Here is a 53,716-nt window from a genome sequence, read left to right on the forward strand (position 1 = left end):
TAGAGCATTGGAACCACCTGATCCCATCCCGAACTCAGTAGTGAAACGATGCATCGCCGATGGTAGTGTGGGGTTTCCCCATGTGAGAGTAGGTCATCGTCAAGCACCTATACCAAAACCCCCGATCAGGAAACTGGTCGGGGGTTTTACTTTATGCCGCGAAAACAAACCATGCCCAGCTCAGCCTTTGATAGGCAACTAAACAGGGCATCGTTATCATGCGTGCCTTATTGCTTGGCGGGACTCACATGCTTGCATTGTTAAGGCTTCTTCAAGACGGGTGTTTTCACTCCGGTGAGGCGCTTGGCGCGGCTTTGGGCGTGAGCCGCTCCGCTGTGTGGAAGCAGCTGCAGGCTTTGCAGGCTGAGTTGTCGTTACCCTTGCACAAGGTGCGCGGGCGCGGCTATCAGCTAGCTACGCCACTGCAGTTGCTGGATGCTGGCTGGCTGAATGCACAAGTGGATGCGCCGCACTGGCATGCGTGCGTTATGACAAGCGTGGACTCGACCAATGCGGAGGCATTACGGCTGTTACCCGAAGCGCAGACTCTGCCGTTCTATGTGATTGCTGAGCGGCAAACCAGTGGGCGAGGACGGCGGGGGCGTAGTTGGGTAAGTCCCTTCGGCGAGAATCTGTATTACAGCTTGGTTGTTCGTGTTGAAGGTGGCATGCGCCAGCTTGAAGGCATGAGCCTCGCAGTTGGCTTGGCGCTCCTGCAGGTTATTCGCGGATTTGGCGTGGCTGAGGCCGGATTGAAGTGGCCCAACGATGTGTTGGTGGGTGAGCGCAAGTTGGCGGGCATCCTATTAGAGCTGTCTGGCGATCCGGCGGATGTGTGTCATGTGGTCATCGGGATTGGCTTGAATGTAAATATGCTCGCGGCCGATCACGGAGCCATTGGTCAGCCCTGGACCTCGATGCGTGCTGAGTTGGGGCGTCTGTTAAATCGCAATGAGCTAGTCAGTGAGTTGAATCGGCAGCTGTCGCGCTATCTGGATATTCAGTTGCGTGGTGGTTTCGCAGCTTTGCAGGATGAGTGGCAGGCTTGTCACCTTTGGCAGGGGCGGCCGGTTGCGTTAACGGCTGGCGGTGAGCCTATAGAAGGTGAGGTTTTAGGAGTGGATCGTTCTGGGGCCATTCGTCTTCGTGTTGATGGGGCTGAGCGAAGCTTTAGCGGCGGTGAGCTTAGCCTGAGGTTGCGTGATGATTCTTGAGCTCGACTGCGGTAATACCTTTATTAAGTGGCGCTTGCTGGGTGGTGGCAAGGCTACGGCAGACGTAGGTGGTGTCGTTGACTCGGATCAGGCGCTTATAGAGGTTGTCCGCGAGCAAGCTGTGCAGCTACGCGCCTGTCGTCTGGTGAGTGTGCGCAGCGACGAAGAGACTGCGCAGTTGATCTCGCTGCTTGAGCAGGCTTTTGCTGTCGAGTGTCGTGCGGCTCGCTCTGCTGTTTCCTTGTCGGGTGTGCGCAATGGCTATGAGCAGTACGAGCGCCTTGGGCTTGATCGCTGGCTTGCGGTGGTAGGGGCTTATCAGTTATCGGGCAAGGCTACGCTGGTTATTGACCTGGGCACTGCGGTTACTTCGGATTTTGTGGGTGCAGATGGTGGGCATCAGGGCGGCTTTATTTGCCCGGGTGTGCCGCTGATGCGCACGCAGTTGCGAACCCACACCCGCAGAACGCGCTATGACAGCGATGAGGCGGCCAAGGCGCTTGAAAATTTGGCCCCGGGTCGGGCGACTGCTGAAGCTGTTGAGCGTGGATGCTTGTTGATGCTGCGCGGTTTTGTCAGTGGTCAGGTAGCGATGGCGGCAGAGCTGCTGGGTAGTGATTTTGATGTTTTCCTCACTGGTGGGGATGCCCCGTTGGTGATGGATGTTATTCCGGGTGCGCGGGTTGTGCCGGATCTGGTGTTTATCGGCTTGGCGATCGCTTGCCCCATAGACTGAGGTCATGCATGCGCTGGATGTTCTTGTGGTTGGTTGTACTGAATCTGTTCTATTACGTGTGGCATCAGCAGCAGGCCCCTTTGCGGGTTACTGAGATTGCACCGCTGAATATGGCGCAAGACAGTAAGCGCGATATTCGCCTGCTCAGTGAGTCGAGTGCGCCGCCGCGGCGAGATGTGGCTGTGGCGCAGCCTGCTGAGGCGGTGTGCTTGTTTCTCGGTAGTTTTGAGGTGATGGCGGATGCGTCGGCGGTTGAGCAGCGGCTGTTGAGCCTGGATATTCAGTCGCGCGTGCAAAGCATGGATGCAGCGGCGGGCGTCGATTACTGGGTGTATCTACCACCGTTGGCTTCGCGGCAGGCTTCATTGCGCCAATTGCGTGAGCTGCAGGCACGCAAGATCGATAGCTACATCATTACTCAGGGCGACTTGGCCAACGGTATCTCCCTGGGCATCTTTCCGCGTAGCGATTCGGCGCAGAGTGTCATGCAGCGGTTGCGTCATGCCGGGTACGAGCCGTCCCTGCGTGAGCTGACACGTGCGCACCGCAGTTTCTGGGTGCGTATCTCTCCGCAAAGTCGGCGTCTGGCGGATGATGCCTTGCTGCAGCGTTTGGCTTTTGACTTCAAAGGCTTAGAGCAGCAATTAATGCCTTGCGAAGGGGTTGCAAGCCCTCAATAGAATGCATAGAATGGCGCCCGCTTCGCAGGGTGGCGCTAACAAGTGTTCTGCGAAGTTGCTGTCAATGTGGCTAACCTCAGGTTATTTAATGAGAAATTGCTTGACAGTAGGTCGGCATCGAATGAGAATGCCGCCCCGTTTGGAGGGATTCCCGAGTGGCCAAAGGGATCAGACTGTAAATCTGACGTCATCGACTTCGAAGGTTCGAATCCTTCTCCCTCCACCAGATTTAGCGAGAGCTGCAGGCTCCGCGGGTATAGTTCAGTGGTAGAACCTCAGCCTTCCAAGCTGATGATGCGGGTTCGATTCCCGCTACCCGCTCCAGCATTGTTGTTTTCGCAATGTGTTTTGCTCATGTAGCTCAGTTGGTAGAGCACACCCTTGGTAAGGGTGAGGTCAGCGGTTCGAGTCCGCTCATGAGCTCCATCTAATAAAGGCAGATATGCAAGTATCTGCCTTTGTTTTATGGCGGTGATGCTGAGTCAATTCTTCTCTGGGAGGCAGTCAAAATGGCTAAAGAAAAGTTTGAGCGTAACAAGCCGCACGTCAACGTTGGCACTATCGGTCACGTTGACCACGGTAAAACCACTCTGACCGCTGCTCTGACCCGCGTCTGCTCCGAAGTATTCGGTTCGGCCAAGGTTGACTTCGACAAGATCGACAGCGCCCCAGAAGAAAAAGCTCGCGGTATCACCATCAACACCGCTCACGTTGAATACGATTCGTCCGTGCGTCACTACGCACACGTTGACTGCCCAGGTCACGCCGACTACGTAAAAAACATGATCACCGGTGCTGCGCAGATGGATGGCGCTATCCTGGTTTGCTCGGCCGCTGATGGTCCGATGCCGCAAACTCGTGAGCACATCCTGCTGTCGCGTCAGGTAGGCGTTCCGTACATCGTTGTCTTCCTGAACAAGGCTGACATGGTTGATGACGCTGAGCTGCTGGAGCTGGTTGAAATGGAAGTGCGCGACCTGCTCAGCACTTACGATTTCCCAGGCGACGACACTCCGATCATCATCGGTTCTGCTCTAATGGCTCTGAACGGCCAAGACGACAACGAAATGGGCACCAGCGCTGTTAAGAAGCTGGTTGAGACTCTGGACAGCTACATTCCAGAGCCAGTTCGTGCAATCGACAAGCCGTTCCTGATGCCAATCGAAGACGTATTCTCGATCTCCGGTCGTGGCACCGTGGTAACTGGCCGTATCGAGCGCGGTATCGTCAAGATCCAGGAAGAAATCGAGATCGTTGGTCTGCGTGATACCACCAAGACCACCTGTACCGGTGTTGAAATGTTCCGCAAGCTGCTCGACGAAGGTCGTGCTGGCGAGAACTGCGGCGTTCTGCTGCGCGGCACCAAGCGTGACGACGTAGAGCGTGGCCAGGTTCTGGTCAAGCCAGGTTCGGTTAAGCCGCACACCACCTTCACTGCAGAAGTGTATGTGTTGAGCAAAGAAGAAGGCGGTCGTCACACTCCGTTCTTCAAAGGCTACCGTCCTCAGTTCTACTTCCGTACTACTGACGTAACTGGTAACTGCGAGCTGCCGGAAGGCGTTGAGATGGTAATGCCAGGTGACAACATCCAGATGACTGTCACTCTGATCAAGACCATCGCAATGGAAGAAGGTCTACGTTTCGCTATTCGTGAAGGCGGTCGTACCGTCGGCGCTGGCGTCGTAGCCAAGATCATCGCTTAATCGATTGATCTGTTTTGATCGGGCCGGCATAATGGCCGGCCTGATTCAGTTTTTAGGTCAGTAGCTCAATTGGCAGAGCGACGGTCTCCAAAACCGTAGGTTGGGGGTTCGATTCCCTCCTGACCTGCCATTTTCCCTAGAATTTGGCGCGTCTTTTTACAGGATATTAGTAGATGAATGTTAAGGCTGAAGCCAAAGACTCTCGCTTCGATCTGCTTAAGTGGCTCGTAGTTGCTGCTCTGGTAATCGCAGGCGTAGTCGGTAATCAGTATTTCTCTGCTGAGCCTATTCTGTATCGCGTTCTGGCCTTGCTTGTTGTTGCCGCATTGGCCGGCGTGATTGCCCTGCAAACATCAAAAGGTCAGGCCTTTTGGGTGTTGGCAAAAGAAGCTCGCGTTGAAATTCGCAAGGTCGTTTGGCCAACTCGCCAGGAAACCACGCAGACAACTTTGATCGTTGTGGCTGTTGTTTTGGTTATGGCGCTGTTGTTGTGGGGTTTAGATTCCCTGCTTGGTTGGCTTGTTTCGTTGATTGTCGGCTAAGGGTGTCCCGTGGCTAAGCGTTGGTACGTTGTGCATGCTTACTCGGGTTACGAGAAGCATGTTATGCGCTCGTTAGTCGAGCGTGTGAAGCTCGCTGGTATGGAAGACGTTTTTGGCGAGATTCTGGTCCCCACTGAAGAAGTAGTGGAGATGCGGAACGGTCAGAAGCGCAAGAGTGAGCGTAAGTTCTTCCCAGGTTATGTCCTGGTGCAGATGGAGATGAGCGAGGCTACTTGGCATTTGATCAAGAATACCCCGCGCGTCATGGGCTTCATCGGTGGTACTGCAGATAAGCCTGCACCGATCACTGAAAAAGAAGCTGATGCCATTCTGCGTCGTGTTGCCGACAGTGGTGACAAGCCGAAGCCGAAAACATTGTTCGAGCCGGGTGAAATGGTGCGCGTGACTGATGGTCCGTTTGCTGATTTCAGCGGTGTTGTTGAAGAAGTTAATTACGAGAAGAGCCGCATCCAGGTGGCGGTGACTATTTTTGGTCGCTCTACACCGGTCGAGCTGGAGTTCAGTCAGGTCGAAAAGGCATAACTGACATAAGCATCCCTTACCCCGCAGCCATAGGCTGCGGGGTTTTGTCGTCACTGGGATAAATAGGCAATAACTGGGGAGCCGAAAGGCGCTAGAACCCAAAACTGGAGTAGCTCATGGCTAAGAAAATTACGGCTTATATCAAGCTGCAAGTAAAGGCTGCACAAGCCAACCCGTCGCCACCTGTCGGCCCAGCTCTGGGTCAGCACGGCGTGAACATCATGGAATTCTGCAAGGCGTTCAACGCCCGTACCCAGGGCATGGAACCTGGTCTGCCGACTCCAGTGATCATCACTGTTTATAGCGACCGTAGCTTCACCTTTGAAACCAAAAGCACCCCTGCTTCGGTTCTGCTGAAGAAGGCTGCTGGCCTGACCAGCGGCTCGGCTCGTCCGAACACCGTTAAGGTTGGCACCGTTACTCGTGCTCAGCTGGAAGAGATCGCCAAAACCAAACAGGCCGATCTGACTGCAGCTGATATGGATGCAGCTGTGCGTACTATCGCCGGCTCCGCTCGTAGCATGGGCCTCAACGTGGAGGGTGTGTAATGGCTAAGTTGACCAAGCGTCAAAAGGCAATCGCTGAGAAAGTTGAAGCTGGTAAGGCTTACAACTTTGTTGAAGCCGCCGCTCTGCTGGCTGAGCTGTCTGCAGTTAAGTTCTCTGAGTCGGTAGATATAGCCGTCAACCTCGGTGTTGACCCGCGTAAATCCGACCAGGTTGTACGTGGCGCCACCGTTCTGCCGAACGGCTCGGGCAAAAGCGTTCGCGTTGCCGTGTTCACTCAGGGTCCAGCTGCTGAAGCTGCTCTGGCTGCGGGCGCTGATCGCGTAGGTATGGACGATCTGGCTGCCGAAATGAAAGGCGGCGACCTGAACTATGACGTAGTAATTGCCTCCCCGGATGCAATGCGCGTTGTGGGGCAGCTGGGTCAAGTGCTCGGCCCGCGCGGTCTGATGCCTAACCCGAAAGTCGGCACCGTTACCCCTGACGTGGCTACCGCTGTGAAGAATGCCAAAGCTGGTCAAGTGCGTTTCCGTACTGACAAGAACGGCATCATCCACGGTTCAGTCGGCAAGGTTGGTTTTGACGCCGAGAAGCTGAAACAGAACGTTGAAGCGCTGATTTCCGACCTCAAGCGTCTGAAGCCATCGACTTCGAAAGGTGTTTACGTCAAGCGCGTAACCCTGAGCACTACAATGGGTCCTGGTTTGGTCATCGACCAAGGCTCGCTCGACGCGTAATACATAGAGGCAGTGCGAGTAATTGTGCTGTCTCGAATCTTTGGGGTCCCTGCTTTGCGGGGGCTATCCAAGACCGTAGGTGGCGCAAGTCTTAAATTAACAGCCTACGCAGATGGTGCTCCCGGTTCCTTACCGAATCAGACACCAAAACGACATCTGGCTTCGGCCAGATGAAACGGTAACAAGCAGGAGTTTTACCCGTGGCAATTAAACTCGAAGACAAGAAGGCCATCGTCGCTGAAGTCAACGAGGCTGCCAAAGTAGCCCTGTCCGCTGTCGTGGCTGATGCCCGTGGTGTGACTGTAGGCGCTATGACCGGACTCCGTAAAGAGGCCCGCGAAGCTGGCGTATACGTACGTGTTGTACGTAATACCCTGCTCAAGCGCGCTGTTGAAGGCACCGAGTATTCGGTACTCAACGACGTGTTCAAAGGCCCGACCCTGATTGCATTCTCCAAGGAACATCCGGGCGCTGCTGCTCGTATTTTCAAAGAGTTCGCCAAGGGTCAGGATAAGTTCGAGATCAAGGCAGCTGCGTTCGAGGGCAAGTTCCTCGCAGCAAACGAGATCGACGTGTTGGCTTCGCTGCCAACTCGCGACGAAGCTATTGCGAAGCTGATGAGCGTGATCCAAGGCGCTACCAGCAAGCTGGCTCGTACTCTGGCGGCCATTCGCGACCAGAAAGAAGCTACCGCTGCCTAAGGCATCGCAAGCTCTTTCAAAATCATATGTTTAATTTGATGGCTGCGTAGGCTGTCACCCCAATACAGGATTTAAGTCATGTCTCTGACTAACGAACAAATCATCGAAGCAATTGGCCAGAAAACTGTTCTGGAAGTTGTTGAACTGATCAAAGCAATGGAAGAAACCTTCGGCGTTACCGCTGCTGTTGCTGCTGCTGGTCCAGCTGCTGCTGCCGCTGTTGTTGAAGAGCAAACCGAATTCAACGTGATGTTGGTTGAAGCCGGCGAGAAGAAAGTAAACGTGATCAAGGCAGTTCGTGAACTGACCGGTCTGGGCCTGAAAGAAGCCAAGGCTGTAGTTGACGGCGCTCCTGCCATGGTTCTGGAAGCTGTTGCGAAAGACGCAGCTGACAAAGCCAAAGCTGCTTTGGAAGAAGCTGGCGCCAAAGTCGAGCTCAAGTAAGCGACGACCTTGCGTCTACAGCCCAAGCGTTAAGCGAAAGGCTGATGGCTGGTGGCTTTTGCCACCGGCCTTTTTCCGTTCTAGGTCGGCGAATCGTTCGCTGCTCTAAAGCGTGAAATACCCACCCGATGAGGTGGCGCAAACCTCGGGTTTGCAAGAGTTTCTGGCAACTCCCGTCGGAGGGGCCAAATAAGCAGGTGACCAAGCTGGGGAACGCTGATGGCTTACTCATATACTGAGAAAAAACGTATCCGCAAGGACTTTAGCAAGTTGCCGGATGTCATGGATGTGCCTTATCTCCTGGCCATCCAGCTGGATTCGTATCGCGAATTCCTGCAGGCAGGGGCGACCAAGGACCAGTTCCGCGACATTGGCCTGCATGCGGCCTTCAAGTCTGTTTTCCCGATTATCAGCTACTCCGGCAATGCTGCTCTGGAGTACGTCGGTTATCGCTTGGGCGAGCCGGCTTTTGATGTCAAGGAATGTACGCTGCGCGGCGTAACCTATGCCGTACCGCTGCGGGTAAAAGTCCGTCTGATCATTTTCGACAAAGAATCGTCGAACAAAGCGATCAAGGACATCAAAGAGCAAGAAGTGTACATGGGCGAAATTCCGCTCATGACCGAGAACGGTACCTTCGTTATCAATGGTACCGAGCGTGTTATCGTTTCCCAGCTGCACCGCTCCCCAGGCGTGTTCTTTGACCACGACCGTGGCAAGACGCACAGCTCGGGCAAGCTGCTGTACTCGGCGCGTATCATTCCTTACCGTGGCTCCTGGCTGGACTTCGAGTTCGATCCGAAGGACGCCGTGTTCGTGCGTATCGACCGTCGTCGCAAGTTGCCGGCTTCTGTGCTCCTGCGCGCGCTGGGCTATAGCACTGAAGAAGTGCTGGACGCTTTCTATGCGACCAACGTTTTCCACGTTAAGGGCGAATCCCTCAACCTGGAGCTGGTACCGCAGCGTCTGCGTGGTGAAATTGCCGTCCTCGATATCCTCGATGACAAGGGCAAGGTCATCGTTGAGCAAGGCCGTCGGATTACCGCGCGCCATATCAACCAGCTGGACAAAGCCGGCATCAAAGAGCTGGAAGTGCCGATCGACTACCTGATCGGTCGCACCTCGGCCAAGGCCATCGTGCACCCGGCCACCGGCGAAATCATCGCTGAGTGCAATACCGAGCTGAACGTTGAGATCCTGGCCAAAGTGGTCAAGGCTCAGGTCGTACGCATCGAAACGCTGTACACCAACGACATCGATTGCGGTCCGTTCATCTCCGACACACTGAAAATTGACAGCACCACCAATCAGTTGGAAGCGCTGGTCGAGATCTACCGCATGATGCGTCCTGGCGAGCCACCAACCAAGGATGCTGCCGAGACCCTGTTCAACAACCTGTTCTTCAGCGCCGAGCGTTACGACCTGTCGGCCGTTGGCCGGATGAAGTTCAACCGTCGTATCGGTCGCACCGAAATCGAAGGTTCGGGCGTGCTGAGCAAGGAAGATATCGTTGCGGTCCTCAAGACCCTCGTCGATATCCGTAATGGCAAAGGCATCGTCGACGACATCGACCACCTGGGTAACCGTCGTGTTCGCTGCGTAGGCGAAATGGCCGAGAACCAATTCCGCGTTGGCCTGGTACGTGTTGAGCGTGCGGTCAAAGAGCGTCTGTCGATGGCCGAAAGTGAAGGCCTGATGCCGCAAGACCTGATTAACGCCAAGCCGGTTGCGGCTGCCGTTAAAGAGTTCTTCGGTTCCAGCCAGCTCTCGCAGTTTATGGACCAGAACAACCCGCTCTCCGAGATCACCCACAAGCGCCGTGTTTCGGCTCTTGGCCCGGGCGGTCTGACCCGTGAGCGTGCTGGCTTCGAAGTCCGTGACGTACACCCGACCCACTACGGCCGTGTGTGCCCGATCGAGACCCCTGAAGGTCCGAACATCGGTCTGATCAACTCCCTGGCAGCCTATGCGCGTACCAACCAGTACGGCTTCCTTGAGAGCCCGTACCGTGTGGTGAAAGACACCCTGGTTACCGATGAAATCGTGTTCCTGTCCGCCATCGAAGAGGCCGATCACGTGATCGCCCAGGCTTCGGCGACCATGAACAACAAAGGTCAGCTGGTTGATGAGTTGGTGGCTGTACGTCACCTCAACGAATTCACCGTTAAAGCGCCTGAAGACGTCACATTGATGGACGTATCGCCTAAGCAGGTAGTTTCGGTTGCCGCTTCGTTGATCCCGTTCCTCGAGCACGACGACGCCAACCGTGCGTTGATGGGTTCGAACATGCAACGTCAGGCTGTACCAACCCTGCGCGCTGACAAGCCGCTGGTCGGTACCGGCATGGAGCGCAACGTAGCGCGCGACTCCGGCGTTTGCGTCGTGGCTCGCCGTGGCGGTGTGATCGACTCCGTCGATGCCAGCCGTGTTGTAGTTCGCGTCAATGACGACGAAGTTGAAACTGGCGAAGCCGGTGTCGACATCTACAACCTGACCAAATACACCCGCTCCAACCAGAACACCTGCATCAACCAGCGTCCGCTGGTGAGCAAAGGTGACAAGGTTGAGCGCAGCGACATCCTGGCCGACGGCCCGTCCACCGATATGGGTGAGCTGGCTCTGGGTCAGAACATGCGCGTCGCGTTCATGCCGTGGAACGGCTACAACTTCGAAGACTCCATCTGCCTCTCCGAGCGCGTGGTGCAAGAAGATCGTTTCACCACCATCCACATTCAGGAACTGACCTGTGTGGCGCGTGACACCAAGCTCGGCTCGGAAGAAATCACTTCCGACATCCCGAACGTCGGTGAATCGGCGCTGAACAAGCTGGACGAAGCAGGCATCGTGTATGTCGGCGCTGAAGTGGGTCCAGGTGACATTCTGGTCGGCAAGGTCACGCCAAAAGGCGAAACCCAACTGACTCCGGAAGAGAAGCTGCTGCGTGCAATCTTCGGTGAGAAGGCGTCTGACGTTAAAGACACCTCCCTGCGTGTGCCAACTGGCACCAAAGGTACCGTTATCGACGTGCAGGTCTTCACACGCGACGGCGTTGAGCGTGATGCTCGTGCTCTGTCGATCGAGAAGAGCCAGCTCGACGAGATCCGTAAGGATCTGAACGAAGAGTTCCGCATCGTTGAAGGTGCAACCTTCGAGCGTCTGCGTTCCGCTCTGGTTGGTAAGAAAGTTGAAGGCGGCGCTGGCCTGAAGAAGGGTGCAGAAGTCACCGACGAGTTCCTCGACGGCCTCGAGCGCGGCCAGTGGTTCAAACTGCGCATGGCTGACGATGCCCTGAACGAGCAGTTGGAAAAGGCCCAGGCCTACATCTCCGACCGCCGTCAGCTGCTCGACGACAAGTTCGAAGACAAGAAGCGCAAACTGCAGCAGGGCGATGACCTGGCTCCAGGCGTGCTGAAGATCGTCAAGGTCTACCTGGCAATCCGTCGCCGCATCCAGCCGGGCGACAAGATGGCCGGTCGTCACGGTAACAAGGGTGTGGTCTCTGTGATCATGCCGGTTGAAGACATGCCGCACGACATCCACGGTACGCCGGTGGACATCGTACTGAACCCGCTGGGCGTACCATCGCGTATGAACGTCGGTCAGATCCTTGAAACCCACCTGGGCCTCGCGGCCAAAGGTCTGGGCGAGAAGATCAACCGCATGCTCGAAGAGCAGCGCAAGGTCGCTGAGCTGCGTAAGTTCATGCAGCAGATCTACAACGAGATCGGCGGTCGTCAGGAAAGCCTGGATGAGCTGAGCGATCAGGAAATCCTTCGCTTGGCGCACAACCTCAAAGGTGGTGTGCCAATGGCCACCCCGGTGTTCGACGGTGCCAAGGAAAGCGAAATCAAGGCCATGCTGAAACTGGCAGACCTGCCAGAAAGCGGCCAGATGCGCCTGATCGACGGTCGTACGGGTAACCAGTTCGAGCGTCCGACCACCGTTGGCTACATGTACATGCTGAAACTGAACCACCTGGTGGACGACAAGATGCACGCGCGTTCCACGGGTTCCTACAGCCTGGTTACTCAGCAGCCGCTGGGTGGTAAGGCGCAGTTCGGTGGTCAGCGCTTCGGTGAGATGGAGGTCTGGGCGCTGGAAGCTTACGGCGCCGCCTACACCCTGCAGGAAATGCTGACCGTGAAGTCGGACGACGTGAACGGCCGTACCAAGATGTACAAAAACATCGTGGACGGTGATCACCGTATGGAGCCGGGCATGCCCGAGTCCTTCAACGTACTGATCAAAGAGATCCGTTCGCTGGGTATCGACATCGATCTGGAAACCGAATAACACGTGACGCGAATCGAGAGCGGGGCTGTTTAGCCCGCTCTCTGCTCCGCCAGGAGGAAAGGCCTTGAAAGACCTACTGAATTTGCTGAAAAACCAGGGTCAAGTCGAAGAGTTCGATGCTATTCGCATCGGCCTTGCTTCGCCTGAGATGATCCGTTCGTGGTCGTTCGGTGAAGTTAAAAAACCGGAAACCATCAACTACCGTACGTTCAAGCCTGAGCGTGACGGCCTGTTCTGCGCCAAGATCTTTGGCCCGGTAAAGGATTACGAGTGCCTGTGCGGTAAGTACAAGCGCTTGAAGCATCGCGGCGTGATCTGCGAGAAGTGCGGCGTTGAAGTTGCACTGGCCAAGGTTCGTCGTGAGCGCATGGCGCACATCGAACTGGCTTCGCCGGTTGCCCACATCTGGTTCTTGAAATCGCTGCCAAGCCGTATCGGTTTGCTGATGGATATGACCCTGCGTGATATCGAACGCGTTCTCTACTTCGAGAGCTATGTCGTTATCGACCCAGGCATGACCACACTTGAAAAAGGCCAGCTGCTGAACGACGAGCAGTACTTCGAAGCCCTCGAAGAGTTCGGTGATGACTTCGACGCCCGCATGGGTGCTGAAGCCGTTCGCGAACTGCTGCACGCGATCGACCTGGAGCACGAGATTGGCCGTCTGCGCGAAGAAATTCCGCAAACCAACTCGGAAACCAAGATCAAGAAGCTGTCCAAGCGTCTGAAGCTGATGGAAGCTTTCCTCGGTTCGGGCAACCTGCCTGAGTGGATGGTGTTGACCGTTCTGCCGGTTCTGCCGCCAGATCTGCGTCCGCTGGTTCCGCTCGACGGTGGCCGTTTCGCGACTTCGGATCTCAACGATCTGTATCGCCGCGTAATCAACCGTAACAACCGCCTCAAGCGCCTGCTCGATCTGTCCGCACCGGACATCATCGTGCGCAACGAAAAGCGCATGCTGCAGGAAGCGGTCGACGCCCTGCTCGACAACGGTCGTCGCGGTCGCGCCATCACTGGCTCGAACAAGCGTCCGCTGAAATCCTTGGCTGACATGATCAAGGGTAAGCAAGGTCGTTTCCGTCAGAACTTGCTCGGTAAGCGTGTGGACTACTCCGGTCGTTCCGTTATTACCGTGGGCCCGACTCTGCGTCTGCATCAGTGCGGTCTGCCGAAGAAGATGGCTCTCGAGCTGTTCAAGCCGTTCATCTTTGGCAAGCTGGAAATGCGTGGTCTCGCGACCACCATCAAGGCTGCCAAGAAGATGGTCGAGCGCGAGCTGCCAGAGGTTTGGGACGTACTCGCCGAAGTGATTCGCGAACACCCCGTGCTGCTCAACCGTGCACCAACCCTTCACCGTCTGGGCATCCAGGCGTTTGAACCGGTTCTGATCGAAGGTAAAGCGATTCAGCTGCACCCGCTGGTCTGCGCCGCGTACAACGCCGACTTCGACGGTGACCAGATGGCCGTGCACGTACCGCTGACGCTGGAAGCCCAGCTGGAAGCGCGCGCACTGATGATGTCGACCAACAACATCCTGTCGCCTGCCAACGGTGAGCCAATCATCGTTCCTTCGCAGGACGTGGTACTGGGTCTGTATTACATGACCCGCGAAGCGATCAACGCCAAGGGCGAAGGCCGCGTATTCGCTGACCTGCAGGAAGTTGACCGGGTTTTCCGTGGTGGCGAAGCCTCGTTGCATGCTCGCGTAAAAGTGCGCATCAACGAAGTGATCAAAGACCGCGACGGTACTATCACCAAGAACACCCGTATCGTCGACACCACTGTCGGTCGTGCGTTGCTGTTCCAGATCGTGCCGGATGGCCTGTCGTATGACGTGGTCAACCAGTCGATGAAGAAGAAGGCGATCTCCAAGCTGATCAACCAGTGCTACCGCACCGTTGGCTTGAAAGATACCGTTATCTTCGCTGACCAGCTGATGTACACCGGTTTCGCTTACTCGACCATCTCTGGTGTGTCGATCGGCGTGAACGACTTCGTTATCCCGGATGAGAAGGCGCGCATCATTGACGCCGCCACCGAAGAAGTTAAAGAGATCGAATCGCAGTACGCCTCCGGCCTGGTAACCCAGGGCGAGAAGTACAACAAGGTGATCGACCTCTGGTCCAAGGCCAACGACGAAGTGTCCAAAGCGATGATGGCCAACCTCTCGAAAGAGAAAGTGGTTGATCGCGAAGGCAAGACCGTTGAGCAAGAGTCGTTCAACTCGATGTACATGATGGCCGACTCCGGTGCGCGGGGTTCTGCTGCGCAGATCCGTCAGCTCGCTGGTATGCGTGGTCTGATGGCCAAGCCAGACGGTTCGATCATCGAAACGCCGATCACCGCGAACTTCCGCGAAGGTCTGTCGGTTCTGCAGTACTTCATCTCGACGCACGGTGCTCGTAAGGGTCTTGCGGATACCGCGTTGAAAACTGCTAACTCCGGTTACCTGACTCGTCGTCTGGTAGACGTGGCCCAGGATCTGGTGGTTACCGCAATCGATTGCGGCACCGAGCATGGCCTTCTGATGACGCCGCACATTGAAGGCGGTGACGTAGTTGAGCCGCTGGGTGAGCGTGTACTGGGTCGTGTCATCGCCCGTGACGTGTTCAAGCCTGGGACCGAGGAGCTTCTGGTTCCGGCTGGTACCTTGGTTGATGAGCAGTGGGTTGAATTCATCGAGCTGAACAGCATCGACGAAGTGATCGTACGTTCGCCGATTAGCTGTGAAACCCGCTACGGGATCTGCGCCAAGTGCTACGGTCGCGACCTGGCCCGTGGTCACCAGATCAATATTGGTGAAGCAGTCGGCGTTATCGCTGCTCAGTCGATCGGTGAGCCGGGTACCCAGCTGACCATGCGTACGTTCCACATCGGTGGTGCGGCTAGCCGGACCTCGGCTGCTGACAGCGTACAAGTGAAGAATGGCGGTGCGATTCGTCTGCACAACTTGAAGCACGTTGAGCGTCTTGACGGCAACCTGGTAGCGGTGTCCCGTTCCGGTGAGCTGGCGATTGCTGACGAGTTCGGTCGTGAGCGCGAGCGCTACAAGCTGCCGTACGGTGCTGTGATTTCCGTGAAGGAAGGTGACAAGGTCGACGCTGGCGCCATCGTCGCCAAGTGGGACCCGCACACCCACCCGATCGTTACCGAAATGAAAGGTACCGTGACCTACGTGGGCATGGAAGAAGGCATCACCATCAAGCGTCAGACGGACGAATTGACTGGTTTGACCAACATCGAAGTCCTCGATCCGAAAGATCGTCCGGCTGCCGGCAAGGACATCCGTCCTGCGGTGAAGATGGTTGGCGAAGATGGTAAGGATCTGCTGCTGCCAGGTACCGACGTACTGGCTCAGTACTTCCTGCCGGCCAACGCCCTGGTGGGTGTGGCGAACGGTGCGCAGATCGCGATCGGTGATGTTATCGCTCGTATTCCGCAAGAAACTTCGAAGACCCGTGACATCACCGGTGGTCTTCCGCGCGTTGCCGACTTGTTCGAAGCGCGTCGTCCGAAAGAAGCTTCGATTCTGGCGGAAATCAGCGGCACCATCGCGTTCGGTAAAGAGACCAAAGGCAAACGCCGTCTGGTTATTACCCCGAACGACGGTAGCGATCCGTATGAGGAGCTGATTCCGAAGTGGCGTCACCTGAACGTGTTCGAGGGTGAGCAGGTCAACAAGGGTGAAGTCATCTCCGACGGTCCTAGCGACCCGCACGATATCCTGCGTTTGCTGGGTGTCAGTGCGTTGGCCAAGTACATCGTCAACGAGATTCAGGACGTTTACCGCTTGCAGGGCGTGAAGATCAACGACAAGCACATCGAAACCATCCTGCGTCAGATGTTGCGCAAGGTTGAAGTGGCTGAGTCGGGCGATTCCTCCTTCATCAAGGGCGACCAGATGGAGTTGACCGCGGTACTGGGTGAAAACGAGCGTCTGGCTGCAGAAGACAAGTTCGTTGCCAAGTACACCCGCGTTCTGCTGGGTATTACCAAGGCGTCGTTGTCCACCGAGTCGTTCATCTCGGCGGCTTCTTTCCAGGAAACCACTCGCGTTCTTACCGAGGCGGCGGTTACTGGCAAGCGCGACTACCTGCGCGGTCTGAAAGAAAACGTGGTTGTGGGTCGTCTGATCCCAGCCGGTACTGGTCTGGCTTATCACAGCGAGCGCAAGCGTAAGCGTGATGCGGCTCAGCCGGTACGTGTCAGCGCCAGTGAAGTGGAAGCCGCACTGACTGAAGCGCTGAACTCCAGCAGCAATTAAGTTCAAAGCCCCGCTAGTTCGCTAGCGGGGCTTTGTCTTGACTGGGGCGGCGAGTCTCTTTAGACTCATGCACCCCTAAATTTGGCAGGGCACGTGCTCTGCCATTTTGTTTGTAGGGCAATAGCGTCGCAAGACAACAGTGGAGCTTAAGATGGCAACTATCAACCAGCTGGTACGTCAGCCGCGTAAGCGTATCGTCGAGAAATCCGACGTGCCTGCGCTGCAGAACTGCCCGCAGCGTCGTGGTGTGTGCACTCGCGTGTATACCACTACGCCGAAAAAACCTAACTCGGCACTGCGTAAAGTATGCCGTGTACGCCTGACCAACGGTTTCGAGGTTTCCTCGTACATCGGCGGTGAAGGCCACAACCTGCAAGAGCACAGCGTCGTACTGATTCGCGGCGGTCGTGTAAAAGACTTGCCAGGTGTGCGTTACCACACCGTGCGCGGTTCGCTGGATACCTCCGGCGTTAAAGACCGTAAGCAGGGTCGTTCGAAGTACGGTACCAAGCGTCCGAAGTAATCGGCGTTTGTACTGAATTGCGAATTTCTAATTTTCTGAGTCGATAAGAGTAAGGTCGGGCGCAATGCGGTCCCGAGCTAACCTGAAGACCGTTTGAGGGCTTATCACATGCCAAGACGTCGTGTAGCAGCCAAGCGCGAAGTGCTTGATGATCCAAAATACGGAAGCCAAATCCTGGCCAAGTTCATGAACCACGTGATGGAAAGCGGCAAGAAAGCCGTTGCCGAACGTATCGTTTATGGCGCCCTGGACAAGGTTAAAGAGCGTAAGAACAGCGATCCCCTGGAAATCTTCGAGAAAGCTCTCGACGCCATCGCTCCGCTGGTCGAAGTGAAGTCGCGCCGTGTAGGCGGTGCTACTTACCAGGTTCCGGTCGAAGTTCGTCCGTCCCGTCGTAATGCTCTTGCCATGCGCTGGCTGGTAGATTTCGCCCGTAAGCGTGGCGAGAAGTCTATGGCTCTGCGTTTGGCTGGTGAGTTGCTGGATGCCGCTGAAGGCAAAGGTGCTGCAGTTAAGAAGCGTGAAGACGTGCACCGTATGGCTGAAGCCAACAAGGCTTTCTCGCACTACCGCTTCTAATTATCGCGCTTCTAAATTTGCGAGGGCTTTATGGCTCGTACTACACCGATTAACCGTTACCGTAACATCGGTATCGTGGCTCACGTGGACGCGGGTAAAACCACGACCACCGAGCGTGTGCTTTTCTATACTGGCAAAAGCCACAAGATGGGCGAGGTGCATGACGGCGCCGCGACCACAGACTGGATGGTGCAGGAGCAGGAGCGTGGTATTACCATCACTTCGGCTGCTATTACCGCCTTCTGGAAAGGTTCCGAGAAGCAGTACAAAGATGAGCATCGCTTCAACGTAATTGATACCCCCGGCCACGTTGACTTCACCATTGAAGTTGAGCGTTCGCTGCGTGTACTCGACGGCGCGGTCGTTGTGTTCTGCGGTACTTCGGGCGTTGAGCCTCAGTCGGAAACCGTATGGCGTCAGGCCAACAAGTACGGCGTTCCACGTCTTGTTTACGTCAACAAGATGGACCGTGCTGGTGCTGACTTCCTGCGCGTTATCGGTCAGATCAAGCAGCGTCTGGGTCACACCCCGGTGCCGATCCAGCTGGCCATCGGTGCAGAAGACAACTTCCAGGGTCAGATCGATCTGATCAACATGCAAGCTGTCTACTGGAACGATGCCGACAAAGGTATGGTTCCTGTTCGCAAGGACATTCCGGCTGAATTGCTGGAAGAAGCCGAGAAGTGGCGCGGCAACATGGTTGAGGCTGCGGCCGAAGCCAACGAAGAGCTGATGAACAAGTACCTCGAAGGTGAAGAACTCACCATCGAAGAAATTAAGGGCGCTCTGCGTCAGCGTACTATCGCTGGCGAAATCGTTCTGGCTGTTTGCGGTTCTTCTTTCAAGAACAAGGGTGTTCCCCTGGTTCTCGACGCCGTTATCGACTTCCTGCCTGCTCCTACCGACATTCCTGCTATCAAGGGTTCCAACCCAGATAACGAGGAAGAGGAAATGGAGCGTCATGCAAGTGATGACGAGCCGTTCGCGGCGCTGGCGTTCAAGATCGCTACCGACCCATTCGTGGGTACCTTGACCTTCGTCCGCGTTTACTCGGGCGTGTTGGCATCCGGCGACGGCGTGATCAACTCGGTTAAGGGTAAGAAAGAGCGCGTTGGTCGTATGGTGCAAATGCACGCAAACGCCCGCGAAGAGATCAAGGAAGTACGCGCTGGTGACATCGCGGCCTTGATCGGCATGAAGGACGTCACCACTGGTGAGACTCTGTGCAACGCTGACAAGCCAATCATCCTGGTTCGTATGGACTTCCCAGAGCCGGTTATCTCGGTTGCTGTAGAGCCTAAGACCAAGGACGACCAGGAAAAAATGGGTATCGCACTGGGCAAGCTTGCTCAGGAAGACCCTTCTTTCCGCGTCAAAACTGATGAAGAGACTGGTCAGACGATCATCTCCGGTATGGGCGAGTTGCACCTGGACATCCTGGTCGACCGCATGCGCCGCGAGTTCAACGTCGAAGCCAACATCGGTAAGCCTCAGGTTTCTTATCGTGAGCGCATCACGAAGAGCTGTGAAATCGAAGGCAAGTTCGTTCGTCAGTCCGGTGGTCGTGGTCAGTTCGGTCATTGCTGGGTCCGCTTTGCACCTGCTGACGAAGGTCAGGAAGGTCTGCAGTTCCTGAACGAAGTCGTAGGTGGTGTGATTCCTAAGGAATACATCCCGGCGATCCAGAAGGGTATCGAAGAGCAGATGAAGAACGGCGTTGTTGCCGGTTATCCGCTTATCGGCCTGAAGGCTACCGTGTTCGATGGTTCCTACCACGACGTCGACTCCAACGAGATGGCGTTCAAGGTGGCTGCTTCCATGGCGACCAAGCAACTGGCCCAGAAGGGCGGTGGTGAGTTGCTCGAGCCGATCATGGCGGTAGAGGTTGTTACCCCAGAAGACTACATGGGTGATGTGATGGGCGACCTTAACCGTCGTCGTGGCATGATCCTGGGTATGGAAGACACGATCTCCGGCAAGGTGATTCGTGCTGAAGTTCCGCTGGGTGAGATGTTCGGTTATGCGACCGACGTCCGTTCCATGTCTCAGGGTCGCGCAAGCTACTCCATGGAATTCAAAAAATACAATACGGCTCCGTCGCACATCGTCGAGTCGGTAACCAAAAAACAAGGCTGATTCAGCCCCTTTAAGCTAGGAGTTAATTGTCGTGGCTAAAGAAAAATTTGAACGTAACAAACCGCACGTCAACGTTGGCACTATCGGTCACGTTGACCACGGTAAAACCACTCTGACCGCTGCTCTGACCCGCGTCTGCTCCGAAGTATTCGGTTCGGCCAAGGTTGACTTCGACAAGATCGACAGCGCCCCAGAAGAAAAAGCTCGCGGTATCACCATCAACACCGCTCACGTTGAATACGATTCGTCCGTGCGTCACTACGCACACGTTGACTGCCCAGGTCACGCCGACTACGTAAAAAACATGATCACCGGTGCTGCGCAGATGGATGGCGCTATCCTGGTTTGCTCGGCCGCTGATGGTCCGATGCCGCAAACTCGTGAGCACATCCTGCTGTCGCGTCAGGTAGGCGTTCCGTACATCGTTGTCTTCCTGAACAAGGCTGACATGGTTGATGACGCTGAGCTGCTGGAGCTGGTTGAAATGGAAGTGCGCGACCTGCTCAGCACTTACGATTTCCCAGGCGACGACACTCCGATCATCATCGGTTCTGCTCTAATGGCTCTGAACGGCCAAGACGACAACGAAATGGGCACCAGCGCTGTTAAGAAGCTGGTTGAGACTCTGGACAGCTACATTCCAGAGCCAGTTCGTGCAATCGACAAGCCGTTCCTGATGCCAATCGAAGACGTATTCTCGATCTCCGGTCGTGGCACCGTGGTAACTGGCCGTATCGAGCGCGGTATCGTCAAGATCCAGGAAGAAATCGAGATCGTTGGTCTGCGTGATACCACCAAGACCACCTGTACCGGTGTTGAAATGTTCCGCAAGCTGCTCGACGAAGGTCGTGCTGGCGAGAACTGCGGCGTTCTGCTGCGCGGCACCAAGCGTGACGACGTAGAGCGTGGCCAGGTTCTGGTCAAGCCAGGTTCGGTTAAGCCGCACACCACCTTCACTGCAGAAGTGTATGTGTTGAGCAAAGAAGAAGGCGGTCGTCACACTCCGTTCTTCAAAGGCTACCGTCCTCAGTTCTACTTCCGTACTACTGACGTAACTGGTAACTGCGAGCTGCCGGAAGGCGTTGAGATGGTAATGCCAGGTGACAACATCCAGATGACTGTCACTCTGATCAAGACCATCGCAATGGAAGAAGGTCTACGTTTCGCTATTCGTGAAGGCGGTCGTACCGTCGGCGCTGGCGTCGTAGCCAAAATCATCGCGTAAGTGATGGTTTGAGAAAAAGCCCCCGCTTGCGGGGGCTTTTTTATTGGGTTGACACCTGCTAGGGGCGTCTATAGAATCACGCCTCCTTTTAACGGGCGTATTGCGTCCGTTGGGAATAGCAGCTTGGAATCTGAGGTCAAAATGCAAAACCAACAAATCCGTATTCGGTTGAAGGCTTTTGACCATCGCCTGATCGATCAATCAACCCAGGAAATCGTGGAAACCGCGAAACGTACTGGTGCTCAGGTGCGTGGTCCCATTCCTCTGCCTACCCGCAAAGAGCGGTTCACCGTTCTGACCTCGCCACACGTCAACAAAGACGCGCGTGATCAGTTCGAGATCCGTACTCATAAGCGTGTTCTGGACATCGTCCAGCCAACGGATAAAACCGTTGACGCGCTGATGAAGCTTGATCTTGCGGCTGGTGTGGAAGTGCAGATCAGCCTCGGCTAAGACCGCTTTAGGTTTTAGTCGTGTAACGCTCTGAAATGGGCGGCCATAGCGGGTGAAAGCCCCGTACACTCATGAGGTTACAACATGACTATTGGTGTAGTCGGTCGAAAGGCGGGTATGACCCGTATTTTCACCGAAGAAGGTGTCTCCATTCCGGTTACGGTCATTGAGATCGAGCCGAATCGCGTCACTCAGTTCAAGACTGAAGAGTCCGATGGCTATCGTGCAGTGCAAGTCACTGTCGGCGAGCGTCGTGCTTCACGTGTCAGCAAGGCGCAAGCCGGTCACTTCGCTAAGGCGAATGTCGCGGCAGGTCGTACTGTTATGGAATTCCGTCTTGAAGAAGGCGAGTACCAGGCAGGTGATCTGATCAACGCTGAAATATTCCAAGCTGGTCAACTGGTGGATGTCACCGGTCAGTCCAAAGGTAAAGGCTTTGCCGGTACCATCAAGCGTTGGAACTTCCGCGGCCAAGACAACACTCACGGTAACTCCGTGTCCCACCGTGTTCCGGGTTCCATTGGCCAGTGCCAGACTCCGGGTCGCGTATTCAAGGGCAAAAAAATGTCCGGTCATATGGGCGCTGAGCGCGTGACCGTGCAGTCCCTGGAAGTAGTGCGGGTTGACGCTGAACGCAATCTGTTGCTGGTCAAGGGTGCTGTTCCTGGCGCTACTGGCGGCAACCTGGTTGTACGTCCAGCGGCCAAGGCTCGCGGTTAAGGGGAAGCTGACATGCAATTAAATGTAAATGGCGCTCAAGCAATCGAAGTATCCGAAGCCACTTTTGGCGGCGCATACAACGAGACCCTGGTTCACCAAGCAGTTGTGGCCTACATGGCCGGCGGCCGTCAGGGCAGCAAGCAGCAGAAGACTCGTTCCGACGTATCCGGTGGCGGTAAGCGCCCTTGGCGTCAGAAGGGTACCGGTCGTGCTCGTGCAGGTACCACTCGTGGTCCGATCTGGCGTGGCGGTGGTGTGACCTTCGCGGCTCGTCCGCAGAATCACGATCAAAAGCTGAACAAGAAAATGTATCGCGCTGCATTGCGTTCGATTCTTGCCGAGCTGGTTCGTACTGATCGTTTGATCGTCGTCGAAGACTTCAGTGTTGAAGCTCCGAAGACTAAAGAACTGTTGGGCAAGTTGAATGGCATGGGTCTGACCGATGTGCTGATCGTGTCCGATGCTATTGATGAGAATCTGTACCTGGCTGCTCGCAACCTGCCACACGTTGATGTTCGTGACGTGCAAGGTTCCGATCCAGTTAGTCTGATCGCGTATGAAAAGGTGCTGGTCACCGTTTCTGCCGTGAAGAAATTCGAGGAGCTGCTGGGATGAACCAGGAACGCGTATTTAAAGTGCTGCTTGGCCCGCACATCTCCGAGAAGGCCACGGTTCTCGCTGACAAGAAAAGTCAGTTCGTTTTCAAGGTTGCAACCGATGCAACCAAGCTGGAAATCAAGAAGGCCGTCGAAAGCCTGTTCAACGTGAATGTTGCTGCTGTTAATACCGTGAATGTTCTCGGTAAGACCAAGCGCAATGCTCGCGGTTTGGGCAAGCGTAACGACTGGAAGAAAGCGATCATTTCGCTTCAGCCAGGCCAAGATCTCGATTTCGCCAGCAGTGCTGAGTAAGGAAGGGGTGCATCATGGCAATCGTTAAATGCAAACCGACTTCCCCTGGCCGCCGTTTTGTGGTCAAGGTGGTCAATCAGGAGCTGCATAAAGGCGCTCCTTACGCTCCGCTGCTTGAGAAGAAGTCGAAGACTGGCGGTCGTAACAACAATGGTCGTATCACCACCCGTCATATCGGTGGTGGCCACAAGCAGCATTACCGTCTGGTCGATTTCCGTCGCAACGACAAAGATGGCATTCCAGCCACTGTCGAACGTATTGAATACGATCCGAACCGTACCGCACACATCGCTCTGCTGATGTATGCAGACGGCGAGCGTCGCTACATCATCGCCCCTAAAGGCGTGAGTGCTGGCGATCAGCTGGTAGCTGGCATCATGGCTCCGATCAAGCCGGGCAACAGTCTGCAACTGCGCAACATTCCAGTTGGTAGCACTGTTCACGGTATCGAACTGAAGCCGGGTAAAGGTGCTCAGATCGCTCGTTCCGCTGGTGCTTCGGCTCAGCTGATTGCGCGTGAAGGTGTCTACGTGACCCTGCGTCTGCGTTCCGGTGAGATGCGTAAAGTACTGGCTGAGTGCCGTGCGACCCTGGGCGAAGTCTCGAACTCCGAGCACAGCCTGCGTTCGCTGGGTAAAGCTGGTGCCAAACGCTGGCGTGGCGTTCGCCCAACCGTTCGTGGTGTTGCCATGAACCCGGTTGACCACCCACATGGTGGTGGTGAAGGTCGTACCTCTGGTGGTCGTCATCCGGTGTCTCCATGGGGCTTCCCGACGAAGGGCGCGAAGACTCGTGGTAACAAACGCACCGACAACATGATCGTCCGTCGTCGCAAGTAAATAGAGGGATACGACAGTGCCACGTTCTCTGAAAAAAGGTCCTTTTATTGATCTTCACCTACTGAAGAAGATCGAAGTGGCGGTGGAAAAGAATGATCGCAAGCCGGTGAAAACCTGGTCGCGCCGTTCGATGATCCTGCCACAAATGGTCGGTCTGACCATTGCTGTACATAACGGTCGTCAACATGTCCCAGTTCTTGTGAACGAAGACATGGTCGGTCACAAACTGGGCGAATTTGCCGGCACTCGTACCTATCGTGGGCACGTGGCTGACAAGAAAGCCAAGCGTTAAGGGGTTAGGAAATGGAAGTAGCCGCTAAGTTGTCGGGCGCTCGCATCTCCGCCCAAAAAGCCCGCTTGGTCGCCGACCAGATTCGTGGGAAGAAGGTGGGCGAAGCGCTCAACCTCCTGGCTTTCAGCAGTAAGAAAGCCGCCGAGATCATCAAGAAAGTGCTGGAGTCGGCTGTAGCCAACGCCGAGCACAACGAAGGCGCAGACGTTGATGACTTGAAGGTCAGCACCGTTTTCGTCAACGAAGGGCGTTCGCTGAAGCGCATCATGCCGCGTGCCAAAGGCCGCGCTGATCGCATCGTCAAGCGGTCTTGCCATATCACTGTCAAGGTTGCGGACAAGTAACGGAGTCGATCAGATGGGTCAGAAAGTACATCCCATTGGCATTCGCCTGGGAATCGTCAAGGAGCACACCTCCGTCTGGTACGCCAGCGGTCGGACTTATGCGGACTATTTGTTCGCTGATCTGAAGGTGCGTGAGTATCTCCAAGACAAACTAAAAAGCGCGTCCGTAAGCCGTATCGACATTGCTCGTCCGGCTCAAACCGCACGTATCACCATCCACACCGCTCGTCCCGGTATCGTTATCGGTAAGAAAGGTGAAGATGTTGAGAAGCTGCGTCAGGACCTGACCAAGCAAATGGGTGTGCCTGTGCACATCAATATCGAAGAGATCCGCAAGCCGGAGCTCGACGGTATGCTGGTTGCGCAGAGCGTAGCTCAGCAGCTGGAGCGTCGTGTGATGTTCCGTCGCGCTATGAAACGCGCTGTACAGAACGCCATGCGTATTGGTGCCAAGGGCATCAAAATCCAAGTGAGCGGTCGTCTCGGCGGTGCTGAAATTGCACGTACCGAATGGTATCGCGAAGGTCGTGTGCCGTTGCACACCCTGCGTGCCGATATCGACTATGCCACGTACGAAGCGCACACCACTTACGGTGTGATCGGTGTCAAGGTTTGGATCTTCAAAGGCGAAGTAATCGGTGGCCTTAAAGAAGAACTGAAACCTCAAGCGCCTGCGCCTCGTAAAAAAGCTGCTAAGTAAGGAGTACGCAAAATGTTGCAACCAAAGCGTACGAAGTTCCGTAAGCAGATGACCGGCCACAACCGTGGTCTGGCTCAGCGCGGTAGCAAAGTCAGCTTCGGCGAATTTGCTCTGAAGTCTGTTGCCCGTGGTCGTCTCACCGCCCGTCAGATTGAGTCCGCTCGTCGTGCTCTGACTCGTCACGTTAAGCGTGGCGGGAAAATCTGGATTCGCGTTTTCCCGGACAAGCCGATCTCCAAGAAGCCTCTTGAAGTGCGGATGGGTAAAGGGAAGGGTAGCGTTGAATATTGGGTAGCCCAGATCCAGCCAGGCAAGGTCCTGTATGAGATCGAAGGCGTTTCCGAAGAGTTGGCGCGTGAGGCTTTCGCCCTGGCTGCTGCAAAGCTGCCACTCGCCACCACTTTTGTTAAGCGGACGGTGATGTGATGAAGGCGAATGAACTTCGTGAAAAATCAGCACAGCAGCTGAACGAGCAACTGCTCGGCCTGCTGCGCGACCAGTTCAATCTGCGTATGCAGAAAGCAACTGGCCAGTTGGGGCAGTCTCACCTGCTCTCGCAAGTTAAACGCGACATCGCTCGTGTGAAAACTGTGCTCAACCAGCAGGCAGGTAAGTGATCATGGCTGAAGCCGAAAAAACAGTCCGTACGCTGACCGGCCGTGTCGTCAGCGACAAGATGGACAAGACCATCACCGTATTGATCGAGCGTCGCGTTAAGCATCCGATCTACGGCAAATATGTCAAGCGTTCGACCAAGCTGCACGCACACGACGAAACCAACCAGAGCAAGATCGGTGACAAAGTTTCCATTCGCGAAACTCGTCCCGTTGCCAAGACTAAGTCTTGGGCGCTGGTTGAGATCCTCGAACGCGCAGTGGACGTCTAAGGGCTAAGGGTCGGAGAAATTATATGATTCAGACTCAATCCATGCTCGACGTCGCTGACAACAGCGGTGCTCGTCGCGTTATGTGTATCAAGGTGCTGGGCGGTTCGCACCGCCGTTATGCTGGCATCGGCGACATCATCAAAGTCACCGTCAAGGAAGCAATTCCGCGCGGTAAAGTGAAGAAAGGCCAAGTGATGACTGCTGTTGTAGTCCGCACTCGTCACGGCGTTCGTCGCCCTGATGGCTCGATCATTCGCTTTGATGGCAACGCTGCTGTTCTGCTGAACAACAAGCAAGAGCCAATTGGCACTCGTATTTTTGGGCCAGTGACTCGTGAGCTTCGTACTGAGAAGTTCATGAAGATCGTCTCGCTCGCCCCTGAAGTGCTCTAAGGAGATCCGACATGCAAAAGATTCGTCGTGACGACGAGATCATCGTGATCGCCGGTAAAGACAAAGGTAAGCGTGGCAAGGTGCTCAAGGTTCTCGCTGACGACCGTTTGGTCGTTGGTGGGATTAACCTGGTGAAGCGCCATACCAAGCCGAACCCGATGTCGGGCGTTCAGGGCGGTATCGTCGAGAAAGAAGCGCCAATGCACGCTTCTAACGTGGCCATCTTCAATGGCGAAACCAACAAGGCTGATCGCGTTGGTTTCAAAGTAGAAGAAGGTAAAAAAATTCGTGTCTTCAAGTCGACCCAAAAAGCGGTTGATGCTTGAACACTGCTAGGTAGAAGACCATGGCACGACTAAAAGAGATTTATCGGAAAGAAATCGCTCCCAAGCTTAAGGAAGAACTTAAGCTTGCCAACGTGATGGAAGTTCCGCGTATCACCAAGATCACCCTTAACATGGGCCTGGGCGAAGCAATCGGTGACAAGAAAATCATCGAGCACGCTGTTGCCGACCTGGAAAAGATTACCGGTCAGAAAGTCGTTGTGACTCATGCCCGTAAGTCGATTGCAGGCTTCAAGGTTCGTGAGGGCTGGCCGATCGGCGTTAAAGTAACTCTGCGCCGTGAGCGTATGTACGAGTTCCTGGATCGTCTGCTGTCCATCTCCCTGCCGCGCGTGCGTGACTTCCGCGGCCTGAATGCCAAGTCCTTCGATGGTCGTGGCAACTACAGCATGGGCGTGAAAGAGCAGATCATCTTCCCGGAAATCGACTACGACAAGATCGATGCTCTGCGTGGTCTGGACATTACCCTGACCACCACTGCCCGTACGGATGATGAAGGTCGCGCCTTGCTGCGTGCTTTCAAATTCCCGTTCCGCAACTGATTGGAGTTGGATCATGGCCAAAACCAGCATGAAAAACCGCGAGCTGAAACGTCAGCAAACGGTAGCCAAGTACGCTAAGAAGCGTGCCGAGCTGAAAGCTACCATCGCCGATCTGAACGCCAGTCCAGAAGCGCGTTGGGCAGCACAAGTAGCGCTGCAGAAGCAGCCGCGTGACGCCAGCGCCTCGCGCCTGCGCAATCGCTGCCGCATTACCGGTCGTCCGCACGGCGTTTATCGCAAGTTCGGTCTGTCGCGTATCAAGCTGCGTGAAGCTGCAATGCGTGGTGATGTACCAGGTCTGGTTAAAGCCAGCTGGTAAAAAACAAAGCCGGCTAGTGCCGGCTTTGTCTTATCTATGAATCAGGCCCCTTTGGGGCTTGATTCATTTTTGATCAGTCTCTAGAATGCTCGGCTCGCCTGAGCCTGGGTTCAATTTTTCCCAGAATTCTCAGCGACTGTAGCCGCAAGGCTAATTCTTTTTGTATCAGGAGCGTCTAGCCCATGAGTATGCAGGACCCGTTAGCGGACATGCTAACTCGTATCCGTAATGCCCAGATGGCTGAAAAGTCCGTCGTAAGCATGCCGTCTTCCACGTTGAAGGTGGCTGTAGCCAAAGTTTTGAAAGACGAAGGTTATATTGCGGGTTATCAGATCAGCGGTGAAGTTAAGCCGCAGCTGTCCATCGAGCTGAAATACTTCGAAGGCCGTCCGGTTATCGAAGAAGTTAAGCGCGTTAGCCGTCCAGGCCTTCGCCAATACAAATCCGTCGATGATCTGCCGAAAGTTCGTGGCGGTCTCGGTGTATCCATCGTCTCCACCAACAAGGGTGTGATGACGGACCGCGCTGCGCGCGCTGCCGGTGTCGGCGGCGAAGTGCTTTGCACAGTGTTCTAAGGGGGGATAAGCATGTCTCGCGTTGCTAAGAACCCCGTAAAGCTGCCCGCTGGTGTTGAGATTAAACTCGCCGGCCAACAGCTTTCGGTAAAGGGTGCCAAGGGCACTCTCGAACTGAACGTTCACTCGTCCGTTGAAGTTCTGCAAGAAGCTGGTGAGCTGCGTTTTGCTGCTCGCAATGGCGATCAGCAGACTCGTGCAATGGCCGGTACCACTCGCGCCCTGGTCAACAATATGGTGATCGGTGTTAGCACTGGCTTCGAGCGTAAGCTGCAGCTGGTTGGTGTTGGTTACAAAGCGCAAGCCAAAGGTCAGGTGCTGAACCTCGCTCTCGGCTTCTCCCATCCGATCGACTATGAGTTGCCGGACGGTGTAGTTGCTGAAACCCCGAACCAGACCGAGATCCTGATCAAGGGTGTCGACAAACAACTGGTTGGTCAGGTCGCTGCGGAGATTCGTGACTTCCGTCGTCCTGAACCTTATAAGGGCAAAGGTGTTCGTTACGCTGACGAAGTCGTCCGCCGTAAAGAAGCCAAGAAGAAGTAGGGCATAGCAAATGACCGACAAAAAAGTTACTCGACTGCGTCGCGCTCGCAAAGCACGCCTGAAAATGCACGAGCTCGAAGCCGTGCGTCTCTGCGTGTATCGCTCTTCGCAGCACATCTATGCCCAGGTCATTTCGGCCGACGGCAGCAAGGTTCTGGCCAGCGCCTCTACCTTGGACAAAGCACTGCGTGACGGCGCCACTGGCAACGTCGACGCGGCCAAGAAAGTTGGCGAGCTGGTTGCAGAGCGTGCGAAAGCCGCTGGTGTAACTCAGGTTGCATTCGACCGTTCTGGCTTCAAGTACCACGGCCGCGTCAAGGCGCTGGCTGATGCTGCTCGTGAAGGCGGGCTGGAGTTCTAAGTTATGGCAAATAACGACCAAAAGCGCGACGAAGGCTATATCGAGAAGCTGGTACAGGTTAACCGCGTTGCCAAGACCGTTAAGGGTGGCCGTATCTTCACTTTCACCGCGTTGACCGTGGTTGGTGATGGTAAGGGTCGCGTCGGTTTCGGCCGTGGCAAATCCCGTGAAGTGCCTGCTGCCATCCAGAAAGCGATGGAAGCTGCTCGTCGCAACATGATCCAGGTTGATCTGAACGGCACCACTCTGCAGTACGCAATGAAGTCTGCTCATGGCGCCTCCAAGGTGTACATGCAGCCTGCTTCTGAAGGTACCGGCATCATCGCCGGCGGCGCTATGCGTGCCGTTCTGGAAGTGGCTGGCGTGCAGAACGTTCTGGCTAAGTGCTACGGCTCGACTAACCCAGTGAACGTGGTGTACGCCACTTTCAAAGGTTTGAAAGCTATGCAGTCGCCAGGTTCTGTTGCGGCTAAGCGTGGCAAGAGCGTCGAGGAGATTCTCTAATCATGGCTAATACCGTAAAAGTCACGCTGATCAAAAGCATGACCGGCCGTATTCCTAACCATAAGCTCTGCGTTAAGGGTCTGGGTCTGCGTCGCATCGGTCACACCGTAGAAGTGCTGGATACTCCCGAGAATCGCGGGATGATCAACAAGGCTTACTACATGCTGCGAGTCGAGGGTTAATACATGTACCTGAACGATTTGAGTCCTGCGCCGGGTTCCCGTCGCGAGAAGCACCGTCCGGGCCGTGGTATCGGTAGCGGTTTGGGTAAGACTGGTGGCCGCGGCCACAAAGGTCAAACCTCCCGCTCCGGTGGCACCATTGCTCCGGGTTTCGAAGGCGGCCAGCAGCCTCTGCACCGCCGTCTGCCTAAGTTCGGTTTCGTTTCTTTGAAGGCTATGGATCGCGCACAAGTGCGTACTTCCGAGCTGAATAAAATCGAAGGCGGCATTGTTACTCTGCAGTCGCTGAAGGATGCCAACCTGATCAACCAAAACGTACAGCGTGTGAAAGTCATGCTGTCCGGTGAAGTTACTCAGGCAGTCACCCTTAAAGGTATCGCCGTCACCAAAGGTGCGCGCGCGGCTATCGAAGCAGCTGGCGGTAAGTTCGAGGAATAAATGGCTAAGCAAGGTGCTCTCTCAGCGCTCAGCAATGGCGGGTTGTCCGAACTCTGGGCTCGTTTGCGCTTTCTGTTCATGGCGATCATCGTCTATCGGATAGGTGCACACATCCCGGTTCCAGGTATCAATCCGGACCGGCTAGCGGACCTGTTTCGACAGAATGAGGGGACCATTCTTAGCTTGTTCAACATGTTTTCCGGCGGCGCGCTGGAGCGCATGAGCATTTTTGCACTGGGGATCATGCCGTACATTTCGGCGTCGATCATCATGCAGCTCATGACCGCTGTTAGCCCGCAGCTGGAGCAGTTGAAGAAGGAAGGTGAAGCTGGCCGTCGCAAGATTAGCCAGTACACCCGCTACGGCACCCTCGTTCTGGCTATTGTCCAAGCAGTCGGCATGTCCGTCGGCCTGGCCAGTCAGGGCGTAGCGTTTACAGTCGATTTCGGCTTCCACTTCGTTGCGGTCACCACTTTTGTGGCGGGTGCAATGTTCATGATGTGGTTGGGCGAGCAAATCACTGAGCGTGGTGTTGGCAACGGTATTTCGATGCTGATTTTTGCAGGCATCGTGGCCGGTCTGCCGTCGGCGATTGGGCAGTCTTTCGAGTCTGCTCGTCAGGGTGATATCAATATCTTTGCTCTGATTGCCATCGGTTTGCTGGCAGTAGCGATTATCGGTTTCGTGGTGTTCATTGAGCGTGGTCAGCGTCGCATTGCGGTGCACTACGCCAAGCGTCAGCAGGGCCGTAAGGTCTTCGCTGCGCAGACTAGCCACTTGCCGTTGAAGGTGAACATGGCGGGGGTTATCCCAGCTATTTTCGCCAGCAGCCTTCTGTTATTCCCGGCCTCGCTGGGTGCCTGGTTTGGTCAGTCTGAAGGTATGGGCTGGCTGCAGGATATTTCACAGGCTATCGCTCCTGGTCAGCCGTTGAACATTTTGCTGTTTAGTGCAGGGATCGTTTTCTTCTGCTTCTTCTATACAGCGTTGATGTTCAACCCGAAAGACGTAGCGGAGAACCTGAAGAAGTCCGGTGCCTTTATTCCGGGTATCCGTCCCGGTGAGCAATCGGCACGCTATATCGATGGCGTGTTGACTCGCTTGACCATGTTCGGTGCTCTGTACATGACGGCCGTATGCTTGTTGCCCCAGTTCCTGGTGGTGGCTGCCAACGTACCGTTCTATCTTGGCGGGACCTCGTTGCTGATCGTGGTCGTGGTTGTTATGGACTTTATGTCGCAAGTACAATCGCACCTCGTTTCGCACCAGTACGAATCCCTGATGAAGAAAGCCAACCTGAAGGGCTACGGCAGCGGCATGCTGCGCTGAAGTCCATAAGGTTCGAGGAGTTGGTGATGAAAGTTCGTGCATCGGTGAAAAAGCTGTGCCGTAACTGCAAGATTATCCGTCGCGAAGGTGTTGTTCGCGTCATTTGCAGCGCGGAGCCGCGTCACAAACAGCGCCAAGGCTGAGTGTGAGTGAAGTTACAAGCCCGGCAGCTAGTGCGCTGCCGGGTTGATTATTTGTTTCTACAGCGCTAATATCTCGCGCCCTATTTCTTGGCTTCCGGGGCGTAGGTAGCTGTCAATTGGAGTTCCACTGAATGGCCCGTATTGCAGGCGTTAACATTCCGGATAACAAGCACACTGTTATCTCGTTGACCTACATCTATGGTGTTGGTCGTACTACTGCACAGAAAGTCTGTGCTGCCGCCGGCGTTAATCCGGCTGCAAAGATCAAAGATCTCTCTGACGAGCAGATCGAGCAGCTGCGTGGCGAAGTAGCCAAGGTGAATACCGAAGGCGACCTGCGTCGTGAAGTGAACATGAAAATCAAGCGCTTGATGGACCTGGGTTGCTACCGCGGCCTGCGTCATCGTCGTGGTCTGCCGGCTCGCGGTCAGCGTACCAAGACCAACGCGCGTACCCGCAAGGGCCCGCGTAAGCCGATCCGCAAGTAATCGCATTCGCGCATCGACAGGAATCTAGTCATGGCAAAACCTGCTGCTCGTACTCGTAAGAAAGTCAAAAAGACGGTGGTTGATGGCATCGCCCACATCCACGCTTCTTTCAACAACACAATCGTGACCATTACTGACCGTCAGGGCAATGCTCTGTCTTGGGCTACCTCTGGTGGTTCGGGTTTCCGCGGTTCGCGTAAAAGCACCCCGTTCGCTGCCCAGGTGGCTGCTGAACGTGCTGGTCAAGCTGCGCTGGAATACGGTCTGAAGAACCTCGACGTTAACGTCAAGGGCCCAGGTCCGGGTCGTGAGTCCGCTGTCCGTGCTTTGAACGGCTGTGGCTATAAGATCGCCAGCATCACCGATGTGACGCCAATCCCGCATAACGGGTGCCGTCCTTCGAAGAAGCGTCGCGTGTAATCAGGAGACAGTGAGAAATGGCTCGTTACATTGGTCCCAAATGCAAACTGTCTCGTCGTGAAGGCACAGATCTTTTCCTGAAAAGCGGTGTACGCGCTCTGGAATCGAAGTGCAACATCGAAGCAGCCCCAGGTATTCACGGTCAGCGCCGTGGCCGTCAGTCCGACTACGGCACCCAGCTGCGTGAGAAGCAAAAAGTTCGTCGTATCTACGGTGTGCTTGAGCGTCAATTCAGCGGTTATTACAAAGAAGCTGCCGGCAAGAAAGGCGCTACTGGTGAGAACCTGCTGCAACTGCTCGAGTGCCGCCTGGATAACGTGGTTTACCGCATGGGCTACGGCGCAACTCGCGCTGAATCCCGTCAGCTGGTATCGCACAAGGCGATCAGCGTAAACGGTAAAACTGTTAACGTACCGTCCTACCAGGTTAAAGCTGGTGACGTTGTTGCAGTTCGCGAGAAATCGAAGAATCAGCTGCGCATTGTTCAAGCTCTTGAGCTGTGTGCCCAGCGTGGCCGCGTTGAATGGGTAGAAGTAGACACTGAGAAGAAGTCTGGCGTGTTCAAAAACGTCCCGGCGCGCAGTGATCTCTCCGCTGACATCAACGAAAGCCTGATTGTCGAGCTCTACTCCAAGTAAGGGCTAGAAAATAGGTGCATCCATGCAGATTTCGGTAAATGAGTTCCTGACCCCCCGTCACATTGATGTGCAGGTGGTCAGTTCGACCCGCGCCAAGATCACTCTCGAGCCTCTCGAGCGTGGTTTTGGCCATACGCTGGGCAACGCGCTGCGTCGCATCCTGTTGTCCTCCATGCCTGGCTGTGCAGTAGTCGAGGCCGAGATTGACGGTGTACTCCATGAGTACAGCGCCATCGAAGGTGTTCAGGAAGACGTCATTGAAATCCTGCTCAACCTGAAAGGTCTGGCTGTCAAACTGCACGGTCGTGACGAAGTGACGTTGACTCTGGCGAAGAAGGGCTCGGGCGTAGTTACCGCTGCCGATATTCAGCTGGATCACGATGTCGAAATCGTCAATGGCGACCACGTAATCGCCAACCTGGCTTCCACTGGCGCGCTGAACATGAAGCTCACCATAGCTCGTGGTCGCGGCTATGAGCCGGCTGATGCTCGTCAGAGCGATGAAGATGAAAGCCGCAGCATTGGTCGCTTGCAGCTGGATGCTTCGTTCAGCCCGGTACGCCGTGTGTCGTACGTGGTGGAAAACGCTCGTGTTGAGCAGCGTACTAACCTGGACAAACTGGTTATTGACCTGGAGACCAACGGTACTCTGGACCCTGAAGAGGCTATCCGCCGCGCTGCAACCATTCTGCAACAGCAGTTGGCTGCGTTCGTCGACCTCAAAGGTGACAGTGAGCCTGTTGTTATCGAGCAGGAAGATGAGATCGATCCGATCCTCCTCCGTCCGGTTGATGACCTGGAACTGACTGTACGTTCGGCTAACTGCCTCAAAGCAGAGAACATTTACTACATCGGCGATCTGATTCAGCGCACCGAAGTAGAACTGTTGAAAACGCCGAACCTGGGCAAGAAATCCTTGACTGAAATCAAGGATGTTCTGGCTTCTCGCGGTCTGTCCCTCGGTATGCGCCTCGACAACTGGCCGCCGGCAAGTCTGAAGAAAGACGATAAGGCGACTGCCTGATCGTCATCATCACCGAACGTGAGTTTGGTAAGGAATTGAACCATGCGTCATCGTAAAAGTGGCCGTCACCTCAGCCGCACCAGCGCACACCGCAAGGCCATGTTCCAGAACATGGCGGTATCGCTGTTCGAGCATGAGCTGATCAAAACTACTCTGCCGAAAGCCAAAGAGCTGCGTCGCGTTGCCGAGCCGCTGATTACTCTGGCTAAAGAAGACAGCGTTGCCAATCGTCGTCTGGCTTTCGATCGTACTCGTTCGAAAGCCATCGTCGGCAAGCTGTTCAACGACCTGGGCAAGCGCTACGCCACCCGTCAGGGCGGTTACCTGCGTATCCTCAAGTGCGGTTTCCGCACTGGCGACAATGCTCCAATGGCTTATGTTGAACTGGTTGACCGTCCGGTCGCTGGTGCAGCTGTAGACGCTGAGTAAGTCGTAGGTTGTTCGAAAAACCGGGCCTTGGCCCGGTTTTTTTATGGCTGGAAAATGCCCCGCAGTAGCATGTTCATCTGGGTCGCATGCGCTGTGCTTGACCCGTTAGCGTTCGGCGGCCAGCATTAGCCTATGTTTGTGGCGTCCTAAGGAAAATATCCATGAAAGGCCATATTGAAGTTATCGATTACCTGAAGATGCTGCTCAAGGGTGAGCTGGCGGCCCGGGATCAGTACTTCGTGCATTCGCGCCTCTATGAGGATTGGGGGTTCAGCAAGTTGTATGAGCGGATCAACCATGAAATGGAAGAGGAGACTCAGCACGCCGATGCCATCCTCAAACGCATTCTGTTTCTCGAGGGCACGCCGGACATGGTTCCGGACAGCTTCCGCTTCGGGGAGAGCGTTCCGGAGATGCTCAAGCTGGACCTCGCCCTTGAGTACCATGTGCGTGCGGCGCTGAGCAAAGGCATCGCCCTGTGCGAGCAGCATCAGGATTACCAAACCCGCGATATTCTTTTGGTTCAGCTCAAAGATACCGAAGAGGATCACGCCTATTGGCTGGAGGTTCAGCTAGGGTTGATCGACCGAGTTGGCCTGGAGAATTACCTGCAGGCGCAGATGTAAAATTTCTGCAGCCAACAAAAAGCCCCGCATGTGCGGGGCTTTTTGTTGTGCGCGGGCTTAGTCGCGATCACGCTCCAGCAGCGGTTTGAGGAAGTAGCCAGTGTGCGACTGCGGCATCTCTGCGACTTCTTCGGGCGTGCCGACTGCGATGATCTGGCCGCCCTTGGATCCACCCTCAGGCCCGAGATCCACTAACCAGTCGGCGGTTTTGATCACGTCCAGGTTGTGCTCGATCACCACCACGGTATTACCGTGGTCACGCAGGCGGTGCAGCACGTCGAGCAGTTGCTGGATATCGGCGAAGTGCAGGCCGGTGGTCGGCTCATCGAGGATATACAGGGTCTTGCCGGTGTCGCGCTTGCTCAGCTCGCGTGAGAGTTTCACCCGCTGCGCTTCGCCGCCGGACAGAGTCGTCGCGCTCTGCCCCAGCTTGATGTAGGACAGGCCGACATCCATCAGCGTCTGCAGCTTGCGCGCCAGGGCCGGTACGGCATCGAAGAACACCCGCGCTTCCTCGATGGTCATATCCAGCACTTCGGTGATGCTCTTGCCCTTGTACTTCACTTCCAGGGTTTCGCGGTTGTAGCGCTTGCTCTTACACACGTCGCAGGGCACGTAGATGTCCGGCAGGAAATGCATTTCCACTTTGATCAGGCCGTCGCCCTGGCAGGCTTCGCAGCGTCCGCCCTTGACGTTGAAGCTGAAGCGTCCCGGCCCGTAACCGCGCGAGCGCGACTCCGGAACGCCGGCAAACAGCTCGCGGATCGGGGTAAACAGCCCGGTGTAGGTCGCCGGGTTCGAGCGTGGCGTGCGGCCGATCGGACTTTGGTCTATATCCACCACCTTGTCCAGGTGCTGCAGGCCGTCGATGCTGTCGTGGGCGGCGGCTTCCAGGGTGGTGGCGCCGTTCAAAGCAGTGGCACTGAGCGGGAACAGGGTGTTGTTGATCAGCGTCGATTTGCCCGAGCCGGACACCCCGGTGACGCAGGTGAGCAGGCCAATCGGAATCTCCAGGTCGACATTGCGCAGGTTGTTGCCGCGCGCGCCTTTGATCTTCAGCGAGAGCTTTTTATCTCGTGGCGTGCGCTTGGCCGGCACTTTGATCTTCACGCGTCCGGAGAGGTATTTGCCGGTCAGCGAGTCCGGGTGGGCCATGACTTCGGCTGCGGTGCCCTGGGCGACGATCTGCCCGCCGTGCACGCCGGCACCCGGGCCGATATCCACCACGTAATCGGCCATGCGAATGGCGTCTTCGTCGTGCTCGACCACGATCACCGTGTTACCGATATCACGCAGGTGGCGCAGGGTGCCGAGCAGGCGCTCGTTGTCGCGTTGATGCAGGCCGATGCTCGGTTCGTCGAGGATGTACATGACGCCCACCAGGCCAGCGCCGATCTGGCTGGCCAGACGAATACGCTGCGCTTCACCGCCGGACAGGGTGTCGGCGCTGCGGTCCAGGGTCAGGTAGTCGAGGCCGACGTTGACCAGAAACTGCAGGCGTTCGCGGATTTCCTTGAGGATCTTCTCGGCGATCTCGCCACGGCGACCGGGTAGCGTCAGGCTGCCGAAATACTCGGTGGCGTCGCCAATCGGCATGCCGCTGACCGCCGGTAGGGTCTTCTCGCCGACCCACACATGCCGCGCCTCACGGCGCAGGCGTGTACCGCGGCAATCCTGGCAGGCCTGGGTGCTGAGAAACTTGGCCAGCTCCTCGCGCACGCTGGTGGATTCGGTTTCGCGGTAACGCCGCTCCAGGTTCGGCACGATGCCTTCGAAGGGGTGCGAGCGTTTGACGATGTCGCCACGGTCGTTGAGGTACTTGAAGTCGACGTTCTGCGTGCCGCTGCCGAACAGGATGCACTTCTGGTGTTCGGCGCTGAGCTCATCGAAGGGCACTTCCAGGCTGAAGCCGTAATGCGCAGCGAGGGAGCCGAGCATCTGGAAGTAATAGACGTTGCGACGGTCCCAGCCGCGGATCGCGCCTTCGGCAAGCGTCAGCTCACCATTGACCAGGCGCTTGGTGTCGAAGAACTGTTTTACGCCCAGGCCGTCGCAAGTCGGGCAGGCGCCGGCCGGGTTGTTGAAGGAAAACAGCTTAGGCTCCAGCTCGCTGATCGAGTGGCCACACACCGGGCAGGCAAAGCGGGCGGAGAAAATGATTTCTTCGCCTTCCTCTCCTTCCATCGGGGCGATCAGTGCAAGGCCGTCGGCCAGCTTCAGGGCAGTTTCGAAGGATTCGGCCAGGCGCTGCTGTAAATCGCCACGCGCCTTGAAGCGGTCAACTACGGCATCGATGCTGTGTTTCTTTTGCTTGTCGAGTTTTGGCAGTTCGTCCAGCTCATAAATCTTGCCGTTGACTCGCACGCGGACGAAACCCTGGGCGCGCAGCTCATCAAAGACTGCCAGGTGTTCGCCTTTACGTTCGCGGATCACCGGGGCCAGCAGCATCAGCTTGCTGCCTTCGGGCAATGCCAGCACCTGGTCGACCATCTGGCTGACGGTTTGCGCTTCCAGCGGCAGATCATGGTCCGGGCAGCGCGGAATACCGGCGCGGGCGTAAAGCAGGCGCAGGTAGTCGTAGATCTCGGTGATGGTGCCCACGGTGGAGCGCGGGTTGTGCGAGGTGGATTTCTGCTCGATGGAGATCGCCGGCGACAGGCCTTCGATGGTGTCGACATCGGGCTTTTCCATCATCGACAGAAATTGCCGGGCGTAGGCCGACAGCGACTCGACATAACGGCGCTGGCCCTCGGCGTAGAGGGTGTCGAATGCCAATGACGACTTGCCGGAACCGGACAGGCCGGTGATCACGATCAGCTTGTCGCGCGGCAGGTTCAGGTCGATGTTTTTCAGGTTGTGGGTGCGCGCACCCCGAATCAGAATCTTGTCCACAAACAACGGCCTCGCATGGCGGGCGGAAAACCACCGAGTATACGGGCCTGAAGGCGGGCGCGGCAAAGCGTCACTGCTGTGCCGCACTCATTCAGTGCTGCTAGAATCGCCGCCTATTTCGACAGGGCGTTTTCCATGCATGATCCGCACAGCGAGCGCATGAGCGGCAGTGAAACCCGCGCGGCCGGTGGCCTGGCGTTGGTGTTCGCGTTCCGTATGCTCGGCATGTTTATGGTGCTCCCAGTGCTGGCGACCTATGGCATGGAGTTGCAGGGCAGCACACCGGCACTGATCGGCCTGGCGATAGGCGCCTACGGCCTTACCCAGGCTTTTCTGCAAATCCCCTTTGGCATGCTCAGTGACCGCATCGGTCGGCGGCCGGTGATCTATGTTGGCCTGCTGATTTTCGCCGCCGGCAGCCTGTTAGCGGCCAATGCCGACTCGATTTACGGGGTGATTGCCGGGCGAATTCTGCAGGGTGCTGGGGCGATTTCTGCTGCGGTGATGGCGCTGCTGTCCGATTTGACTCGTGAACAACATCGCACAAAGGCCATGGCGATGATCGGCATGAGTATCGGTCTGTCGTTTGCCGTGGCGATGGTGGTCGGCCCGCTGCTGACGCGTGCGTTCGGGCTGTCCGGACTGTTTCTCGCCACCGCCGCCATGGCGCTGCTCGGTATTCTGATTGTCGCCGGGCTGGTGCCGCGTTCCGCAGGGCCGTTGCAGCACCGTGAGTCGGGTGTAAGCACGCAGGCGTTGCTGCCTACGCTCAAGCACGGCGACTTGTTGCGTTTGGATTTCGGCATTCTGGTGCTGCACGCGATTCTAATGGCCAGCTTTATCGCCTTGCCGTTGGCGCTGGTAGAGCAGGGCGGCCTGGCCAAGGAAGAGCACTGGTGGGTCTATCTTACCGCGCTGCTGGTGGGTTTCTTCGGCATGGTGCCATTCATTATTTATGGCGAGAAAAAACGCCGGATGAAGCATGTGCTGCTCGGCGCGGTCAGCGTGCTGCTGCTATGTGAACTGTTCTTCTGGTGGTTTGGCACCAATCTACGTGCTCTGGTGCTCGGCACGGTGGTGTTCTTCACCGCGTTCAACCTGCTGGAAGCTTCGTTGCCGTCGCTGATTAGCAAAGTAGCCCCTGCGGGCGGCAAAGGCACGGCGATGGGGGTGTATTCCACCAGTCAGTTCCTCGGCGCGGCCCTCGGCGGCATCTTGGGTGGCTGGTTGTATCAGCACTACAGCCTGTCGGGTGTGTTTGCGGGCTGTGCCCTGCTGGCTCTTTTTTGGCTGGCCTTTGCTGTTACTATGCGCGAACCGCCGTATGTCACCAGCCTGCGTCTGCCGCTTTCAGCTGCGGCTTTGCAAGAGGCGGGGTTGGTCGAGCGTTTACAGGCTGTGCCCGGAGTGGCGGATGCCGTAGTGGTGCGCGACGAAGCGGCCATCTATATCAAAGTGGATACCCAACAATTGGACCGCACGTCCCTTGAGCGCCTCATAGAGCCGGCGCCGGTGGCGTGCTGAAAGCCTAGGAGAACGTTATGGCCCGTGGGGTTAACAAAGTCATTCTGGTCGGTACCTGCGGACAGGACCCGGAAACCCGCTACCTGCCGAGCGGCAACGCGGTCACCAACCTGAGCCTGGCAACCAGCGAGCAGTGGACCGACAAACAGACCGGTCAGAAAGTCGAAAAAACCGAATGGCACCGTGTATCTCTGTTCGGCAAAGTTGCCGAGATCGCCGGTGAATACCTGCGCAAAGGTTCGCAGGTGTACATCGAAGGTAAGTTGCAGACCCGCGAGTGGGAAAAAGACGGCGTTAAGCGCTACACCACTGAAATCATTGTCGACATGCAGGGCACCATGCAGCTGCTGGGCGGCCGTCCGGACAACGCCGGTGGTGGTGACTCGGCTCCACGTCAGCAGCGCCCTGCACCGCAGCGCGAGCAGCAGTCGGCCCCGCGCCCCGCGCCACAGCAGGCACCTCAGCCCGCAGCGGATTTTGACAGTTTCGATGACGATATCCCGTTCTGATCTGCTGAGTTAACGCCGATCATGCGTATGCGGCTGATGCTGCTAGGTGGCGGTAATGCGCTGGGGCAGGCGTTGATTCGCCTTGGCGCCGAGGAAGACATTGGCTTTCTCGCCCCCAAACCGCCGGAGTCAGGCTGGGACCCCGCCAGCCTCACTCAGTTGCTGGATGACACCCGCCCCGATGCCCTGATCAACCTTGCTTACTACTTCGACTGGTTCCAGGCCGAAGTGGTCAGCGAGGCGCAGTTTGCTGCCCAGGAGCGTTCCGTTGAGCGTCTGGCCGAGCTCTGTCAGCATCATCAGATCCGTCTGCTGCAACCTTCCAGTTATCGCGTCTTCGATGGCTCGCGGGCGACTGCCTACAGCGAGCGGGAAGAGCCTGCACCGCTGGGTATCCGTGGTCAGGCCCTGTGGCGCTTCGAGCAGCGCGTGCGGGCCACCTGTCCGCGGCATGTGCTATTGCGCTTTGGCTGGCTGTTGGATGACAGTGCCAATGGCCTGCTCGGGCGCTTTCTGACCCGCGCTGCGCATGATGAACCTTTGCTACTGGCCGATGATCGACGCGGTAATCCGACGCCAATCGATGACGCAGCCCGGGTGATTCTCGCGGTGCTCAAGCAGTTGGATTGCCAGACACCGCTGTGGGGCACATACCACTACGGTGGGCATGAGGCGACCACCTCGCTGGCGCTGGGCCAGGCGGTGCTCAGTGAGGCGCGCCACTTTCGCAGCAATCTGGTTGAGGACGTGGGGCCGCAGGCGCACAGCGCGCGGCCGGATGCCGCTGAAGAGCCGCAACATGCGGTGCTGTCCTGCAAGAAAATCCTTCACACCTTCGGCATCAAACCGCGAGCCTGGCGCTCGGGGCTGCCGAGCCTACTGGATCGTTATTATCGCCATGTCTGACTCACGTTCTGTTTTGGTTACTGGTGGCGCTGGCTTTATCGGTTCGCACCTGGTCGATGCGTTGCTGGCTCGGGGCTACAGCGTCCGGGTGCTGGACAACCTGTCGATGGGCAAGCTGACCAATCTGCCGTTGGATAATCCGCAGTTGCAGTTTATCGAGGGCGATGTGGCCGATGCTGCAGTGGTCGCGCAGGCGGTGGCCGGGTGTGAGGCCGTGGCGCACCTGGCTGCAGTGGCCTCGGTGCAGGCCTCGGTGGATGATCCGGTGGCGACGCACCAGAGCAATTTTGTCGGCACGCTGAATGTCTGTGAGGCGATGCGCCTGCATGGCGTCAAGCGTGTGCTGTTTGCTTCCAGTGCAGCGGTGTATGGCAACAATGGTGAAGGCCAGGCTATTGATGAAGCCACGGCGAAGGCTCCGCTGACGCCTTATGCCGCTGACAAGCTGGCCAGTGAGCATTACTTGGATTTCTATCGTCGCCAGCATGGCCTCGAACCAGCGATTTTTCGTTTCTTTAATATCTTCGGGCCGCGTCAGGATCCGTCTTCGCCGTACTCCGGGGTGATCAGCATCTTCACCCAGCGCGTCCAGCAGGGCTTGCCGATCAGCGTATTCGGCGATGGTGAGCAGACCCGCGACTTTTTCTATGTCGAGGACCTGGTTGTGCTGCTGACTCAAGCGCTGACTGCGTCGCAGGCGGTGGAGGGGGCGGTGAACGTTGGCTGGAATCAGGCTGTCAGTCTGAATCAGCTGCTGGCGCAGATCGGTGGGCTGTGTGGTGGCTTGCCTGATGTGCAGTATCAGGCGCCGCGCGCAGGTGATATTCGCCACTCGCGTGCGGATAACCGGCGCTTGCAGGCGCAGTATCAGCTGCCCACAGCCACGCCGATCGGTGAAGGCCTGCGGCGTTTGCTGGCGCAAGGATGAATGCACTTTGCCATAAAAAAACCGGCCTTGATGGCCGGTTTTTTTATGGCTGATGGCTTAGAACTTATAGCCCAGGCCGACCATGTAAACGAACGGGTCTACGTCTACATCGACTTTAACCTTGCTGCCGCCAAAGTTGGTGGTGCCAGTGGTTTCGATGTCGATATAACGCACTTGGGCGTTGAGCATGATGTTGTCAGTCAGCATGTAGTCCATGCCCACCTGCGCGGCCAGGCCCCAGGAATCTTTCATGTCCAGGCCGCTGAAGCCCTTACCTTCTGCTTCGCTGCTTAGTTTGGTGTCGAAGAACCACGTGTAGTTGATGCCTGCGCCTACATAGGGCTGGAATGCCGAACTGGAATCCAGTGGGTAATACACCACGCTCAGGGTCGGCGGCAGGTGCTTCAGTTCACCGAGATTGCCGTTCAAGCCGGCGAAGCCGCCGGGCATGCCTTTTACGCCGACGTTATGGCTGAACGGGGTGGCCGCCAGCAGCTCGATGCCGATGTTGTTGGTCAGCATATAAGCGAAGTTCAGGCCCAGCTGGGTGTCGCTGTCCAGGGTCGCTTTGGTGCCGGCTACGTCAGTGCCGAGTGCGCCGACCCAGATGTCACTGCTGCTTTCCTGTGGGTCAACCGTGATGGCGCCGGCCCGCACGATGATGTCGCCAGCTTGGTGCGCGTGCGCCAGTGGGGCGGCGATAGCAAGGGCCAGCAGTGAAGCGGTAAACAGTGAGGTACGCATGGTGTGCTCCCATAAAGCATCGGTTCGTATTGGCTGAGTACGATGTTAGGGGCGCGAAAAAAACGACTGTTGATCCAGCTCAATAAAAGTAGCTGGCTATCTAATTATGTAGGGTTTCGTTTGCGAGCGTGTCGCAAATAATATGTTATATTATTTCTTTTATTGCGTGTCCAAGCGAATAAGTATTGCTGTTGGTTGCTCAAAAGGCGGGATGCAGTTGATAATAGTTCTCTTTATTGCGCCACTCAGTTCAAGGAATATTTCATGATCCCTCTGCCGAAGCGCCTGTTGGCAGTCGCTCTGGTTCTGGCCAGTGCGCCTTTAGCGGCGACCCCTCTGGATGCCGCGCTGGATGAAAGTCAGCAATTGGCTGCCGATGCCAAGGCCTCGCAGGCGCGTATCGAGCAGCTCGATGACGCCAGCCGGGAGATGCTCACCGAGTACCGTAACGCATTGCAGCAGGCTGAAGCGTTGCAGGGTTATAACGCTCAATTACGCGAGCTGGTAGCGGCGCAACGCAAAGAGCTTGCTGGCTATCAGCAGCAGCTCGATGGCATCGAGCGCACTCAGGAGGCGGTGACGCCACAGATGCGCCGCATGGTTGAGGTGCTGGGTGAGTTTATTGCCGCTGACTTGCCGTTCCTACCGGATGAGCGCAGTGATCGTCTGGCTCAGTTGCAGGACTTGCTGCCGCGTGCGGATGTCAGTCTGGCCGAGAAATACCGGCGCATCCTTGAGGCCTACCAGGTGGAGAGCGATTACGGCCGCACCCTGGAAGCCTGGCGCGGTGAACTGCCGAATGAAGGCACGTCGCGCAGCGTCGAATTCCTCCGTCTGGGTCGCGTGATGTTGTATTTCCAGACCCTCGATGGCCATGAAAGTGGCTGGTGGAACCCGCAAACCCGCAGCTGGCAGATCCTCGACGGCAGCGCCCGGCGCCCGTTGCGCCAAGCTATTGCGATTGCCCGCCAGGAGCAGGCCCCGGCCGTGCTTGACCTGCCCGTGAAGACCCTGGCGCTGGAGGCCAAGCCATGAATCGTCGTGTTCTCGCGTTTACCCTGGCCCTGCTGCCCGCCCTGGCTGGCGCTGCCGAACCGCTGAGCCCGGATCAACTGCTGCAACGTATTCGTAGCGAGCGCGCGGCTGAAGTCAGCGCCATGCAAAGCCGCGAGCAGGCCTTTATTGCCGAGCGTGGCGAGCGTGCCCAACTGTTGGCCACTGCGCGCAGCGCCCTGGCCACACAGAAGGCCGAAGCCGAACGACTGAAGGCTGAGTTTGACCGCCAGGAAGCCGCATTGGCCGACCAAGAAAAACTCCTCAGCCAGCGTGCCGGTCACCTCGGCGAGTTGTTTGGCGTGGTCCGCCAGAGCGCCGGTGATGTCGCCGGCCAATGGCAGGACAGCCTGCTCAATGCTCAGTACCCCGCGCGCCTGGCGCGTCTCAAGGCGCTGGCCGAAAGCCGTACGCTGCCTTCGGCAGCCGACCTCGATGGCTACTGGATGCTGCTGCTCGAAGACCTCACCGCTAGCGGTCGGGTTGAACAGCTGCAACTGCCGGTAGTGGCTGCCGACGGTACGCGTATTCCGCAGGATGTGCTGCGGGTCGGCGCGTTCTCCGCCTACGCTGCCGATGCCTTCCTGCGTTATGACGCCGATGCCGGCGAGCTGCTGGCGCTGCCGCGTCAGCCGTCCGGTTTGGGCCAGGTCGCGGACTATCTCGATAGCAGCGACGCCGTCGCCAGTCTGCCGGTTGATCCAAGCCGCGGCACCTTGCTGGCGCAGTTGCAGCGCGAGCCTGGCTTGTGGGATCGCGTACAGCAGGGTGGTCTGGTCGGCTGGGTGATTCTGGTCCTCGGCGCATTCGGCCTGCTGCTGGCGATCTGGCGCATGGTCTATCTGACCCGCGTAGGTCGTGGCGTCAGCGCGCAGATGCATGACTTGAGCGCACCGCGTGCCGACAACCCGCTGGGTCGGATCATCGGTGTGCTGGGGCCGAAACCGCAGCTGGCTGATCTGGAAACCCTGGAGCTGAAGCTCGACGAGGCGATCCTGCAGGAAACCCCACCGCTGGAAAAAGGCCAGGGCCTGCTCAAACTGCTCAGCGCCGTGGCGCCGCTGCTCGGTCTGCTCGGCACCGTGACCGGCATGATCGTCACCTTCCAGGCGATTACCCAGGGCGGTGGTGGCGATTCGCGACTGATGGCCGACGGCATCTCGCAAGCGCTGGTGACCACGGTGTTGGGGCTGGTGGTGGCGATTCCGCTGCTGTTCCTGCACACCCTGCTGGCCAGTCGCAGCAAGGGCCTGATTCAGCTGCTGGAGCAGCAAAGCGCTGGGCTGATTGCCCTGCACCTGTCCGGGGCGCCGCGCCGTGACTGATTGGCTGGCGCTATGGTTGCGCCTGGTGGACAGCGGCCATGCCCTGCTCGACTTCATGAGCGCCGGTGGCGTGGTGATGTGGGCGTTGGCTGGCCTGTGCGTGGTGTTCTGGACCCTGGTGTTCGAGCGCTTCTGGTACATGCGCCGGGTATTTCCGGAGTGGGTCAGCGAGCGCCGTCAGGCCTGGCAGCAGGTACTGAGTGACGACACCGGTAACTGGCAGCGCGCAGTGCGCAGTGCCTGGTTGGCCCAGGCGCAACAGCATCTGCTCGGCCCGCTGCGCCTGAGCAAGACCCTGGTGGCGATGTACCCGCTGCTGGGCTTGCTTGGCACGGTCAGCGGCATGGTCGCGGTGTTCGACGTGCTGGCCATCAACGGCACCGGTAACCCGCGCGGCATGGCGGCTGGGGTTTGGCAGGCGACTCTGCCGACCATGGCTGGCATGGTCTTGGCGATTAGTGGATTGTTCAGCCTGGCGCGCCTCGAACGCGATGCACGCCGGGCTTTAGAGCGGCTGGCTGACCAGCTGCGTCACGACTGAGATTCGACACATGAGAATGCGCCGTCACCACCAGCAAGACGAAGACACCGGCATCGACCTGACGCCGATGCTCGACGTGGTCTTTATCATGCTGATCTTCTTTATCGTCACCAGCTCCTTTATCAAGGAAGCCGGCGTCGAAGTGCAGCGGCCCCAGGCGGAAACCGCCAGCCCGCAGGACAAAGGCAATATCCTCATCGCCATCACCGCCGATGGGCAGGTGTGGATGGACAAGAAAGTTGTTGATGTACGCAGCGTGCGTGCCCACGTCGAGCGCATGCGCGTCGACCAGCCGGACGGCGCCGTGGTGGTTCAGGCCGATCAGGACGCGCGTACCGGCCTGGTCGTGCAGGTGATGGATCAGGCGCGCCTGGCCGGTGTACATGACGTGGCCCTTGCCGCTACGGCGGGAGCGCTTTGATGCGTTTGCCACTGTCCTTTGTCGCGGCCTGTGTGATGGCGCTGGCGCTGTTCGGCCTGATGCTTTACATGGTCGCGCCGCCCAGCAGCAAGCCGAGTGAGGAACCGCTGACGGTGGCCAATTTCGTCCGTCTTGACGGCGACTCCAGCGACACCGCGACGCGTACCCGCCAGCAGGCACCGCAGCCGCCGAAAGCACAAACGCCGCAAACCCCGACACCGCCAACGCCGATGGCTGCTACCCCAAGCGCCAACCTACCGGCCCTGGACTTGCCGGTGCCGAGCCTGAGCAGCGGCATCGCCGTCAACAGCGCGCCGACGCCGAGTTTGACTGGTCTGGCAGCGGGTGCCTCGGCGCCAAGCGCGCCGGCCCCGAGCGATGCCGGTGGTCAGCCGGGCGGCCCGGAAAGTGAAGTGATGCCGCTCAACGATGTCAGCCCGGAATACCCGCGCTACGCTCTGCAGCGCGGCATTGAAGGGCATGTGAAGCTGGCGTTCACCATCAACCGCGCAGGTGCGGTAGAAAACGTGCGCGTCATCGAAGCCAGCCCGCAGAACGTGTTTGAGCGCGAAGCCCGCCGCGCCGCCGTGCGCTGGCGTTTTGCGCCGCGCACCGAAGGCGGTCTGGCGGTGGCCCGTGAAGCGGTGAAAACCCTGTACTTCCGCCTGGAAGGAGCTCGCTGATATGTATCGTCTACTGCTGCTGATCGCGCTGTACGGCGCTGGTGCTGCGCAGGCGGCTGGGCAGAGTGTTGATCCGGGCGTGTTTCGCGCGCTGGATACGGCGCAGACCGCACAGAAGAAGGGGGACTACGCGGCCGCGCGCCGCGCTCTGGATGCTGCCAAGGGCACGCCGGGTAGCCTGGAAGAAGCGTTGCTGTGGCGCAGCCGCGGTTATCTGGCCTGGGCCGAAGGGCAGAATGCTCAGGCCATCGAGCTGCTGGAAAAGGTACTGAAGAGCGGCAAGCTGGACGCCGAGCTGCAGGCCGCTGAAGAGCTGAACCTGGCCCGTCTAAACCTGGTCGAGCGCCGCTACGCCCAGGTGGTGACCCTGCTGGCCCCGGGGCAGACTAACGCCAATGAAGAGGTGCTGCAGATGCTGGTGCAGGCCTACCAGGGCCTCGGTCAGCCGGCCAAGGCGCTGCCGTTGGCCGAGCGTTATGTGCAGGCTAATCCGCAGGCTGCCGACAGCTGGTTGCAGTTTCTCGTCGCAATGAACGCTGATCTGAAGAAGTACGCTGCCGCTGAGCGCTGGCAGCGCCAGTTGCTCGCGCGCCAGCCGAATAACGCCCAGGGCTGGCGTCAGCTGGCAGCCTTGCAGCAGCTGAGCGGCAGTCACGACAAATCGCTGGCTACCTTGCGCGCGGCGTATCAGAAGGGCCTGCGCTTCAATGAAAGTGAACTGGACAACCTGGTGCTGCTGGCGGGCGCTGCCGATCAACCCTGGCAGGGCGCCAAGCTGCTTGCCGGGATGCTCGACCAAGGCCTGTTGCCGCGCACCAGTGCCCGCGAGGAGCGGCTGGGGCTGCTCTGGTGGCAGGCGCGTGAGCGCAGCAAATCGGCGCAGGTATTCCGCGAGCTGGCGCAGCGCTCGGGCAGTGCCAAGCACTGGCTGCACCTGGCCCAGCTGGAGCTGGAGCAGGCGCGCTGGCAGGCCGGGCTCGACGCCCTGGCAAAGGCCGAACGAGCCGGCGCCGAACGCAGCAAAGTGCGCGCCTGGCGCCAGTGGGCGGAAAGCGAGCTGAGTTATCAGCGTGACAAGCGGATCGCCAGCGCCGGCTGATCGACTGCCGGCTGGTTACGTCCAATAAAAAAGCCAGACTCGAAGTCTGGCTTTTTTCTGGCTGGTCGCCGCGTAGTGTCTCAGCTGTCCGGCAGCTCATAGGCGTAGATCTTTTCCGCCTCCATCTGATAACCGGCTTCGGCCAGCTCGCTGCTGGTCTGCTCGACCTTAAGTGGGCCCTCGATCCAGAACGGCTGATACAACGCATCGAGCAGCACACCCAGCTCGCTGGTGACATGTACGATTTGGTTCGACGGCGGTGGCGGCACGTGGATGCACGCACCGAAGTACGGCACCAAGAGGAACTCGGTCACCCGGCCTTCATCGGTGACATCCAGCGGTACGATATATCCCGGCAGTTTTACCGATTGACCATCAAGCGCCTGCACCACTGGCGCTGCGGGCGATTGCTGCATGGCTGCCGGGCCTGCTTCATTCTGTGAGCCGGCGAGGGCGTCGGCCAGCTGCGAGAGGTCGTGGATCGGTGCTGGCTCAACGACTTGCGGCGGCGCATCGGCGGGGACCATTTCCGACCAGGTCAGCTCGCGCACCTCGGCAGCCGCCAGGGGCATGGCCAGGGTGAGCAGCAGGGTGGCGAGCAGGGAGCGGTGCATGCAAGAGCCTCATAAACGGATCGATAAGCCATCGGCCAGGGATTGGCGGTACGCGCGCCAGGCCGGTACACATCCCATCAACAGGGCGGCGCTCAGAATAGCGCCGAGCAGCGTCCACTCATAGCGGGTTGGCAGATTCAGTGGCAGGTACAGGCCGTAATTCGCCTGCACATAACCCTGCGCTCCGGCGATGCCCAGGTACAGCAACAGCAAACCGAGCAGCACGCCGGCCAGGGCCAGGGCAAAGGCTTCGACGATCAGCAGGCTGGCGATATGCCAGGGCCGCGCGCCGACCGAGCGCAGAATCGCCATCTCGCGGCGGCGCTCGTTAAGGCTGGTTAGAATCGCCGTAAGCATGCCGATCAGCCCGGTCAGCACCACGAACAGTGAAACCACGAACAGCGCCTTCTCGGCGGTGCCCATCAGGCTCCACAGCTCCTGCAGCGCGACTCCGGGGAGGATTGCCAGCAGCGGCTCACCGCGAAATTCGTTGATCTCGCGTTGCAAGCTGAAGGTGGCGATCTTGCTGTTCAGGCCGAGCATGGCGGCGGTGATCTGCTTGGGTTGCAGGTCCATCGCCCGCGCCTGCTCAGCACTGACCTTGGCCGCGCCGCGTGCGGGCATGCCGTTTTGCCAGTCGACATGCAGGGCCTCCATACCGGCCAGGGAAATATGCAGGGTGCGGTCCACCGGTGTGCCGGTGCGTTTGAGGATGCCGACCACCTTGAACGGTTTGTCGTCATGCTTGACCAAGCTGATGGTGGCCACGCCATGGGCCAGTACCAGCTCCTGATCGAGCTGGTAGTTGAGCGCTTGCGCGACTTCCGCGCCGAGCACCACTTCGAACGGGTCATCGGCAAAGGTACGACCACTGCTCAGCTGCAGCGGTTGGCTGCGGGCATAACGGTAGTGTTCGAAATACGCCGGGCTGGTGCCCATCACCCGGTAGCCACGGTGCGAATCGCCGAGTGAGATCGGGATGGCCCATTTGACCTGACGGTGCTGGGCTAACTGCTCGAAGCTGTCCCAGCGAATATTGTTGGTGGCGTTGCCGATGCGGAATACCGAATACAGCAGCAGGTTCACGCTGCCCGAGCGCGCGCCGACGATCAGGTCGGTGCCGCTGATGGTATTGGCAAAGCTGGCGCGGGCTTCGGTGCGCACCCGCTCGACCGCGAGCAATAGGCATACAGAGAGCGCGATGGCGAACACCGTGAGCCAGGCGGTAAAGCGGCGGTTGCCCAGGCTGGCGAGGGCTAGACGCAATAGGTACATCGTTAAATCTCCGCCAAGCGGGTGGCTTTGTTCAGCTCGGCCAGCGACAGGCTGCGGTCAAACAACCGTGCCAGGCTCTGGTCGTGGCTGACAAACAGCAGGCTGGAGCCGGCCTCGCGGCATTCGGCGAACAGCAGTTCGAGAAAGGCTTCGCGGGCATCAGCATCCAGCGCCGAGGTGGGTTCGTCGGCGATCACCAGTTCCGGCTGGCCGATCAGCGCACGCGCAGCCGCCACACGCTGCTGCTGGCCAATCGATAGGTCACCGGCGCGGCGTTGCAGCAATTCCGGCTGGTGCAAACCCAGGTGGGCGAGCAGGGCGTTGGTGGCCTTGGCCACGCTGCCATGGCGCTGCACAGCACGGCTGGCGCGCAGTTTGGAAAAATGACAAGGCAACTCGACGTTCTCACGCACCGAGAGAAACGGCAGCAGGTTGAATTGCTGGAAGATGTAGCCGGTGTGATCGACCCGGAAACGGTCGCGAGCGCTGGCGGACAGCGTACTCAAGTCCTGCTCAAGCAGCTGGATGCTGCCGCGATTAGGTTTCTGTACACCGCCGAGCAGGCCGAGCAAGGTGGTCTTGCCGCTGCCGCTGGGGCCTTTGAGAAACAGGCTTTCGCCGCGTTGCAGGGTGAACGCGGCGATGTCCAGCAGCTCAGGCTGGCCGGGCCAGGCAAAGCCGAGGTTGCACAGGTGGATCAGGGCTGAGCTCATAAAGTAAGCGGCCGGGTTACCCCGGCCGTTCTGCTGCAAAAAGGTGGTTAGAAACTCAGGGTCGGCTGCGCGGGCGTCAGCTCCAGGCCCTGCTGGCCATTCGGGCCGATCAGTTGTACCTGAATTTTCTCGGTGGCGGGGAAGCGCTTGAACAGTTCGCCGAGGTTAAGTTGTTTCAATTCTTCAGGCTTCTGGCAGTCGAGTGTGTAGTGCGCGTGGATATCACTGTGCTCGCTGTCATGGTCGTGGTGTTCTTCGTGCTTATGCTCAGCAAACAGCGGGCTTTCCAGCTCCTGCTTGCTGATCTGGCAATCGCCCGCATTCAGGCCGAACAGCGGCTGCGGTTGTTCCAGCTGGCTGCGTGCGGCGGCAACCTTGGCTTTGTCGGCGTCGCTCTTGGCAGCATGCTCGAAGCCCACCAGGTTCATTGCCGGGCTTTCCAGTTGCAGCTCCAGCACCTTGCCGTCGAGTACCACGTTGAGTTGCGCGGCGCCGTGCTCGTGAGCGTCCAGGCTGCCGTGCTCGGCGTGATCATGCGCGTGGTCATGTTCATGGCTGTGTTCGGCCGCGAGGGCGGCCAGGGGCAGTAAGGCAAACGGCAGGGCAAGTAGCAGGCGGCGCATGGTGATCTCCGATCAGAAGTTAATGCTTGTTACGTTATAACAATTTTTTAACGCCCATGGCCAGCCTTGCTTGGCGGCCTGCAGTGGACGTGGGAGCATGGCGGCTGATTAGCTGAGGGCAGAGTGATGGTGCGAATTCGTGGGCAGATCGGTGCCTGGCCGGTGGACCTAACGGTTGAGCTGGATGCGCAGGACTGGGCGCAGCTGGCTCAGCACGTAAGCCTTGAAACGCCTGCAGCCCCCGCAGCCGCTGTCGCGCCTGTGGCCAATGATGCGCTGTGGCAAACCACGCTGGAGTTGCTGCGCCAGGCGGGGCAGATCGACGGGCCGCAGCTGCTCGGTCAGTTGGCTGGGCTGGCGGGCGGTGAGGCAGCGGGCAAACGCCTGCTGGTGCGGCTGCGCCATTGCGCACAGGTGCGCGTGGAAACCGGCGTCGATGCGCCGATTTACCACTGGGTGGGCTAGTTCACGTCGATGGGGTTACATCGACGCGGGTGAGGATCAGTAAATCGCTTGGTACAGCTTGCGCCGGTAAGCGGTGACCAGTGGATGGTCATTGCCCAGTAGGTCGAAGACCTGCAACAGGGTCTTGTGCGGCAGGCCGTCGGCGTAGCTGCGGTTGCGAATAAACAGCGTCAGCAGGGCGTCCAGTGCTGGTTCGTAGTGCTGGCGCGCCAGTTGTTGAATCGCCAACTGGTAGCTGGCTTCATCGTCGTCGGCATTTTGCGCTAAACGGGTTTTCAGGCTGGCCACATCTGGCAGCTCACTGGCCTGACGCAGGAAAGTCAGCTGCGCGCGGGCGCCAGCCAGCGCCTGTTTGTGTTCATCGCCTTTTACCGCGCCCAGCACTGCCTCGGCTTCGCCCAGCTCGCCACGTTCGGCCAGGCAGCGGGCGTAGATAATAAGTGCGGCGGCGTGTTCGTTGTTCTCCGTCAGCAGCACCTTGAGCACGGCTTCAGCATCGGCAAAGCGGCCTTCGCTGAATAGCGCCTGCGCGGCCTCCATCGGGTCGGCGGTCGCCGGTGCCGGTTCGGCCACATGAGGTTTGAGCATCTCGCGAATCGCCGACTCGGGCTGCGCGCCAGCAAAGCCGTCGACCGGCTGGCCATTCTTGAACAGCACCACGGTGGGCAGGCTGCGGATGCCGAAGCGCGCAACGATGTCCTGCTCGATATCGCAGTTGACCTTGGCCAGCAGCAGCTCGCCGCGATATTCCTCGGTGATCTTCGCCAGCAGCGGCATCAGTGCCTTGCAGGGCGCGCACCATTCCGCCCAGAAATCCACCAGCACCGGCTTCTGGAAGGAGTTCTCGATCACCAGCTGTTCGAAGCTGGCGCTGCCTGCGATATCAACGATGTAAGGGGGCGTGCTCATGATCGGTCTCGGCGATGCGAAAAATGGGATGGACTATAAATGCGGGCTAGGGCTGGCGGATACAAGGGCTGTTAGCTGCGTTCGGCGTGGTACAGGCTGACATGACGAAACTCAGCCGGCTCGGCCAGGTCCGGCCAGGTGCAGGCTTCGAGTATGCCTAGGCGCTGGTACAGCGGGTGCTGAAAGTCGCGCACGCGTGAATCTGCCACCAGCGCTTCACGTCCACGACTGAGGAACTGGTCGAGCAGCGGCAGGTTGGCGCGGTCGTAAAGCACGTCGGCGACGATAATCAGGTCGAAGCGGTCAGCCTCGGCAAAGAAGTCTGCGGAGTAGCTCAGCTGCACATTGTTGAGTGCGGCATTCGCCTGACAGGATGCAAGCGCTAATGGATCAAGGTCACAGGCCACTACTTCCAGCGCGCCGGCTTTGGCAGCAGCAATCGCCGCCACACCTGAGCCCGCACCGAAATCCAGCACGCGCTTGCCGCGCACCCACTCAGGGTGCTCGGCCAGCCAGCGCGCCAGGACCAGCCCGCTGGCCCAGCAGAAGCACCAGTAGGGCGGTTCTTCAAGGATCAGGCGGGTTTCTTCCGGGCTGAAGCAGCGGTCCATGTTCGCCGGGTCGATCAGCCACAGCTTGATCTCCGTGCCGGGCAGGGTTTGCGCGCTGAGCTGGGCGTCACCCAGCAGTTCGCTGAGCGCAGCCTGCAGGGCGGCCGGTGCTGTCATGGCGCAGGTACCAGGCGCAACTCCCCGAGGTTCTGGGTTTCGCCGCGGGCAATTGGTTGCTCGGGCAGGCGCAGAATCAGCCGGCCAGCCTGATTGGCGCGGCCATGCAGCTCGATACGGCTGTGTTTATTGAAAGTTTCCGGGTTGAACGGCAAGCGAAACGCCAGCGGGTTGCCGGTGCCGCGCAGTTGGATATTGCCCAGCAGCGTTTGCGGCCGGCCGCGTTGATCGACTGCCAGCAGGGCCAGCTCGACATCCGCTTCATTGGGCACATTCAACAGACTGCCGCTCAGCTCGCGTTGATAAGCAGGCAGAGGCTTGGCTTCGGCCGGTGTAGGCGTCGGCGTCTGCACGGTGGGTTTTGCGGGCGGCGGGCTGTCGCTGGCACAGGCCGTCAACAAAGCGATCAGGCTTACGAGAATCAGCGGTTGTAACGGCGTGGGGGCTTTCATGGAAGGTCTCAACTGCGCTGGTTTACATGGGCGCCTGTATA

At 57.7% G+C, this 53,716-nt stretch carries 65 protein-coding genes, 4 tRNA genes and 1 rRNA gene; 61 read left to right on the top strand and 9 right to left on the bottom strand.

The features are described 5' to 3' along the window. The 50 genes from rrf to bfr form a co-directional block, all read left to right on the top strand. A 5S ribosomal RNA gene (gene rrf / locus HBN63_RS16165) occupies positions 1–105 on the top strand; the annotation flags it as partial. Positions 106–248: 143 nt separating this feature from the next. Beyond that, on the top strand, positions 249–1,214 hold the full coding sequence (gene birA, locus HBN63_RS16170; RefSeq protein ID WP_170050150.1) for a bifunctional biotin--[acetyl-CoA-carboxylase] ligase/biotin operon repressor BirA: 966 nt from the start codon (positions 249–251) through the stop codon (positions 1,212–1,214). Beyond that, on the top strand, positions 1,204–1,950 hold the full coding sequence (locus HBN63_RS16175) for a pantothenate kinase (RefSeq protein ID WP_170050191.1): 747 nt from the start codon (positions 1,204–1,206) through the stop codon (positions 1,948–1,950). Before birA ends, HBN63_RS16175 begins: the two co-directional genes overlap by 11 nt. A gap of 8 nt (positions 1,951–1,958) precedes the next feature. Next, positions 1,959–2,630: an SPOR domain-containing protein gene (locus tag HBN63_RS16180; protein WP_170050151.1), complete on the top strand. Its 672-nt coding sequence runs from the start codon at positions 1,959–1,961 to the stop codon at positions 2,628–2,630. A 141-nt stretch (positions 2,631–2,771) separates the two neighbouring features. Beyond that, positions 2,772–2,856: transfer RNA gene (locus tag HBN63_RS16185), tRNA-Tyr, on the top strand. Between the two features lie 24 nt (positions 2,857–2,880). After that, a tRNA-Gly gene (locus tag HBN63_RS16190) sits at positions 2,881–2,954 on the top strand. Positions 2,955–2,980: 26 nt separating this feature from the next. Further along, positions 2,981–3,056: transfer RNA gene (locus HBN63_RS16195), tRNA-Thr, on the top strand. Positions 3,057–3,139: 83 nt separating this feature from the next. Next, the gene (tuf, locus tag HBN63_RS16200; protein WP_090377379.1) at positions 3,140–4,333 is read left to right on the top strand and encodes an elongation factor Tu; all 1,194 of its coding nucleotides are present in this window, start codon (positions 3,140–3,142) and stop codon (positions 4,331–4,333) included. A 54-nt stretch (positions 4,334–4,387) separates the two neighbouring features. After that, positions 4,388–4,463 (top strand) — tRNA-Trp (locus tag HBN63_RS16205). A gap of 43 nt (positions 4,464–4,506) precedes the next feature. Then, a complete protein-coding gene (secE, locus tag HBN63_RS16210; RefSeq protein ID WP_090256277.1) occupies positions 4,507–4,875 on the top strand; it encodes a preprotein translocase subunit SecE in 369 nt (122 codons plus the stop codon). Positions 4,876–4,884: 9 nt separating this feature from the next. Beyond that, positions 4,885–5,418: a transcription termination/antitermination protein NusG gene (gene nusG / locus HBN63_RS16215; RefSeq protein ID WP_090256278.1), complete on the top strand. Its 534-nt coding sequence runs from the start codon at positions 4,885–4,887 to the stop codon at positions 5,416–5,418. A gap of 116 nt (positions 5,419–5,534) precedes the next feature. Next, the gene (gene rplK, locus HBN63_RS16220) at positions 5,535–5,966 is read left to right on the top strand and encodes a 50S ribosomal protein L11 (protein WP_069522401.1); all 432 of its coding nucleotides are present in this window, start codon (positions 5,535–5,537) and stop codon (positions 5,964–5,966) included. Next, positions 5,966–6,661 (top strand): 50S ribosomal protein L1, encoded by a 696-nt coding sequence (gene rplA, locus HBN63_RS16225; RefSeq protein ID WP_090256279.1) that lies wholly within the window; start codon positions 5,966–5,968, stop codon positions 6,659–6,661. Before rplK ends, rplA begins: the two co-directional genes overlap by 1 nt. A gap of 200 nt (positions 6,662–6,861) precedes the next feature. Then, a complete protein-coding gene (gene rplJ / locus HBN63_RS16230) occupies positions 6,862–7,362 on the top strand; it encodes a 50S ribosomal protein L10 (protein WP_069522397.1) in 501 nt (166 codons plus the stop codon). 78 nt (positions 7,363–7,440) lie between these two features. Next, positions 7,441–7,806, top strand: a complete 366-nt coding sequence (rplL, locus tag HBN63_RS16235) for a 50S ribosomal protein L7/L12 (protein WP_090256280.1) — start codon at positions 7,441–7,443, stop codon at positions 7,804–7,806. 219 nt (positions 7,807–8,025) lie between these two features. Next, positions 8,026–12,099, top strand: a complete 4,074-nt coding sequence (gene rpoB, locus HBN63_RS16240; protein ID WP_160089366.1) for a DNA-directed RNA polymerase subunit beta — start codon at positions 8,026–8,028, stop codon at positions 12,097–12,099. A 64-nt stretch (positions 12,100–12,163) separates the two neighbouring features. Next, complete coding sequence (gene rpoC / locus HBN63_RS16245; RefSeq protein ID WP_090256282.1) at positions 12,164–16,363, top strand: DNA-directed RNA polymerase subunit beta'; 4,200 nt, start codon at positions 12,164–12,166, stop codon at positions 16,361–16,363. A 151-nt stretch (positions 16,364–16,514) separates the two neighbouring features. Then, complete coding sequence (gene rpsL, locus HBN63_RS16250) at positions 16,515–16,886, top strand: 30S ribosomal protein S12 (RefSeq protein WP_003463319.1); 372 nt, start codon at positions 16,515–16,517, stop codon at positions 16,884–16,886. 108 nt (positions 16,887–16,994) lie between these two features. Then, positions 16,995–17,465, top strand: a complete 471-nt coding sequence (gene rpsG / locus HBN63_RS16255; protein ID WP_010490886.1) for a 30S ribosomal protein S7 — start codon at positions 16,995–16,997, stop codon at positions 17,463–17,465. Between the two features lie 30 nt (positions 17,466–17,495). Further along, positions 17,496–19,601, top strand: a complete 2,106-nt coding sequence (gene fusA, locus HBN63_RS16260; RefSeq protein ID WP_090256283.1) for an elongation factor G — start codon at positions 17,496–17,498, stop codon at positions 19,599–19,601. A 31-nt stretch (positions 19,602–19,632) separates the two neighbouring features. Continuing rightward, positions 19,633–20,826 carry an elongation factor Tu gene (tuf, locus tag HBN63_RS16265; RefSeq protein WP_090377379.1) on the top strand — a complete coding sequence of 398 codons (1,194 nt, stop codon included), beginning with the start codon at positions 19,633–19,635 and terminating at the stop codon, positions 20,824–20,826. A 141-nt stretch (positions 20,827–20,967) separates the two neighbouring features. Next, the gene (gene rpsJ / locus HBN63_RS16270) at positions 20,968–21,279 is read left to right on the top strand and encodes a 30S ribosomal protein S10 (RefSeq protein ID WP_010486970.1); all 312 of its coding nucleotides are present in this window, start codon (positions 20,968–20,970) and stop codon (positions 21,277–21,279) included. A gap of 84 nt (positions 21,280–21,363) precedes the next feature. Further along, positions 21,364–21,999 (top strand): 50S ribosomal protein L3, encoded by a 636-nt coding sequence (gene rplC / locus HBN63_RS16275; protein WP_090255807.1) that lies wholly within the window; start codon positions 21,364–21,366, stop codon positions 21,997–21,999. A 12-nt stretch (positions 22,000–22,011) separates the two neighbouring features. Further along, a complete protein-coding gene (gene rplD / locus HBN63_RS16280) occupies positions 22,012–22,614 on the top strand; it encodes a 50S ribosomal protein L4 (protein ID WP_090255805.1) in 603 nt (200 codons plus the stop codon). Further along, a complete protein-coding gene (gene rplW / locus HBN63_RS16285; RefSeq protein ID WP_090255803.1) occupies positions 22,611–22,910 on the top strand; it encodes a 50S ribosomal protein L23 in 300 nt (99 codons plus the stop codon). The genes rplD and rplW overlap by 4 nt, the downstream gene beginning before the upstream one ends. A gap of 14 nt (positions 22,911–22,924) precedes the next feature. Next, positions 22,925–23,749: a 50S ribosomal protein L2 gene (rplB, locus tag HBN63_RS16290; protein ID WP_090255801.1), complete on the top strand. Its 825-nt coding sequence runs from the start codon at positions 22,925–22,927 to the stop codon at positions 23,747–23,749. Positions 23,750–23,765: 16 nt separating this feature from the next. Beyond that, entirely contained in the window at positions 23,766–24,041 is a 276-nt protein-coding gene (rpsS, locus tag HBN63_RS16295; RefSeq protein WP_010486981.1) for a 30S ribosomal protein S19, read from the top strand. Positions 24,042–24,052: 11 nt separating this feature from the next. Beyond that, on the top strand, positions 24,053–24,385 hold the full coding sequence (gene rplV, locus HBN63_RS16300; RefSeq protein ID WP_003210077.1) for a 50S ribosomal protein L22: 333 nt from the start codon (positions 24,053–24,055) through the stop codon (positions 24,383–24,385). Positions 24,386–24,398: 13 nt separating this feature from the next. Further along, positions 24,399–25,085, top strand: a complete 687-nt coding sequence (gene rpsC / locus HBN63_RS16305) for a 30S ribosomal protein S3 (RefSeq protein ID WP_069519907.1) — start codon at positions 24,399–24,401, stop codon at positions 25,083–25,085. Positions 25,086–25,097: 12 nt separating this feature from the next. Next, positions 25,098–25,511, top strand: coding sequence for a 50S ribosomal protein L16 (gene rplP / locus HBN63_RS16310; RefSeq protein WP_090255798.1), 414 nt, complete (start codon positions 25,098–25,100; stop codon positions 25,509–25,511). Further along, positions 25,511–25,702, top strand: a complete 192-nt coding sequence (gene rpmC, locus HBN63_RS16315; RefSeq protein ID WP_002555481.1) for a 50S ribosomal protein L29 — start codon at positions 25,511–25,513, stop codon at positions 25,700–25,702. Before rplP ends, rpmC begins: the two co-directional genes overlap by 1 nt. 2 nt (positions 25,703–25,704) lie before the next feature. After that, positions 25,705–25,971 (top strand): 30S ribosomal protein S17, encoded by a 267-nt coding sequence (rpsQ, locus tag HBN63_RS16320; protein ID WP_090255823.1) that lies wholly within the window; start codon positions 25,705–25,707, stop codon positions 25,969–25,971. Between the two features lie 23 nt (positions 25,972–25,994). Further along, entirely contained in the window at positions 25,995–26,363 is a 369-nt protein-coding gene (gene rplN, locus HBN63_RS16325; RefSeq protein WP_003281831.1) for a 50S ribosomal protein L14, read from the top strand. A gap of 11 nt (positions 26,364–26,374) precedes the next feature. Further along, positions 26,375–26,689 carry a 50S ribosomal protein L24 gene (gene rplX / locus HBN63_RS16330; RefSeq protein WP_167147115.1) on the top strand — a complete coding sequence of 105 codons (315 nt, stop codon included), beginning with the start codon at positions 26,375–26,377 and terminating at the stop codon, positions 26,687–26,689. Positions 26,690–26,709: 20 nt separating this feature from the next. Continuing rightward, positions 26,710–27,249, top strand: a complete 540-nt coding sequence (gene rplE / locus HBN63_RS16335) for a 50S ribosomal protein L5 (protein WP_090255796.1) — start codon at positions 26,710–26,712, stop codon at positions 27,247–27,249. Between the two features lie 13 nt (positions 27,250–27,262). Continuing rightward, positions 27,263–27,568, top strand: a complete 306-nt coding sequence (gene rpsN, locus HBN63_RS16340) for a 30S ribosomal protein S14 (protein WP_090255793.1) — start codon at positions 27,263–27,265, stop codon at positions 27,566–27,568. Between the two features lie 182 nt (positions 27,569–27,750). Further along, positions 27,751–28,143: a 30S ribosomal protein S8 gene (gene rpsH, locus HBN63_RS16345; protein WP_069519903.1), complete on the top strand. Its 393-nt coding sequence runs from the start codon at positions 27,751–27,753 to the stop codon at positions 28,141–28,143. 12 nt (positions 28,144–28,155) lie between these two features. Next, positions 28,156–28,689, top strand: a complete 534-nt coding sequence (gene rplF, locus HBN63_RS16350) for a 50S ribosomal protein L6 (protein ID WP_160089362.1) — start codon at positions 28,156–28,158, stop codon at positions 28,687–28,689. Positions 28,690–28,699: 10 nt separating this feature from the next. Next, positions 28,700–29,050, top strand: a complete 351-nt coding sequence (gene rplR / locus HBN63_RS16355) for a 50S ribosomal protein L18 (protein ID WP_003293038.1) — start codon at positions 28,700–28,702, stop codon at positions 29,048–29,050. A gap of 3 nt (positions 29,051–29,053) precedes the next feature. Then, positions 29,054–29,554, top strand: coding sequence for a 30S ribosomal protein S5 (rpsE, locus tag HBN63_RS16360; protein WP_090255789.1), 501 nt, complete (start codon positions 29,054–29,056; stop codon positions 29,552–29,554). A 2-nt stretch (positions 29,555–29,556) separates the two neighbouring features. After that, positions 29,557–29,736 carry a 50S ribosomal protein L30 gene (gene rpmD, locus HBN63_RS16365; RefSeq protein WP_079204534.1) on the top strand — a complete coding sequence of 60 codons (180 nt, stop codon included), beginning with the start codon at positions 29,557–29,559 and terminating at the stop codon, positions 29,734–29,736. Between the two features lie 3 nt (positions 29,737–29,739). After that, a complete protein-coding gene (gene rplO, locus HBN63_RS16370; RefSeq protein ID WP_090243121.1) occupies positions 29,740–30,174 on the top strand; it encodes a 50S ribosomal protein L15 in 435 nt (144 codons plus the stop codon). Next, complete coding sequence (gene secY / locus HBN63_RS16375; protein WP_090255788.1) at positions 30,175–31,503, top strand: preprotein translocase subunit SecY; 1,329 nt, start codon at positions 30,175–30,177, stop codon at positions 31,501–31,503. A gap of 26 nt (positions 31,504–31,529) precedes the next feature. Further along, the gene (gene rpmJ / locus HBN63_RS16380) at positions 31,530–31,646 is read left to right on the top strand and encodes a 50S ribosomal protein L36 (RefSeq protein WP_002555468.1); all 117 of its coding nucleotides are present in this window, start codon (positions 31,530–31,532) and stop codon (positions 31,644–31,646) included. A 131-nt stretch (positions 31,647–31,777) separates the two neighbouring features. Further along, a complete protein-coding gene (rpsM, locus tag HBN63_RS16385; RefSeq protein ID WP_090255786.1) occupies positions 31,778–32,134 on the top strand; it encodes a 30S ribosomal protein S13 in 357 nt (118 codons plus the stop codon). A gap of 30 nt (positions 32,135–32,164) precedes the next feature. Continuing rightward, positions 32,165–32,554 carry a 30S ribosomal protein S11 gene (gene rpsK / locus HBN63_RS16390; protein ID WP_013789773.1) on the top strand — a complete coding sequence of 130 codons (390 nt, stop codon included), beginning with the start codon at positions 32,165–32,167 and terminating at the stop codon, positions 32,552–32,554. A gap of 17 nt (positions 32,555–32,571) precedes the next feature. After that, positions 32,572–33,192 carry a 30S ribosomal protein S4 gene (gene rpsD / locus HBN63_RS16395; RefSeq protein ID WP_090255783.1) on the top strand — a complete coding sequence of 207 codons (621 nt, stop codon included), beginning with the start codon at positions 32,572–32,574 and terminating at the stop codon, positions 33,190–33,192. 22 nt (positions 33,193–33,214) lie between these two features. Continuing rightward, positions 33,215–34,216: a DNA-directed RNA polymerase subunit alpha gene (rpoA, locus tag HBN63_RS16400; protein ID WP_090255780.1), complete on the top strand. Its 1,002-nt coding sequence runs from the start codon at positions 33,215–33,217 to the stop codon at positions 34,214–34,216. A gap of 42 nt (positions 34,217–34,258) precedes the next feature. Then, entirely contained in the window at positions 34,259–34,645 is a 387-nt protein-coding gene (gene rplQ / locus HBN63_RS16405) for a 50S ribosomal protein L17 (protein ID WP_069519894.1), read from the top strand. Positions 34,646–34,806: 161 nt separating this feature from the next. Then, on the top strand, positions 34,807–35,271 hold the full coding sequence (gene bfr, locus HBN63_RS16410; RefSeq protein WP_170050152.1) for a bacterioferritin: 465 nt from the start codon (positions 34,807–34,809) through the stop codon (positions 35,269–35,271). A gap of 57 nt (positions 35,272–35,328) precedes the next feature. Here the strand turns inward: bfr and uvrA are convergent, their stop codons facing one another. Next, complete coding sequence (gene uvrA / locus HBN63_RS16415) at positions 35,329–38,163, bottom strand: excinuclease ABC subunit UvrA (protein WP_170050153.1); 2,835 nt, start codon at positions 38,161–38,163, stop codon at positions 35,329–35,331. A gap of 135 nt (positions 38,164–38,298) precedes the next feature. Here uvrA and HBN63_RS16420 point away from each other — a divergent pair, with 135 nt between their 5' ends. The 4 genes from HBN63_RS16420 to HBN63_RS16435 are packed head-to-tail and all read left to right on the top strand — an operon-like array spanning position 38,299 to position 42,030. Continuing rightward, positions 38,299–39,687 (top strand): MFS transporter, encoded by a 1,389-nt coding sequence (locus tag HBN63_RS16420; protein ID WP_170050154.1) that lies wholly within the window; start codon positions 38,299–38,301, stop codon positions 39,685–39,687. A gap of 17 nt (positions 39,688–39,704) precedes the next feature. Further along, positions 39,705–40,196, top strand: coding sequence for a single-stranded DNA-binding protein (locus HBN63_RS16425; RefSeq protein WP_160089354.1), 492 nt, complete (start codon positions 39,705–39,707; stop codon positions 40,194–40,196). 21 nt (positions 40,197–40,217) lie between these two features. Then, positions 40,218–41,102, top strand: coding sequence for a sugar nucleotide-binding protein (locus HBN63_RS16430; RefSeq protein ID WP_160089352.1), 885 nt, complete (start codon positions 40,218–40,220; stop codon positions 41,100–41,102). Then, positions 41,095–42,030 carry an NAD-dependent epimerase/dehydratase family protein gene (locus HBN63_RS16435; protein ID WP_090255770.1) on the top strand — a complete coding sequence of 312 codons (936 nt, stop codon included), beginning with the start codon at positions 41,095–41,097 and terminating at the stop codon, positions 42,028–42,030. Before HBN63_RS16430 ends, HBN63_RS16435 begins: the two co-directional genes overlap by 8 nt. Before the next feature lie 57 nt (positions 42,031–42,087). Here HBN63_RS16435 and HBN63_RS16440 read toward each other — a convergent pair whose 3' ends face one another. Then, positions 42,088–42,774, bottom strand: a complete 687-nt coding sequence (locus tag HBN63_RS16440; protein ID WP_160089348.1) for an OmpW family outer membrane protein — start codon at positions 42,772–42,774, stop codon at positions 42,088–42,090. A 264-nt stretch (positions 42,775–43,038) separates the two neighbouring features. On the opposite strand from HBN63_RS16440, the gene HBN63_RS16445 reads away from it, so the two are divergent. The 6 genes from HBN63_RS16445 to HBN63_RS16470 are packed head-to-tail and all read left to right on the top strand — an operon-like array spanning position 43,039 to position 47,896. After that, positions 43,039–43,809 carry a DUF3450 domain-containing protein gene (locus HBN63_RS16445; protein ID WP_090255767.1) on the top strand — a complete coding sequence of 257 codons (771 nt, stop codon included), beginning with the start codon at positions 43,039–43,041 and terminating at the stop codon, positions 43,807–43,809. Then, positions 43,806–45,152 carry a MotA/TolQ/ExbB proton channel family protein gene (locus HBN63_RS16450; RefSeq protein ID WP_170050155.1) on the top strand — a complete coding sequence of 449 codons (1,347 nt, stop codon included), beginning with the start codon at positions 43,806–43,808 and terminating at the stop codon, positions 45,150–45,152. The genes HBN63_RS16445 and HBN63_RS16450 overlap by 4 nt, the downstream gene beginning before the upstream one ends. Continuing rightward, positions 45,145–45,693, top strand: coding sequence for a MotA/TolQ/ExbB proton channel family protein (locus HBN63_RS16455; protein WP_090377279.1), 549 nt, complete (start codon positions 45,145–45,147; stop codon positions 45,691–45,693). The genes HBN63_RS16450 and HBN63_RS16455 overlap by 8 nt, the downstream gene beginning before the upstream one ends. Positions 45,694–45,703: 10 nt before the next feature. Then, a complete protein-coding gene (locus tag HBN63_RS16460; protein WP_090255761.1) occupies positions 45,704–46,114 on the top strand; it encodes a biopolymer transporter ExbD in 411 nt (136 codons plus the stop codon). Beyond that, complete coding sequence (locus HBN63_RS16465) at positions 46,114–46,797, top strand: energy transducer TonB (protein ID WP_170050156.1); 684 nt, start codon at positions 46,114–46,116, stop codon at positions 46,795–46,797. Before HBN63_RS16460 ends, HBN63_RS16465 begins: the two co-directional genes overlap by 1 nt. A 1-nt stretch (position 46,798) precedes the next feature. Further along, positions 46,799–47,896 (top strand): hypothetical protein, encoded by a 1,098-nt coding sequence (locus tag HBN63_RS16470; RefSeq protein WP_160089340.1) that lies wholly within the window; start codon positions 46,799–46,801, stop codon positions 47,894–47,896. An 80-nt stretch (positions 47,897–47,976) separates the two neighbouring features. Here HBN63_RS16470 and HBN63_RS16475 read toward each other — a convergent pair whose 3' ends face one another. Genes HBN63_RS16475 through HBN63_RS16490 form a run of 4 tightly spaced genes read right to left on the bottom strand, consistent with a single transcriptional unit; the run spans position 47,977 to position 51,121 of the window. After that, positions 47,977–48,510, bottom strand: a complete 534-nt coding sequence (locus HBN63_RS16475; protein WP_170050157.1) for a DUF3299 domain-containing protein — start codon at positions 48,508–48,510, stop codon at positions 47,977–47,979. Positions 48,511–48,519: 9 nt separating this feature from the next. Then, entirely contained in the window at positions 48,520–49,785 is a 1,266-nt protein-coding gene (locus HBN63_RS16480) for an ABC transporter permease (RefSeq protein WP_160089336.1), read from the bottom strand. A gap of 2 nt (positions 49,786–49,787) precedes the next feature. Then, a complete protein-coding gene (locus tag HBN63_RS16485; protein WP_170050158.1) occupies positions 49,788–50,498 on the bottom strand; it encodes an ABC transporter ATP-binding protein in 711 nt (236 codons plus the stop codon). 47 nt (positions 50,499–50,545) lie between these two features. Continuing rightward, complete coding sequence (locus tag HBN63_RS16490) at positions 50,546–51,121, bottom strand: DUF2796 domain-containing protein (protein ID WP_160089332.1); 576 nt, start codon at positions 51,119–51,121, stop codon at positions 50,546–50,548. Between the two features lie 126 nt (positions 51,122–51,247). Here HBN63_RS16490 and HBN63_RS16495 point away from each other — a divergent pair, with 126 nt between their 5' ends. Then, entirely contained in the window at positions 51,248–51,586 is a 339-nt protein-coding gene (locus tag HBN63_RS16495; protein ID WP_170050159.1) for a hypothetical protein, read from the top strand. A 36-nt stretch (positions 51,587–51,622) separates the two neighbouring features. On the opposite strand, the gene trxA is transcribed toward HBN63_RS16495, so the two are convergent. The 3 genes from trxA to HBN63_RS16510 all read right to left on the bottom strand — a co-directional run bounded on the left by trxA (position 51,623) and on the right by HBN63_RS16510 (position 53,675). Further along, complete coding sequence (trxA, locus tag HBN63_RS16500; RefSeq protein WP_170050160.1) at positions 51,623–52,495, bottom strand: thioredoxin; 873 nt, start codon at positions 52,493–52,495, stop codon at positions 51,623–51,625. Between the two features lie 71 nt (positions 52,496–52,566). Next, positions 52,567–53,223: a 50S ribosomal protein L11 methyltransferase gene (locus tag HBN63_RS16505; protein ID WP_090255743.1), complete on the bottom strand. Its 657-nt coding sequence runs from the start codon at positions 53,221–53,223 to the stop codon at positions 52,567–52,569. Then, the gene (locus tag HBN63_RS16510) at positions 53,220–53,675 is read right to left on the bottom strand and encodes a YbaY family lipoprotein (protein WP_167147158.1); all 456 of its coding nucleotides are present in this window, start codon (positions 53,673–53,675) and stop codon (positions 53,220–53,222) included. The genes HBN63_RS16505 and HBN63_RS16510 overlap by 4 nt, the downstream gene beginning before the upstream one ends. Between the last annotated feature and the right edge of the window lie 41 nt (positions 53,676–53,716).

It is taken from the genome of Pseudomonas sp. WS 5011 (assembly GCF_012985775.1).
Classification (GTDB): domain Bacteria; phylum Pseudomonadota; class Gammaproteobacteria; order Pseudomonadales; family Pseudomonadaceae; genus Aquipseudomonas; species Aquipseudomonas peli.

Bases quoted from the DNA above. Each gene is read 5' to 3' on its own strand.
- rplK (WP_069522401.1), top strand. From the start codon at position 5,535: ATGGCTAAGAAAATTACGGCTTATATCAAGCTGCAAGTAAAGGCTGCA.
- rplR (WP_003293038.1), top strand. From the start codon at position 28,700: ATGACCGACAAAAAAGTTACTCGACTGCGTCGCGCTCGCAAAGCACGC.
- secE (WP_090256277.1), top strand. From the start codon at position 4,507: ATGAATGTTAAGGCTGAAGCCAAAGACTCTCGCTTCGATCTGCTTAAG.
- rplE (WP_090255796.1), top strand. From the start codon at position 26,710: ATGGCACGACTAAAAGAGATTTATCGGAAAGAAATCGCTCCCAAGCTT.
- rplC (WP_090255807.1), top strand. From the start codon at position 21,364: ATGACTATTGGTGTAGTCGGTCGAAAGGCGGGTATGACCCGTATTTTC.
- rpsM (WP_090255786.1), top strand. From the start codon at position 31,778: ATGGCCCGTATTGCAGGCGTTAACATTCCGGATAACAAGCACACTGTT.
- rpsQ (WP_090255823.1), top strand. From the start codon at position 25,705: ATGGCTGAAGCCGAAAAAACAGTCCGTACGCTGACCGGCCGTGTCGTC.
- HBN63_RS16435 (WP_090255770.1), top strand. From the start codon at position 41,095: ATGTCTGACTCACGTTCTGTTTTGGTTACTGGTGGCGCTGGCTTTATC.
- rpsN (WP_090255793.1), top strand. From the start codon at position 27,263: ATGGCCAAAACCAGCATGAAAAACCGCGAGCTGAAACGTCAGCAAACG.
- rplV (WP_003210077.1), top strand. From the start codon at position 24,053: ATGGAAGTAGCCGCTAAGTTGTCGGGCGCTCGCATCTCCGCCCAAAAA.
- HBN63_RS16445 (WP_090255767.1), top strand. From the start codon at position 43,039: ATGATCCCTCTGCCGAAGCGCCTGTTGGCAGTCGCTCTGGTTCTGGCC.
- HBN63_RS16420 (WP_170050154.1), top strand. From the start codon at position 38,299: ATGCATGATCCGCACAGCGAGCGCATGAGCGGCAGTGAAACCCGCGCG.
- birA (WP_170050150.1), top strand. From the start codon at position 249: ATGCTTGCATTGTTAAGGCTTCTTCAAGACGGGTGTTTTCACTCCGGT.
- rplD (WP_090255805.1), top strand. From the start codon at position 22,012: ATGCAATTAAATGTAAATGGCGCTCAAGCAATCGAAGTATCCGAAGCC.
- rpsK (WP_013789773.1), top strand. From the start codon at position 32,165: ATGGCAAAACCTGCTGCTCGTACTCGTAAGAAAGTCAAAAAGACGGTG.
- rplN (WP_003281831.1), top strand. From the start codon at position 25,995: ATGATTCAGACTCAATCCATGCTCGACGTCGCTGACAACAGCGGTGCT.
- HBN63_RS16485 (WP_170050158.1), bottom strand. From the start codon at position 50,498: ATGAGCTCAGCCCTGATCCACCTGTGCAACCTCGGCTTTGCCTGGCCC.
- rpmC (WP_002555481.1), top strand. From the start codon at position 25,511: ATGAAGGCGAATGAACTTCGTGAAAAATCAGCACAGCAGCTGAACGAG.
- rplW (WP_090255803.1), top strand. From the start codon at position 22,611: ATGAACCAGGAACGCGTATTTAAAGTGCTGCTTGGCCCGCACATCTCC.
- rpoB (WP_160089366.1), top strand. From the start codon at position 8,026: ATGGCTTACTCATATACTGAGAAAAAACGTATCCGCAAGGACTTTAGC.
- HBN63_RS16175 (WP_170050191.1), top strand. From the start codon at position 1,204: ATGATTCTTGAGCTCGACTGCGGTAATACCTTTATTAAGTGGCGCTTG.
- rpmJ (WP_002555468.1), top strand. From the start codon at position 31,530: ATGAAAGTTCGTGCATCGGTGAAAAAGCTGTGCCGTAACTGCAAGATT.
- HBN63_RS16475 (WP_170050157.1), bottom strand. From the start codon at position 48,510: ATGCACCGCTCCCTGCTCGCCACCCTGCTGCTCACCCTGGCCATGCCC.
- rpmD (WP_079204534.1), top strand. From the start codon at position 29,557: ATGGCTAATACCGTAAAAGTCACGCTGATCAAAAGCATGACCGGCCGT.
- HBN63_RS16425 (WP_160089354.1), top strand. From the start codon at position 39,705: ATGGCCCGTGGGGTTAACAAAGTCATTCTGGTCGGTACCTGCGGACAG.
- HBN63_RS16480 (WP_160089336.1), bottom strand. From the start codon at position 49,785: ATGTACCTATTGCGTCTAGCCCTCGCCAGCCTGGGCAACCGCCGCTTT.
- HBN63_RS16465 (WP_170050156.1), top strand. From the start codon at position 46,114: ATGCGTTTGCCACTGTCCTTTGTCGCGGCCTGTGTGATGGCGCTGGCG.
- rpsL (WP_003463319.1), top strand. From the start codon at position 16,515: ATGGCAACTATCAACCAGCTGGTACGTCAGCCGCGTAAGCGTATCGTC.
- HBN63_RS16430 (WP_160089352.1), top strand. From the start codon at position 40,218: ATGCGTATGCGGCTGATGCTGCTAGGTGGCGGTAATGCGCTGGGGCAG.
- rplB (WP_090255801.1), top strand. From the start codon at position 22,925: ATGGCAATCGTTAAATGCAAACCGACTTCCCCTGGCCGCCGTTTTGTG.
- HBN63_RS16180 (WP_170050151.1), top strand. From the start codon at position 1,959: ATGCGCTGGATGTTCTTGTGGTTGGTTGTACTGAATCTGTTCTATTAC.
- HBN63_RS16495 (WP_170050159.1), top strand. From the start codon at position 51,248: ATGGTGCGAATTCGTGGGCAGATCGGTGCCTGGCCGGTGGACCTAACG.
- HBN63_RS16490 (WP_160089332.1), bottom strand. From the start codon at position 51,121: ATGCGCCGCCTGCTACTTGCCCTGCCGTTTGCCTTACTGCCCCTGGCC.
- HBN63_RS16440 (WP_160089348.1), bottom strand. From the start codon at position 42,774: ATGCGTACCTCACTGTTTACCGCTTCACTGCTGGCCCTTGCTATCGCC.
- rpoA (WP_090255780.1), top strand. From the start codon at position 33,215: ATGCAGATTTCGGTAAATGAGTTCCTGACCCCCCGTCACATTGATGTG.
- rplX (WP_167147115.1), top strand. From the start codon at position 26,375: ATGCAAAAGATTCGTCGTGACGACGAGATCATCGTGATCGCCGGTAAA.
- HBN63_RS16460 (WP_090255761.1), top strand. From the start codon at position 45,704: ATGAGAATGCGCCGTCACCACCAGCAAGACGAAGACACCGGCATCGAC.
- rpsD (WP_090255783.1), top strand. From the start codon at position 32,572: ATGGCTCGTTACATTGGTCCCAAATGCAAACTGTCTCGTCGTGAAGGC.
- rplL (WP_090256280.1), top strand. From the start codon at position 7,441: ATGTCTCTGACTAACGAACAAATCATCGAAGCAATTGGCCAGAAAACT.
- tuf (WP_090377379.1), top strand. From the start codon at position 3,140: ATGGCTAAAGAAAAGTTTGAGCGTAACAAGCCGCACGTCAACGTTGGC.
- rpsC (WP_069519907.1), top strand. From the start codon at position 24,399: ATGGGTCAGAAAGTACATCCCATTGGCATTCGCCTGGGAATCGTCAAG.
- rplF (WP_160089362.1), top strand. From the start codon at position 28,156: ATGTCTCGCGTTGCTAAGAACCCCGTAAAGCTGCCCGCTGGTGTTGAG.
- trxA (WP_170050160.1), bottom strand. From the start codon at position 52,495: ATGAGCACGCCCCCTTACATCGTTGATATCGCAGGCAGCGCCAGCTTC.
- rplA (WP_090256279.1), top strand. From the start codon at position 5,966: ATGGCTAAGTTGACCAAGCGTCAAAAGGCAATCGCTGAGAAAGTTGAA.
- HBN63_RS16470 (WP_160089340.1), top strand. From the start codon at position 46,799: ATGTATCGTCTACTGCTGCTGATCGCGCTGTACGGCGCTGGTGCTGCG.
- rpsH (WP_069519903.1), top strand. From the start codon at position 27,751: ATGAGTATGCAGGACCCGTTAGCGGACATGCTAACTCGTATCCGTAAT.
- rpsJ (WP_010486970.1), top strand. From the start codon at position 20,968: ATGCAAAACCAACAAATCCGTATTCGGTTGAAGGCTTTTGACCATCGC.
- HBN63_RS16505 (WP_090255743.1), bottom strand. From the start codon at position 53,223: ATGACAGCACCGGCCGCCCTGCAGGCTGCGCTCAGCGAACTGCTGGGT.
- rplQ (WP_069519894.1), top strand. From the start codon at position 34,259: ATGCGTCATCGTAAAAGTGGCCGTCACCTCAGCCGCACCAGCGCACAC.
- rpsE (WP_090255789.1), top strand. From the start codon at position 29,054: ATGGCAAATAACGACCAAAAGCGCGACGAAGGCTATATCGAGAAGCTG.
- rpsG (WP_010490886.1), top strand. From the start codon at position 16,995: ATGCCAAGACGTCGTGTAGCAGCCAAGCGCGAAGTGCTTGATGATCCA.
- rplO (WP_090243121.1), top strand. From the start codon at position 29,740: ATGTACCTGAACGATTTGAGTCCTGCGCCGGGTTCCCGTCGCGAGAAG.
- secY (WP_090255788.1), top strand. From the start codon at position 30,175: ATGGCTAAGCAAGGTGCTCTCTCAGCGCTCAGCAATGGCGGGTTGTCC.
- bfr (WP_170050152.1), top strand. From the start codon at position 34,807: ATGAAAGGCCATATTGAAGTTATCGATTACCTGAAGATGCTGCTCAAG.
- HBN63_RS16450 (WP_170050155.1), top strand. From the start codon at position 43,806: ATGAATCGTCGTGTTCTCGCGTTTACCCTGGCCCTGCTGCCCGCCCTG.
- fusA (WP_090256283.1), top strand. From the start codon at position 17,496: ATGGCTCGTACTACACCGATTAACCGTTACCGTAACATCGGTATCGTG.
- rplP (WP_090255798.1), top strand. From the start codon at position 25,098: ATGTTGCAACCAAAGCGTACGAAGTTCCGTAAGCAGATGACCGGCCAC.
- HBN63_RS16510 (WP_167147158.1), bottom strand. From the start codon at position 53,675: ATGAAAGCCCCCACGCCGTTACAACCGCTGATTCTCGTAAGCCTGATC.